Annotated in this window: 54 protein-coding genes and 2 pseudogenes (2 of these 56 cut by a window edge); 50 read left to right on the forward strand and 6 right to left on the reverse strand. The window is 30.3% G+C overall.

The window, feature by feature from the left end; translation table 11 throughout:
- The 6 genes from Ctaglu_RS08865 to Ctaglu_RS08890 form a co-directional block, all read left to right on the forward strand.
- A protein-coding gene (locus Ctaglu_RS08865) for a response regulator transcription factor (RefSeq protein WP_125000166.1) crosses the window boundary here: on the forward strand, positions 1 to 109 show its 3' end. It extends 596 nt beyond the left edge of the window; the window shows 109 of its 705 coding nt (coding positions 597–705); its start codon lies off the left edge, out of view; its stop codon occupies positions 107 to 109.
- Positions 110 to 261: 152 nt separating this feature from the next.
- The gene (locus Ctaglu_RS08870; protein ID WP_125000168.1) at positions 262 to 1,182 is read left to right on the forward strand and encodes an ATP-binding cassette domain-containing protein; all 921 of its coding nucleotides are present in this window, start codon (positions 262 to 264) and stop codon (positions 1,180 to 1,182) included.
- Positions 1,175 to 1,921, forward strand: a complete 747-nt coding sequence (locus Ctaglu_RS08875) for an ABC transporter permease (RefSeq protein ID WP_125000170.1) — start codon at positions 1,175 to 1,177, stop codon at positions 1,919 to 1,921. The genes Ctaglu_RS08870 and Ctaglu_RS08875 overlap by 8 nt, the downstream gene beginning before the upstream one ends.
- A 41-nt stretch (positions 1,922 to 1,962) precedes the next feature.
- Positions 1,963 to 2,868 carry a sensor histidine kinase gene (locus tag Ctaglu_RS08880; RefSeq protein ID WP_125000492.1) on the forward strand — a complete coding sequence of 302 codons (906 nt, stop codon included), beginning with the start codon at positions 1,963 to 1,965 and terminating at the stop codon, positions 2,866 to 2,868.
- A gap of 190 nt (positions 2,869 to 3,058) precedes the next feature.
- On the forward strand, positions 3,059 to 3,907 hold the full coding sequence (locus Ctaglu_RS08885; protein ID WP_125000171.1) for an undecaprenyl-diphosphate phosphatase: 849 nt from the start codon (positions 3,059 to 3,061) through the stop codon (positions 3,905 to 3,907).
- A 44-nt stretch (positions 3,908 to 3,951) separates the two neighbouring features.
- Positions 3,952 to 4,524, forward strand: a complete 573-nt coding sequence (locus Ctaglu_RS08890; protein ID WP_125000173.1) for a phosphatase PAP2 family protein — start codon at positions 3,952 to 3,954, stop codon at positions 4,522 to 4,524.
- Positions 4,525 to 4,598: 74 nt separating this feature from the next.
- Here Ctaglu_RS08890 and Ctaglu_RS08895 read toward each other — a convergent pair whose 3' ends face one another.
- Complete coding sequence (locus tag Ctaglu_RS08895) at positions 4,599 to 5,096, reverse strand: cupin domain-containing protein (protein ID WP_125000175.1); 498 nt, start codon at positions 5,094 to 5,096, stop codon at positions 4,599 to 4,601.
- Between the two features lie 182 nt (positions 5,097 to 5,278).
- On the opposite strand from Ctaglu_RS08895, the gene Ctaglu_RS08900 reads away from it, so the two are divergent.
- The 9 genes and pseudogenes from Ctaglu_RS08900 (at position 5,279) to Ctaglu_RS08940 (ending at position 13,227) form a co-directional block, all read left to right on the forward strand.
- Complete coding sequence (locus Ctaglu_RS08900) at positions 5,279 to 6,376, forward strand: TlpA family protein disulfide reductase (protein WP_125000177.1); 1,098 nt, start codon at positions 5,279 to 5,281, stop codon at positions 6,374 to 6,376.
- A 132-nt stretch (positions 6,377 to 6,508) separates the two neighbouring features.
- On the forward strand, positions 6,509 to 6,667 hold the full coding sequence (locus Ctaglu_RS08905; protein WP_164946440.1) for a CD1871A family CXXC motif-containing protein: 159 nt from the start codon (positions 6,509 to 6,511) through the stop codon (positions 6,665 to 6,667).
- The gene (locus Ctaglu_RS08910; protein ID WP_125000181.1) at positions 6,660 to 7,490 is read left to right on the forward strand and encodes a 4Fe-4S binding protein; all 831 of its coding nucleotides are present in this window, start codon (positions 6,660 to 6,662) and stop codon (positions 7,488 to 7,490) included. The genes Ctaglu_RS08905 and Ctaglu_RS08910 overlap by 8 nt, the downstream gene beginning before the upstream one ends.
- Positions 7,491 to 7,826: 336 nt before the next feature.
- Positions 7,827 to 8,846 (forward strand): hypothetical protein, encoded by a 1,020-nt coding sequence (locus Ctaglu_RS08915; RefSeq protein ID WP_125000183.1) that lies wholly within the window; start codon positions 7,827 to 7,829, stop codon positions 8,844 to 8,846.
- Between the two features lie 23 nt (positions 8,847 to 8,869).
- Positions 8,870 to 9,757, forward strand: a complete 888-nt coding sequence (locus Ctaglu_RS08920) for an ABC transporter ATP-binding protein (protein WP_125000185.1) — start codon at positions 8,870 to 8,872, stop codon at positions 9,755 to 9,757.
- A 3-nt stretch (positions 9,758 to 9,760) separates the two neighbouring features.
- Positions 9,761 to 10,537, forward strand: a complete 777-nt coding sequence (locus tag Ctaglu_RS08925) for a hypothetical protein (protein ID WP_125000187.1) — start codon at positions 9,761 to 9,763, stop codon at positions 10,535 to 10,537.
- Between the two features lie 138 nt (positions 10,538 to 10,675).
- On the forward strand, positions 10,676 to 11,395 hold the full coding sequence (locus Ctaglu_RS08930; protein ID WP_125000189.1) for a response regulator transcription factor: 720 nt from the start codon (positions 10,676 to 10,678) through the stop codon (positions 11,393 to 11,395).
- Positions 11,396 to 11,397: 2 nt separating this feature from the next.
- A complete protein-coding gene (locus tag Ctaglu_RS08935; protein WP_125000191.1) occupies positions 11,398 to 12,813 on the forward strand; it encodes a sensor histidine kinase in 1,416 nt (471 codons plus the stop codon).
- Between the two features lie 52 nt (positions 12,814 to 12,865).
- Positions 12,866 to 13,227, forward strand: a pseudogene (locus Ctaglu_RS08940) (YccF domain-containing protein).
- Positions 13,228 to 13,366: 139 nt separating this feature from the next.
- On the opposite strand, the gene Ctaglu_RS08945 reads toward Ctaglu_RS08940, so the two are convergent.
- Positions 13,367 to 14,197, reverse strand: coding sequence for a MerR family transcriptional regulator (locus Ctaglu_RS08945; RefSeq protein ID WP_125000193.1), 831 nt, complete (start codon positions 14,195 to 14,197; stop codon positions 13,367 to 13,369).
- 107 nt (positions 14,198 to 14,304) lie between these two features.
- Here Ctaglu_RS08945 and Ctaglu_RS08950 point away from each other — a divergent pair, with 107 nt between their 5' ends.
- The 19 genes from Ctaglu_RS08950 (at position 14,305) to pssA (ending at position 36,789) form a co-directional block, all read left to right on the forward strand.
- Complete coding sequence (locus Ctaglu_RS08950) at positions 14,305 to 16,035, forward strand: ABC transporter ATP-binding protein (protein WP_125000195.1); 1,731 nt, start codon at positions 14,305 to 14,307, stop codon at positions 16,033 to 16,035.
- Positions 16,032 to 17,813, forward strand: a complete 1,782-nt coding sequence (locus Ctaglu_RS08955; protein WP_125000197.1) for an ABC transporter ATP-binding protein — start codon at positions 16,032 to 16,034, stop codon at positions 17,811 to 17,813. Before Ctaglu_RS08950 ends, Ctaglu_RS08955 begins: the two co-directional genes overlap by 4 nt.
- A gap of 603 nt (positions 17,814 to 18,416) precedes the next feature.
- On the forward strand, positions 18,417 to 19,016 hold the full coding sequence (locus Ctaglu_RS08960) for a type 1 glutamine amidotransferase family protein (protein WP_125000200.1): 600 nt from the start codon (positions 18,417 to 18,419) through the stop codon (positions 19,014 to 19,016).
- Between the two features lie 109 nt (positions 19,017 to 19,125).
- Positions 19,126 to 19,290 carry a hypothetical protein gene (locus Ctaglu_RS25075; RefSeq protein ID WP_185732634.1) on the forward strand — a complete coding sequence of 55 codons (165 nt, stop codon included), beginning with the start codon at positions 19,126 to 19,128 and terminating at the stop codon, positions 19,288 to 19,290.
- Positions 19,291 to 19,697: 407 nt separating this feature from the next.
- Entirely contained in the window at positions 19,698 to 20,345 is a 648-nt protein-coding gene (locus Ctaglu_RS08965) for a response regulator transcription factor (protein WP_125000203.1), read from the forward strand.
- A complete protein-coding gene (locus Ctaglu_RS08970; protein WP_125000206.1) occupies positions 20,335 to 21,705 on the forward strand; it encodes a HAMP domain-containing sensor histidine kinase in 1,371 nt (456 codons plus the stop codon). Before Ctaglu_RS08965 ends, Ctaglu_RS08970 begins: the two co-directional genes overlap by 11 nt.
- A gap of 61 nt (positions 21,706 to 21,766) precedes the next feature.
- On the forward strand, positions 21,767 to 24,088 hold the full coding sequence (locus Ctaglu_RS08975; protein ID WP_185732635.1) for a glycoside hydrolase: 2,322 nt from the start codon (positions 21,767 to 21,769) through the stop codon (positions 24,086 to 24,088).
- Between the two features lie 132 nt (positions 24,089 to 24,220).
- Positions 24,221 to 25,048 (forward strand): metallophosphoesterase, encoded by an 828-nt coding sequence (locus Ctaglu_RS08980; RefSeq protein WP_125000210.1) that lies wholly within the window; start codon positions 24,221 to 24,223, stop codon positions 25,046 to 25,048.
- 148 nt (positions 25,049 to 25,196) lie between these two features.
- Positions 25,197 to 26,168 (forward strand): aromatic acid exporter family protein, encoded by a 972-nt coding sequence (locus Ctaglu_RS08985; protein WP_125000214.1) that lies wholly within the window; start codon positions 25,197 to 25,199, stop codon positions 26,166 to 26,168.
- Positions 26,169 to 26,258: 90 nt separating this feature from the next.
- On the forward strand, positions 26,259 to 27,257 hold the full coding sequence (dhaK, locus tag Ctaglu_RS08990; RefSeq protein WP_125000217.1) for a dihydroxyacetone kinase subunit DhaK: 999 nt from the start codon (positions 26,259 to 26,261) through the stop codon (positions 27,255 to 27,257).
- A gap of 61 nt (positions 27,258 to 27,318) precedes the next feature.
- Positions 27,319 to 27,969 carry a dihydroxyacetone kinase subunit DhaL gene (gene dhaL, locus Ctaglu_RS08995; RefSeq protein WP_125000220.1) on the forward strand — a complete coding sequence of 217 codons (651 nt, stop codon included), beginning with the start codon at positions 27,319 to 27,321 and terminating at the stop codon, positions 27,967 to 27,969.
- A 3-nt stretch (positions 27,970 to 27,972) separates the two neighbouring features.
- Positions 27,973 to 28,362, forward strand: coding sequence for a dihydroxyacetone kinase phosphoryl donor subunit DhaM (dhaM, locus tag Ctaglu_RS09000; protein WP_125000223.1), 390 nt, complete (start codon positions 27,973 to 27,975; stop codon positions 28,360 to 28,362).
- Between the two features lie 137 nt (positions 28,363 to 28,499).
- Positions 28,500 to 28,934: a hydrogenase maturation protease gene (locus Ctaglu_RS09005; RefSeq protein ID WP_125000226.1), complete on the forward strand. Its 435-nt coding sequence runs from the start codon at positions 28,500 to 28,502 to the stop codon at positions 28,932 to 28,934.
- 131 nt (positions 28,935 to 29,065) lie between these two features.
- Positions 29,066 to 30,304, forward strand: a complete 1,239-nt coding sequence (locus Ctaglu_RS09010; protein WP_125000229.1) for a sensor histidine kinase — start codon at positions 29,066 to 29,068, stop codon at positions 30,302 to 30,304.
- 2 nt (positions 30,305 to 30,306) lie between these two features.
- Positions 30,307 to 31,182, forward strand: a complete 876-nt coding sequence (locus Ctaglu_RS09015) for a DNA-binding domain-containing protein (RefSeq protein ID WP_125000232.1) — start codon at positions 30,307 to 30,309, stop codon at positions 31,180 to 31,182.
- Between the two features lie 154 nt (positions 31,183 to 31,336).
- Entirely contained in the window at positions 31,337 to 32,545 is a 1,209-nt protein-coding gene (gene gltS, locus Ctaglu_RS09020; RefSeq protein WP_125000235.1) for a sodium/glutamate symporter, read from the forward strand.
- A 194-nt stretch (positions 32,546 to 32,739) separates the two neighbouring features.
- Positions 32,740 to 34,452 carry a sigma-54 interaction domain-containing protein gene (locus Ctaglu_RS09025; protein ID WP_125000238.1) on the forward strand — a complete coding sequence of 571 codons (1,713 nt, stop codon included), beginning with the start codon at positions 32,740 to 32,742 and terminating at the stop codon, positions 34,450 to 34,452.
- Positions 34,453 to 34,841: 389 nt separating this feature from the next.
- Complete coding sequence (locus tag Ctaglu_RS09030; protein WP_125000241.1) at positions 34,842 to 36,020, forward strand: acetyl-CoA C-acetyltransferase; 1,179 nt, start codon at positions 34,842 to 34,844, stop codon at positions 36,018 to 36,020.
- Between the two features lie 250 nt (positions 36,021 to 36,270).
- Positions 36,271 to 36,789 carry a CDP-diacylglycerol--serine O-phosphatidyltransferase gene (gene pssA / locus Ctaglu_RS09035; protein ID WP_125000244.1) on the forward strand — a complete coding sequence of 173 codons (519 nt, stop codon included), beginning with the start codon at positions 36,271 to 36,273 and terminating at the stop codon, positions 36,787 to 36,789.
- Positions 36,790 to 36,894: 105 nt separating this feature from the next.
- Here pssA and Ctaglu_RS09040 read toward each other — a convergent pair whose 3' ends face one another.
- Entirely contained in the window at positions 36,895 to 37,692 is a 798-nt protein-coding gene (locus Ctaglu_RS09040) for a polysaccharide deacetylase family protein (protein WP_233439725.1), read from the reverse strand.
- A gap of 351 nt (positions 37,693 to 38,043) precedes the next feature.
- On the opposite strand from Ctaglu_RS09040, the gene Ctaglu_RS09045 reads away from it, so the two are divergent.
- From Ctaglu_RS09045 to Ctaglu_RS09105, 14 genes and pseudogenes are all read left to right on the forward strand, one after another.
- Positions 38,044 to 38,289, forward strand: coding sequence for a TM1266 family iron-only hydrogenase system putative regulator (locus Ctaglu_RS09045; RefSeq protein ID WP_125000247.1), 246 nt, complete (start codon positions 38,044 to 38,046; stop codon positions 38,287 to 38,289).
- A gap of 47 nt (positions 38,290 to 38,336) precedes the next feature.
- A complete protein-coding gene (gene hydG, locus Ctaglu_RS09050; protein WP_125000250.1) occupies positions 38,337 to 39,752 on the forward strand; it encodes a [FeFe] hydrogenase H-cluster radical SAM maturase HydG in 1,416 nt (471 codons plus the stop codon).
- Between the two features lie 576 nt (positions 39,753 to 40,328).
- Positions 40,329 to 41,531 (forward strand): [FeFe] hydrogenase H-cluster maturation GTPase HydF, encoded by a 1,203-nt coding sequence (gene hydF, locus Ctaglu_RS09055; RefSeq protein ID WP_125000253.1) that lies wholly within the window; start codon positions 40,329 to 40,331, stop codon positions 41,529 to 41,531.
- Positions 41,532 to 41,780: 249 nt separating this feature from the next.
- The gene (locus Ctaglu_RS09060; RefSeq protein WP_125000256.1) at positions 41,781 to 42,215 is read left to right on the forward strand and encodes a MarR family transcriptional regulator; all 435 of its coding nucleotides are present in this window, start codon (positions 41,781 to 41,783) and stop codon (positions 42,213 to 42,215) included.
- A gap of 192 nt (positions 42,216 to 42,407) precedes the next feature.
- Positions 42,408 to 43,367 (forward strand): HAMP domain-containing protein, encoded by a 960-nt coding sequence (locus tag Ctaglu_RS25885; protein WP_148097586.1) that lies wholly within the window; start codon positions 42,408 to 42,410, stop codon positions 43,365 to 43,367.
- A gap of 57 nt (positions 43,368 to 43,424) precedes the next feature.
- The gene (locus tag Ctaglu_RS25890; protein ID WP_148097587.1) at positions 43,425 to 44,045 is read left to right on the forward strand and encodes a methyl-accepting chemotaxis protein; all 621 of its coding nucleotides are present in this window, start codon (positions 43,425 to 43,427) and stop codon (positions 44,043 to 44,045) included.
- A 146-nt stretch (positions 44,046 to 44,191) separates the two neighbouring features.
- The gene (locus tag Ctaglu_RS09070) at positions 44,192 to 44,593 is read left to right on the forward strand and encodes a ferritin family protein (RefSeq protein WP_125000259.1); all 402 of its coding nucleotides are present in this window, start codon (positions 44,192 to 44,194) and stop codon (positions 44,591 to 44,593) included.
- A 37-nt stretch (positions 44,594 to 44,630) separates the two neighbouring features.
- Complete coding sequence (locus Ctaglu_RS09075; protein ID WP_125000263.1) at positions 44,631 to 44,918, forward strand: putative quinol monooxygenase; 288 nt, start codon at positions 44,631 to 44,633, stop codon at positions 44,916 to 44,918.
- A gap of 63 nt (positions 44,919 to 44,981) precedes the next feature.
- Complete coding sequence (locus Ctaglu_RS09080; RefSeq protein ID WP_125000266.1) at positions 44,982 to 45,536, forward strand: nitroreductase family protein; 555 nt, start codon at positions 44,982 to 44,984, stop codon at positions 45,534 to 45,536.
- A gap of 14 nt (positions 45,537 to 45,550) precedes the next feature.
- Positions 45,551 to 46,333, forward strand: a pseudogene (locus tag Ctaglu_RS09085) (iron-containing alcohol dehydrogenase); the annotation flags it as partial.
- A 34-nt stretch (positions 46,334 to 46,367) separates the two neighbouring features.
- Positions 46,368 to 47,504 (forward strand): aldo/keto reductase, encoded by a 1,137-nt coding sequence (locus tag Ctaglu_RS09090; RefSeq protein ID WP_125000272.1) that lies wholly within the window; start codon positions 46,368 to 46,370, stop codon positions 47,502 to 47,504.
- A 395-nt stretch (positions 47,505 to 47,899) separates the two neighbouring features.
- The gene (locus tag Ctaglu_RS09095; protein ID WP_125000275.1) at positions 47,900 to 48,154 is read left to right on the forward strand and encodes a (2Fe-2S) ferredoxin domain-containing protein; all 255 of its coding nucleotides are present in this window, start codon (positions 47,900 to 47,902) and stop codon (positions 48,152 to 48,154) included.
- The gene (locus tag Ctaglu_RS09100) at positions 48,147 to 49,865 is read left to right on the forward strand and encodes a [Fe-Fe] hydrogenase large subunit C-terminal domain-containing protein (protein ID WP_125000278.1); all 1,719 of its coding nucleotides are present in this window, start codon (positions 48,147 to 48,149) and stop codon (positions 49,863 to 49,865) included. The genes Ctaglu_RS09095 and Ctaglu_RS09100 overlap by 8 nt, the downstream gene beginning before the upstream one ends.
- Complete coding sequence (locus Ctaglu_RS09105) at positions 49,855 to 51,039, forward strand: SpoIIE family protein phosphatase (RefSeq protein ID WP_125000281.1); 1,185 nt, start codon at positions 49,855 to 49,857, stop codon at positions 51,037 to 51,039. The genes Ctaglu_RS09100 and Ctaglu_RS09105 overlap by 11 nt, the downstream gene beginning before the upstream one ends.
- Before the next feature lie 38 nt (positions 51,040 to 51,077).
- On the opposite strand, the gene Ctaglu_RS09110 is transcribed toward Ctaglu_RS09105, so the two are convergent.
- Genes Ctaglu_RS09110 through nuoE form a run of 3 tightly spaced genes read right to left on the reverse strand, consistent with a single transcriptional unit; the run spans position 51,078 to position 55,283 of the window.
- The gene (locus Ctaglu_RS09110; protein WP_125000284.1) at positions 51,078 to 52,814 is read right to left on the reverse strand and encodes an NADH-dependent [FeFe] hydrogenase, group A6; all 1,737 of its coding nucleotides are present in this window, start codon (positions 52,812 to 52,814) and stop codon (positions 51,078 to 51,080) included.
- A gap of 49 nt (positions 52,815 to 52,863) precedes the next feature.
- Positions 52,864 to 54,759 carry an NADH-quinone oxidoreductase subunit NuoF gene (locus Ctaglu_RS09115; protein WP_373861669.1) on the reverse strand — a complete coding sequence of 632 codons (1,896 nt, stop codon included), beginning with the start codon at positions 54,757 to 54,759 and terminating at the stop codon, positions 52,864 to 52,866.
- A gap of 14 nt (positions 54,760 to 54,773) precedes the next feature.
- Positions 54,774 to 55,283 carry an NADH-quinone oxidoreductase subunit NuoE gene (gene nuoE / locus Ctaglu_RS09120; RefSeq protein ID WP_125000287.1) on the reverse strand — a complete coding sequence of 170 codons (510 nt, stop codon included), beginning with the start codon at positions 55,281 to 55,283 and terminating at the stop codon, positions 54,774 to 54,776.
- Between the two features lie 533 nt (positions 55,284 to 55,816).
- Here nuoE and Ctaglu_RS09125 point away from each other — a divergent pair.
- Entirely contained in the window at positions 55,817 to 56,443 is a 627-nt protein-coding gene (locus Ctaglu_RS09125) for a hypothetical protein (RefSeq protein WP_125000290.1), read from the forward strand.
- A 295-nt stretch (positions 56,444 to 56,738) separates the two neighbouring features.
- Positions 56,739 to 57,671: the 5' portion of an HD-GYP domain-containing protein gene (locus Ctaglu_RS25755; RefSeq protein WP_125000293.1), read on the forward strand. 348 nt of this gene lie beyond the right edge of the window; 933 of the gene's 1,281 nt are visible here — the first part of the coding sequence; it begins with the start codon at positions 56,739 to 56,741; its stop codon lies off the right edge, out of view.

Consider the following 57,671-nt stretch of genomic DNA (forward strand, 5'->3'; position numbering starts at 1 on the left):
TACTGTAAGTGTACATGTGAGTAGATTAAGAAATAAGCTATCTAGTGCGAATAATGGTGAAGATTACATAGAAACAATTTGGGCAATGGGGTATAAATTAAGAAAATAGTTAATATTGAAGCATCGCAGATGATGATTTAATATAAAAAGCAATAATTAATATTATCTATTAAGAAGATTTAAGACTTTTGAAAGACTTTAGCAAAGTTTTCTTATGAAACATAAGTTATGATAAAAGTATGATTCATAAGGAGGTAAAAAATGAGTGAATATATAATTAGAGCTAGCAACATTACAAAAACATATGGTAATCACAAAGTTTTAGATGATTTATCCATAAACATTAAAAAAGGTGACATATATGGAGCTATAGGAAAAAATGGTGCTGGAAAAACAACTATTATTAGAGTGCTTGCAGGTCTTGTTATACCTAATAATGGACAAGTTGAACTATTTGGACATAGTGAGGAGAAGGAGATTACTAAGGAAAGAAGTAGGATTGGTACATTAATAGAATCACCAGCTCTTTATCTTAACATGACTGCGGAGGAAAACCTTAAACTTGTTAAAATTCAAAGAGGAATTCCAGGAAACAAATGTATTGATCAGACTTTAAATTTAGTAGGACTTAAGGATGTAGAGAAAAAGAAAACCAAGAATTTTTCATTAGGAATGAAACAAAGACTAGGAATTGCTATGGCATTATTAAGTGAACCAGAATTTTTAGTTTTAGATGAGCCTATGAATGGATTAGATCCAATTGGAATAAAAGAAATAAGAGAGCTTTTACTTAAATTAAATAAAGAAAGAGGAACCACTATTTTAATATCAAGTCATATGTTATCTGAACTTACTCACATTTCAAATAGATATGGTTTTATAAATGATGGGAAATTAATTGAAGAAATGACGGCCAATGAACTTTTAAATAAATGTAGAACTTATCTTCATTTGAAAGTAAATGATTCTTCGGATGTCTCAGTTATTTTAGAAAATGAGATTGGAATAAAAGACTTTGAAGTTTTTCCAAATAATATCATAAGAATATATGATGAATTTGACGGGGAAAAGGTTACTATGGCTCTATCTAAACATAACATAGGAGTTAAAGAAATAATGCAAATGGGTGAATCTCTGGAGGATTATTTTACCAAGCTAGTTGGAGGAAAAGGTAATGAGTAATTTAATTAGAGGAGAATTTTACAAATTAAAAAAAAGCAATTATTTTATTGGGATAATATTTTTAGCGATAGGGGCTTCATTTTTTTTAATTACTGTATGGGATAAGGATATACAACGACTTCAGAAAGCACATTCTAATTTTCTTATGAATGGAGCATATTCAATAGAATACGCATTCGAATATATTATATATACCAGTTTTATATTTGCATTATTAGGCGGAGAATTTATTGCTAAGGATTTTAAGAATAATAATATAAGTAAAAGTTTCAGTTATGGATATAGGAGAAGTAAGGTTATACTAAGTAAATTAATAGTATTTATAATGGCTTGTTTATTTTTAGAAATAATTTATACAACAATTTTAGTTATACATGTTTCAATAATTTATGGGTTTTGTGAAGTCTTAAATTTAAGTACTATTTTATATTTAACCAGAGTAATTATTATTGGCATAATGTATAATATAGCCACGATATGTATAATTGCTATGATTGCTATGATAACAAAGAGTGCTCTTTGTACATTTATTTCACCAGTTATATTTTTTTTGAGTGTTCAGTTGTCTTTTTCAAAAATAGGTACATATATTCTTCTTCCTTATGTTGCTGGGCGAGGAGCAATATCGAGATTTGCACTTAAAGAAGATATCATACTTGGAATAATTTCATCGCTTTTAACTTTTATTATAACAATTGCAGTGAGTATGTTATATGTAAGGCATGAGGATATTAAGTAAATGATAAGTGAAAATTTTATTATATGAGTAGGAGAAATGAGATGTATTTAGGTATTATTTTAATAATTATTTTCCTAGTATTAATTTTGGCAGTAGCACTTATTAAGCTACATTTATATAAAAGAGAAATAGGAGCTATAACTAAGCAAATTAAAAATTTTAGAGTGCGAGAAAACAATAAAAAAGTTAATACTGAAATAGCTGATAAATATATAGAAGACTTAGCTTTTGAAATTAATGAATATTTAGAACTTTACAGAAGAAATGAACAAGAAAAAGTAATGTTTGAAAATACATTAAAACAAGGGATAGCTAATATGTCTCATGATTTAAGGACACCCTTAACATCAATAATAGGATATTTGAAACTTCTTAAGAAGAATGGTATAGATAAAGAAGAGGCATTAGAAATAATTGAAAATAAAACCAATAAATTAAATGTTCTTATAAATGATTTTTTTGAGTTAGCTTCAATAGAAAGTGAAGATTATGAATTAGAGATGACAAAAGTAAATTTAACTAATATAGTACGTGACGAAATTTTATCATTTTATGAAGCTTTTGAGAGCAAAGGGGTAGAACCCAAAATAAGCATTTCGGATAAGGCAATTTTTATAATGGGCGATAAGGATAGTTTAGAGAGAATATTAGATAATTTGCTTTCCAATACATTAAAATATGCAGAGAAAGATATTAAGATTAAATTAGAAGAATGTGATGATAAAGTAATTTTTAAAATTTCAAATATATGTACAGGCATTGAGGAAGAAGATGCATTACATATGTTTGATAGATTTTACATGGCAGACAAGGTGAGAACAGGAAAAGGTGTAGGACTTGGGCTTTCTATTGTAAAAAGTTTAATGGAAAAGATGAATGGAGTAATAATATCAAAGCTTGAAGAAAATAGGATTTCTATAATGTGTGAATGGAAATATATAAAATAATATTATTAAATATGAACTTGATGTAAAAATAGCAAATGGATAGTTTAACTATTTATTTGCTATTTTTATTTAAAATTATGAATCTTACATACACGTCATATTCCTGTAAGCTTTACAGATAGTAAGTTATGTATTATTATTATAAACTATGTATATATATTTATAATTAGTTTCGAAGGAGTGATAAATCATCGATATAATATTTTTATTAAAAGCAATCGTAATAGCAATAGTAGAGGGGCTAACAGAATTTGTGCCAGTATCTTCTACAGGACACATGATATTAGTTGGATGGGCAATGGGGTTTCAAGGAAAATTTGCAGAGATGTTTGAAGTTGTAATTCAACTTGGAGCAATAATGGCAGTAGTTGTTTTATATTGGAAGAAGATTAAAGAAAGCATAATAGAATTTTTTAAGTTTATATTTACCAAAGGAAAAGAGGGTAAAAAAGGATTTAAATTTGGGATAAATGTTATTACAGCATCTATTCCCATGGCAGTTGCAGGAGTATTATTATATGATAAAATAAAATCTAAATTTATACCAGAAGCTGTTATAGTAGGATTTATAGTTGGTGGATTATTGTTACTAATAATCGAAAAGAGATTTGGAAATAAGCGTCATAAAGTAGGAAGTATAGATAGCATAACTCCTGTTCAATCATTTAAAATTGGTTTATTACAACTTCTTGCTATGTGGCCAGGAATGTCGAGAAGTGCTTCTACAATTATGGGTGGGTGGATTGCAGGATTATCAACACCGGTAGCAGCAGAGTTTTCATTTTTCATAGCAATTCCTGCTATGATAGGAGCAACAGGTAAGGATTTATTCGAATTTGATTATTCTATAATGACACTGACATTATGGATTGCATTAATAGTTGGAGTTGTTGTAGCTTTTCTAGTAGCTTTAATTGTTATGAAAAAATTTGTTGATTACTTGAAAAAGAAGCCAATGAAAGTCTTTGCAGTATATAGAATAGTAGTAGGTACTTTACTTGGGATATTAGTATTAACTAAGATCATTACTTTAACATAATTACTGATTTGAGAGGAAAGCATAGAGAGGATGGTTAAATTAAAATGATTTATTATTTAGGAAATTCTATAAATTTAGGATGGGATAAATTTTTTATTGCTATTTCAAGCTCTTCGGACACAACTCCTCAGTTTTTATTAACCGCATTAGTTTTTATTATATTATACCTTTTCAATAAGAAAGTAGAAGCTATTTGTTGTGTATTTAATATCGGGGTTACTGGTTTTACAAACTTGATACTTAAAAACACAATAAAAAGAAATAGACCAACGGGAATATGGTTAATGGAGTCTGATGGCTATAGTTTCCCTAGCGGTCATTCTTCTATTTCTACGGCTATAGGAATTGTACTTATTTACATTATATTTAAACGAATAAAGAATAAAAAAATCGCTTATTTTATGAGTGGGTTTATAGTTATATATTTAATTCTTGTAGGAATTAGTAGGGTTTATGTGGGAGTCCACTATCCAGGAGATGTTTTTGGTGGGTGGATTATAGCTGGAATGTGGTCTTATATTACTATTGTGGTTTATAAGTTTTGTATGAAAAAAGGTCTAAATAAATATTTAGATAAACATTTTACTATTAAATTCAAGATGTTTAAAAGCAAATAAAAATATAATATTAATATAGTAAGACCCTACTAGAATTATTTATTCTAGTAGGGCCTTTAATTATAAAGTCATATTTATTTTGTAAGCTTAATTATTATATCCTTATGTTCAGAGTATTTATTTAAGAGAACATCTCTTTCAATTATTTCAAAATCTTTAAAGTCGAATCCAGGTGATACCATGCAGCCAACAAGAGAGTATCCTGGGCTATTCATAGCAGAACCAAAGATATGATTCTTAGGTACTAGGAACTGCGGAGTTTCTCCATTTTCTATATTAAGACCTAATTGCTTTGTAGTAAGTTCTCCATTTGGACTTATCATATATATTGTAAGAGGGGAGCCCGCATGGTAGTACCACATTTCATCTGATTTTAATCTATGAAAACTTGAAATTTCTCCATCTCTTAATAAAAAATAAATACTAGTCCAAAGTATTCTTTCACCTTCAAACTTAGTTTTAAGGTTATTGGAGCTAATATTTTCACAAGAGCAGAAGCTGTTTTTGTAAAAACCACCTTCAGGATGAGCTTCCATATTTAGTGTGTCAATAAAGTATTGGGATGAGTACATAATTTATCTCCTTTGCTAAAAAAATTTGATTATATTTAATTATAATCAAATAGGTTAATAGTGACAAGCTTATTTGTAAGGTTTATTTAAGGTTAATGTCATCAAGAGATAAGGTTGACCTTATATAATTTACTTATAGCGTAAGGGTAAAAATATGAGTTGTAAATAAAGGAGAATTGATTATGAAAAGAAAATTTTTAACAATATTAATAGTAGGGGTGCTTTGTATATCTATGGTGGCTTGTAATAAGCAAACAAAAGAAAATTCAAAACAAACTCAAAATAAAACGGAACAAACAGAAACTAAAAAAGAAGATGCAGGAAAGAAATTTGAAAATTTAGGTATTGAATATAAATTACCAGATAAGTGGAAAGCAAAAGAGAAAAATATAGATTTACTTGGACTTGATGGAGAAGAAAATATAATAGGACAGCTTATGTTTAGCTTTATAGCTACTGAAACTATGGACAAGATGGAAAAATTAAATAAGGATTCACAAAAAATACCGGAAACAGACAAAATAAAGATAGAAAAGTTTCAAACAGACCTTATGAATTTATTAAAAGAAAATAAAGAACTATGTACTATAGTAACTATAGACAAAAGTAAAACCCCAGGAAAAGTACAAAAAGAATTGTTCGCTAAGTTTAAAAATAAGGATTTAATAGGTAAAGAAGCTAATTTTGAAATTTATTTATTACATAATGATGTACCGGAAGAAAGTGGATTATCAGATAAATCTAAAAAAGATTTTAAAGAAGTATATGGAGAAATTAAGAATTTTAAAAGTTTGATTAAAACATCTAAGCCAGTATCAGAAAAAGAAAAATTAAACAAATATAAGAAGTTTGAGTTTAAAACTAAAACTTTAGATGGAAAAGAAATAGATAGTAGTATTTTCAAAGGTAGTAAGCTTACTATGATAAATATATGGGCTACATATTGTGGACCATGTATACAAGAAATGCCAGATCTTCAAAAGCTTTATGAAGAGGTTAAAGGTGAGAAGATTAATGTGATTGGTCTTGTTTCAGATACACCTGACGAGGATAATGAAGAATTAGCTAAAAAAATATTAGAAAAAAAGGGCGCGAAGTTTACTAATATTATTCCCGATGAAAGCATTAAAAATAATATATTGAAAGATGTTTCAGGAGTTCCTACTACATTATTTGTTGATAGCGAAGGAAATATTGTTGGAGACTTTTTAGTTGGTTCACATAGTAAAGAAGACTATAAGAAAGAAATTCAAGCTAGGCTTAAAAGTATAAAAAATTAAACATAGTTTAGAAATAACATACCTCACCTTATAATAGGTGGGGTATGTATGGTAATTGGGAAATATGATTTTAAGAGCAGAAGTTTTATTATAAACTAATTACAGCAAATGAAAAACAAGGATGTGAATTATATGAATTCAAATAAGGTTAGTAAAAATCAAGGTTATATAAAATATGGGATTTTAATGATGAGCATCTTATTTATTTCTACTGGCTTATATAGGAATGAAGTGCGAATTGTATTTAAAAAAGCAATAAATATATGTTTGGAGTGTATAGGGATTGGATAAAAGAAGAATAACGCAAATTGTTGTAGCTATAACCACAAATGCAAATGTAAATGGGTTTTTAAAAGGCAACATATATAAAGGGGCCACAAAGAAGGTTTGTGTTCCAGGCTTAAATTGTTACTCTTGTCCTGGAGCGCTGGGGTCTTGTCCGATAGGTTCTTTGCAGGCGGTTATAGGAACTGTAAAATATAATTTTTCATTATATATAGTTGGGCTTATGTCTTTATTTGGTGTTATATTTGGTAGATTTATATGCGGGTGGTTATGCCCCTTTGGTCTTATTCAAGACTTATTATATAAAATACCTTCTAAAAAGATAAAAGTAAATGAAAAAGTGAATAATAGACTTAAATATTTAAAATATATTATATTGGCATTATTTGTTATAATATTACCTATGTTTTTAGTAAATGAATTTGGAATAAGTCCTCCATATTTTTGTGAATACATATGTCCCGCGGGCACGCTAGAAGGCGGAATACCATTAGTTTTAATGAATAAATCACTAAGGGGAGTAATAGGATGCTTATTTGTATGGAAGATGTTTGTACTAATTAGTATTATTATCGCTTCAATATTTATATACAGACCATTTTGTAGGTATATATGTCCCTTAGGCGCATTTTACTCATTATTTAATAAAGTGAGTTTTTACAAATATGAAATAGATAAAAACAAGTGTACAAACTGTAGTGCTTGTGCTAGAAAATGTAAGATGAATATAGAGATATATAAAAATCCTAATAGTGCTGAATGTATTAGATGCGGAGAATGTGTAAAAGCATGTCCTACAAAGGCTATAAAAAAAGGGTTTCGATTTTAATGGATGAAATTTTTTTAAACTTGCCACCTAGGTGGCACTTTTTATTATGTAAGGTTTATTTAAGGTTAATGTTATCAAGAGATAAGGTTAGGGTTATATAATGTATTTATAGCAAGATAAGATTTTAACGACATTTCAGAAGGAAGGTCTCCCACTTCTATAAGTGGGGGTCACATACTACGATTAAAAGAAAACTTCAGTGGGAAGTCTAGATCTCCTTCTGAAGTCGTTAATATTGCAGCACCGCAGGTGATGATTTAACGGATGACATTCACTTAAACTTGCCACTTGGATTCATCTTATTCTAAGGTGGCGCTTTTTATAAGGAGGAACAAAATGATATATTGGGAACTTAAGAAAATATTCAAATCAAAAATTGGAGTAATTATAGCAATAATATTTATTTTACTTTGCGGGTCAATGGCTTTAATAAAACCACAGATGGAAACCCAGAAATCACATAGAAATGAGCAATATGATTTAATTAAAGATACAAGACCGGCCAGGGTAATTGCACAAGAAAAGTTAGATGCAAAAATAGGCACTATAAGGGAAGCGGCAAATAGTCAGGAGAAAGATGATTTTAGTAAAGCTATGAAGGAAATATCCCATAAAAAACTGAAAAGTATGGAAAATACTAAGTATAGTGATGTTAGCTTCTGGAAGGTATTCGATTATAGAGCAACCAATACACTTATGGCATTCTTTATGGTGGTAATTCTAATCATAGTTTGTTGCAATATATACACGGATGAAATTGTGTCTACAGTAGAAAATTTGATTCTTACATCAAAAAATAAAAACAGAGCTTTATATTCAAAATTAGGACTTGGAATATTAATACCAACAGTTTTATATGGGTTTTATCTAGTAATCCAATTTATAATAACAGCAGTCCAATATGGCTTGCCAATAAATGGAGGGCTACAAGTCATAAGAATAATAGACAACCCTATTTTAGTAAGAGATGCATATACTATAATTCAATTTATAATATTAAAGATAGGCATAATGATATTGATATTAGCTACACTAGGTGTAATTGCATGTTTATGTTCATTTTTAACAACAAGCTCAATTGCAGCTACAAGCGGATTCTTGATGTTTATTATTATTCCAAAATTGTTAACAATGGTAAAAGTAATTCCAGGTAATGTTCAAATGGTATTAAATAGTATTAATTTTGTAAATTTACTATTTTATTTTAACCAGTTTGCAGGCGTATATTATGGAAATGTAAAATTCTTTGGGATGAACTTTGACTTAATTAATCTTTGCCTTGGAATATTGGGGATGACTTTAGTGGCAGGAATTACAATGAGCATAGTGTCATTTAAAAAAGTATTAGTAAGATAATTTAAATTAGAGGAGGAATAATTATGAATAAGCTTGAGATAAAAAATTTAACAAAAAGCTTTGGAAAAAAGAATGCGAACAATAATATAACACTTACTTTAGAAAATGGTGTATATGGACTACTCGGACCAAATGGAGCAGGTAAAACTACACTAATGAAACAAATAGTAACATTAACAAAGCCTACAAGTGGAGAAATTATTTATAATGGGAAAAGTATTTATGAAAAAGAAGATGAGTATAGAAATATTATTGGATATTTACCACAAGAATTTGGTGCATATAAGAATTTTACAGCAAAACAATTTTTGAAATATGTGGCTGCATTAAAGGGAATAGACAAAAATAGTGCTTCTAAAAAAATTGACGAACTACTAAACCTTGTTGGCTTATATGAAGTTAGAAATAAAGCAGTTGGTAAATTTTCTGGTGGTATGAAAAGAAGAGTTGGAATTGCACAAGTATTATTAAATGACCCTCAAATAGTTGTACTTGATGAACCAACAGCGGGGCTTGATCCTCAAGAAAGAGCAAGATTTAGAAATCTTATAGCTGAAATATCAAAAGATAAAATAATAATACTATCAACTCATATTATTTCAGATATAGAAGCAGTAGCTAGAGAAACTATAATGATTAAAAATGGTAGCGTTATAATAAAAGGAAATCATAAAGATATATTAGATGGCATGAATGGAAAGGTGTATAAGATTACAACAAATAAAGAAAATGAAGTTATGGATATACAAAGAGATTATAAGGTAGTTAACATTCAAAGGGGTGCGGATATTACAGAGCTAAGGGTAGTAAGCGATAAAATGCCTCTATATGCATCAGCGCAAAGCATAGAACCAAGATTTGAGGATGTATATATGTTTTACTTTGATTTAGAAAATACTAGGGAGGTGTAACTTATGGGAATTCTTATAAAATCAGAAATAAGAAAAATGTTATTAAAACCAAGCATAATAATAACTTGGATTGTTTTACTTTTATTTTCTAAAATTTTAATTAGGCCAGATACAGGTGCAGAGGTTTGGGCAGATGTCTTTAGTAAAATTTATGGAATCGTACCACTTATAGGATTAATAACTTTTATGATAATTTCAGCTACATATACACTTGAATATAGCTCTAATATGAATGAACTTATCAATACGACCCAAAATGGAAAGAAAAAGGTTGTAATGGCAAAATGGATTGGTGCAGGCATATCAACATCAATAGTTAATGTATCAATAGTATTTATAATATATATAGATGGATTAATAAAATCAAATTTTAGTGGTTTAGACTTACCATTAAAAGAGCTTTGGTATTTTGGAAATAGTGGTTCAAACATAACTGTATTGCAAATGATGATTATACTTATAATAACTGTTATAATAGGTTCATTTTTTTTCTCAGAACTCGGATTATATCTATCGGCGATAAGTAAATCAGCTTCTATACCTTTTATTTTTGGGGGTCTACTTATGGGAGTGCCATATATACTAAGTGGAATATTATCTCAAGGTGGATACGCAAAATATTTTGGGGTAACTCCACTTTGGGGAATGATGTCATCAGAATTAATAAGATACAAGGTTCCAATGGCATTAATAATAGTTCAAATATTAATAGTTGTTGCTGGTTTTGTATTTTTACCAAGGGTTACCTACAAAGCATTTATAAAAGAAGGAAAAAGATAATAAGTTAGTTTTTATGGTATTATATAGTTAGAAACCTAAAGACATTTCAAAAGACTAAACAATTAATAATTGTCTAGTCTTTTGAAGTATTTAAGAGAGCATTTTCAGGTGATGATTTAATTTTAAGGGGTGATAATTATGGAGAATTCAATTAATAAAAGTAAAATACTAATAGTTGATGATGAAGAAGATATATTAAAACTTTTATCTACTGTACTTAAAAAAGAGGGTTTTGAAAATATATATACTGCAATAGCGGCAAAAGAAGCAATAGATTTAGTATCGCGTTTAGACCCAGATATTATTCTTTTGGACATAATGATGCCGGGTAGAGACGGATATGATGTATGCAAAGAGATAAGAAAGACTTCTAGAACCCCAATTTTGTTTATGTCGGCTAAGACGGAAGAGCTAGATAGGATTTTGGGTTTTGCTTTAGGGGCTGATGATTATATTACAAAGCCTTTCAGTCCAAAAGAGGTTGCATATAGGGTAAAGGCTCATTTAAGAAGGAATAATTATATTGATGAAGATAAGACTGAAAAAGGCAAAACCATAGTTTTTGGACCTTTTGAATTAAATGAGGAAAAGATAGAGTTTAAAAAGAATGGTGAGTCAATACAGTTAAAAGCAAAAGAATTTAAGATGTTAGCTTATATGTTGAAAAACCCAAACCAAATCCTCAGCAAGGAAAAAATCTGCAGTGGAGTTTGGGGAGAAGATTATATAGGCTTTGACAATACAATTATGGTTCACATAAGAAGACTCCGAGAGAAAATAGAGGATAATCCTTCATTGCCCAAATATATAGTTAATATTAAAGGCCTGGGATACAAATTTGTTGTAAAGGACGAATAGATATGAAATTGAAATTAATAGCTAGATTCATGTGGACTGTGGTTTCTGTAGTTATAATTGTAATGATTATAAATATTATTGCAATTTTTTCTTTTGCAATTCATAACGATAATACGAAAAACACCATAATAGAGAAAAAATTAGAAGGTTTAGGCGCAGAGGATTATACTAGAAATTTTAGTGAATATATTGTAGGTAATAAAGAAACTATTTCTGTAGATAATAATGGGAAATTAAGTTTGAGTAACAACGATATATGGATACAGATATTAGATGAGAAAAGTAGTGAGATATATAGTTATAGAAAACCAAAAGGTACAAAAGAAAGTTATACTCCTTTTCAATTGATCCATGAATATAAATATTCGGATGAAAAAGCATTATCAACTATTTTTGTAGGTGAAAAAAAAATAGAAGGGCGTGCATATAGCTATATAATAGGATTTCCACGTGTTAAGGTTGAAAGACAAGTATTTACTATTAGCATGAATAATTTTGTGGAAACTATCCGTAGAACTATTTATAGCATCTTAATATTAGACGTACTTATTGCATTATTTTTTGCATATTTGTTCTCGAGAAGGCTTACTAGACCTTTAAGTAATATAATAAATGGGGTTCTAGTATTATCTGATGGAAATTATAATTTAGAATTATCCGAAAAGGGTATATACACTGTGGTCTATCGAAACCTAAACAACCTTTCATCAACTCTTAAGAGCAATGAAATAGAAAGAAAAAAACTTGATAAGATGAGAGAAGAATGGATTTCAAATATGTCACATGATATTAAGACACCGCTGGTATCTATAAAAGGATATGCGGAACTTTTAAGCAGCGATGATTATGATTTATCAAAAGAAGAGGTAAAACAGTATTCAAAAATAATAGACAGTAAGGCCAACTATATAAAAGAACTTGTAGATGATTTGAATTTAACAACAAGATTAAAAAATAAAGTATTGAAGTTAAACAAGAAAAAAGTAAATATGGTCAGCTTGGTACGAAATGCTGTAATTGACATACTAAACGACCCGAGTAACGCGAAGGTAGATATTGATTTCATTTGTGAATATGAAGATATAGAAGCTTTTGTGGATGCTAGTCTTATAATGAGGACTATGAAAAATTTAATATATAATGCAATAGTTCATAATGAAGAGGGCGTAAATATAAAAGTGTCCGTTGAAAAGAAGGATAACTTGAAAATTATTATAAGTGATAACGGAAAAGGAATAAGACCGGAAGAGCTAAACCATATATTCGAAAGATATTATAGGGGGACAAATACCGGAAAGGGACATGAGGGTTCAGGGCTTGGAATGGCTATTGCAAATGATATAGTAAAAGCGCATGATGGCGAAATTAAGATACTAAGTGAGCTTGGACGCGGTACAGAAATAGAAATATATTTATAAATAAGTATTTTTTTAAAAGTTTTTTTCAGCATAATAAAAATGGAGGGTTACGATGAATTTTATAGGTAATATTATTTGGTTATTATTTGGGGGGATCATTTCAGCTATTGCATGGTCTTTAGCAGGGTTAATTTTGTGTGTCACAATTATTGGAATACCCTTTGGTATTCAATGCTTTAAGATTTCAGTATTTGTATTGTGGCCTTTTGGAAAAGAAATAGAGCTTGGTAATTTTGGGGTTGGAGGATTGATTTTCAATGTGATTTGGATAATCTTTTTAGGCTGGAGCTTGCCATAGGGCACTTTATTACAGGTGTGATTTTTTGTGTAACAATTGTAGGAATACCATTTGGACTTCAGCATTTCAAATTTGCTAAACTTGGGCTGATACCTTTTGGAGCGAAAATACAATAGATATAAATTAGCTCTATAGTAGGCTCGCATCCACCATTGAAACCCTCGACGTAAGTCGGGGGTTTTTACCTTTTGTTTAAGGATTATCAAAGGTGAAACCAACCATAAATGACGTAGACTTTTTTAAAAACTTTTTCACTTAAATAGGGATTTCAACTTCAATTAAAATTTGAGTTAAATAATTGTCGTAGCCTTTACCTGTTACTTCATCTAAAAGGAATTCTTCATAAGAATATTTTCCTATAACTATATTAGAGTTTTTTAAAAATTGTAGTATTTTATTATAGGTTTTGTCGATAGAGTTATAGTCTCCTTCGTGATACGCGATGCAATAGAGTCCTTTTGGTTTAGTAAAAGTAAAAGGAATATCATTATTAGAATATAGCTTTGTATATAAAAAGGAATAATTTTCAGCTACTCCTTTTAATATATTATCCTTACTAATCATTGCTCCAATAGAATGTCCCGCGTTAAGATTATTTAAAGTGCAATAATTCATATGCTCGGACACAATTTTAAAATAATCTTTATGGCTTACATTTTCAATTGAATTACTAAGAACTAGATGCTCCTCATCAAAATATTCTAAACTAATCTTAGAATGATCTATTATACACGCATTTTCTGTTATAGAAATTTTTGTTTCCATGAGTTTACGTATTCTTTTTAGATTTTCTATTTCAATATCTATATCCAATACTTTATTTTTTAACAATTCAACGAGTGTACTGGGACTTCTATTATCAAGGTAAGCTTTAATCTCTTTCAAAGACATATTTGTTTCTTTTAAAATAGTAATAACATTAAAAACATCAAATTGTTGATAGGAATAATATCTATATCCGTTATCATCTTTTATTTCAGGGGAAAAAATGCCAATATCATCGTAATGGAAAAGAGTTTGTTTCTTTACATTACATAACTTCGCAAAATCTCCAGTATTAAAGTATTTATTAAATTTTTCATTCATAGCTAATTTCTCCTCTTGACTATACGGTAACTGTATACTTTATACTTATATTATAGCGTTATGCAATAATATTTCAAGAATACTTAAAAAGGGAGCGAATATAAGCAATGAAACTAATATTAAAATACATAAAAAAATATAAACTGCTTCTAGTCCTGAATATAATATCGATTTTTGGATTTGCATTAGTCGAGCTCGGCATTCCAACAATAATGGCTAGAGTAATTGACACTGGAATAGTTAATAAGGATATAGCCTATACAAAACATATGGGTATTATAATTGTAGGAATATCTATAGTTGGTGCCATGGGTACAATATTGTTAGGATACTGTTCTTCAAAAATCTCTACCAGTATGATTAGAGATATAAGAAACGATATTTTTAAAAAATCTCAAGAATTTTCACATAGTGAATATAATAAGTTTGGAATATCATCAATGATTACAAGAACAACCAATGATGTTTTTCAATTAGGACAGTTTACAACCACACTCTTAAGAACAGCATTACTTACACCCGTTATGTTTAGTGTAAGTTTAGTGATGATTATAAGAACCAGCGTGCAATTGTCTGCAGTATTAGCAATAACAGTACCATTCATAGTGCTTGGGGTAATTATTATAGCTAAGATAGCTTATCCAATATCAGAAAAACAACAGAAAAAATTAGATAAATTAAATAGGATTTCAAGAGAAAATTTAACTGGAACAAGGGTAATCAGGGCCTTTGGTAATGATGAACATGAAAAACAAAGATTTGAAGAAATTAATAATGACTATACAAATGTGTCTAAGAAGTTATATAAGCTTATGGCAATTTCTCAGCCATCTTTCTTTTTGTTATTGAATTTAGCTATTTTAGCTATCTTTTGGATTTCTAGCAAAATGATAAATTTAGGAACACTACAGGTTGGACAACTGGTAGCCTTTATAGAATATTTATTCCATGCAATGTTCTCTATTATGCTTTTTTCAATGGTGTTTATCATGTATCCAAAAGCACAAATTTCAGCAGATAGAATTCAGGAGATATTAAATGAAGAGCCTATTATTAAAAATCCTAAAGATGGCGTTAAAGACACAGCTATTAAGGGTATTGTAGAGTTTGCTAATGTTACATTTACTTATCCAGATGGAGAGCTTCCAGTTTTAAAAGATATATCCTTTACAGCAGTAAAAGGAGAAAAAGTAGCATTTATAGGAAGTACAGGCTCTGGGAAAAGTACATTAGTTAATTTAATTCCAAGATTTTACGATGTTACAGAAGGCAGCATAAGGATAGATGGAGTAGATGTAAGAGATTATGATTTAAAGGCATTACGTGGAAAAATGGGATTTATACCTCAGAAGACCTTGCTGTTTACTGGTAGTATAAGCACTAATATTAAATTCGGTAAAAATGATGCAGATAAAAAGGAGCTTGAACATTCTGCTAAGGTAGCTCAGGCTTATGATTTTATTAATAGTAAACCTGAAAAATTTAAAGAATTAGTAAGTGAAGGTGGATCTAATATGTCAGGAGGGCAGAAGCAAAGATTATCTATTGCAAGAGCATTAGTTAGAAAACCTGAAATTTATATTTTTGATGATAGCTTTTCTGCCCTAGATTTTAAAACAGATGCAATGCTTAGAGAAAAGTTAAAGGACGAAACTAGAGAGTCCGTACTTTTAATAGTTGCACAGAGGATAGGATCTATAATTGATGCTAATAAAATTATAGTATTAAATGAAGGCGAGATAGTAGGAATAGGAACTCATAAAGAATTACTAAAAACCTGCGAAATCTATTATGAAATAGCATCATCTCAACTTACAAAGGAGGAGCTGGAACAATGAAAAAGTTAAAGGATACTATAAGAAAAATATCTCCTTTTGTAAAGGTATATAGAAAACTATTTATTGCTGCAATTTTATTTATAGTAGTAGCTGCTATTTTTACGGCTATTGCTCCAAAAATAGAAGGACTAATTACAACTAGTCTTGCCAAAGATGTTATGAATATAGCAAAAGGTGCAAAAGGAGCTTTTGTTAACTTTAATTATATTTTAAGAGTATTAGGAGTATTGGCTTTTATCTATATTTTTGGAACATTATCCACATATTTAGCAAGTTTATTATTAACTAATGCTATTCAAAATACTATGAAAGATTTAAGAAACGCTGTCCAAGGTAAAATTAGAAAATTACCTATAAGTTATTTTGATAAGAATAGCTATGGGGATGTGATGAGCCGTATAACAAATGATATAGATACTATTTCTAATGCACTCCAACAGAGCTTTAGCCGAGTTATAAATTCAATATTGTCACTAACTCTAGCTATTGCGATGATGTTTACAATTAATATAAAACTTGCATTGTTAGCTATACTTATAATACCTATAAGCTATTTACTGTTAAAATATATAGTTAGTAAATCACAAAATCTATTTTATAAACAGCAAAGCGCTTTGGGGAAAATGAATGGTAAAGTGCAAGAAATATATACTGGCTTTAATGAAATAAAACTATACGGAAAGCAAGAAGATGCTATAAAAGATTTTGAAAATATTAATGAAGAACTTTTTAATACTGGATTTAAGGCGCAATTTGTATCAAGCATAATGTCTCCATTAGTTTCATTAGTAAGTTATTTAGGAGTTGCAGCCATTGGAATTTTTGGCGCAATATATGCTATAAATGGAATAATGACAGTGGGTAATCTTCAAGCGTCTATTCGTTATATTTGGCAAATAAATCAACCGATTTCTGAGGTGACGCAATTATCTGCTGCAATACAATCAGCCTTTGCAGCAATTGAACGTGTATTTGAAATATTAGATGAAAAGGAAGAAATTCCAGATAAAGTTGATTTTATAAAATTAGAAAATCCGCTTGGAAATGTTACTTTTGAACATGTCAAATTTGGATATAATGACGATAAGGTTTTAATTGAGGACTTAAGTGCAGAGATAAAAAGTGGTCAAATGGTTGCTATAGTAGGTCCAACAGGAGCAGGTAAAACAACATTAATAAATTTATTAATGAGATTTTACGATATTCAAGGGGGAGCTATAAAGATAGATGGAGTGGATACTCGCGATATGAAACGTAAAGATTTACGTTCTATATTCGGTATGGTTCTTCAGGATACTTGGCTATATAATGGAACAATTCATGAAAATATTGAGTATGGTAGATTTGGAGCTAGCAAGGAAGAAATTATTGAAGCCGCTAAAATAGCTAACGTACATCACTTTATTAAAACTCTTCCAGATGGGTATAACATGTTTTTAAATGAAGAAGCTTCTAACATATCTCAAGGAGAGAAACAACTTTTGACTATAGCAAGAGCTATAATATCAAATCCAGCAATATTAATATTAGATGAAGCAACTAGTTCAGTTGACACTAGACTCGAAATATTACTCCAAAAAGCTATGAGGAATATAATGAAAGGAAGAACTAGCTTTGTTATTGCACATAGACTTTCAACTATTCGTAATGCAGATTTAATATTGGTTATAGATGAAGGGAATATTATAGAACAAGGAACCCATAATGAGCTAATGAAAAAGGGTGGATTCTATGAAAAACTTTATAATAGTCAATTTGGGAGTCAGGTAGCAAATTAAATTAATTATCCTAATTTTATTACAAGGGTTTATTTCCATTTATCAAAAGAATTTGAAAATAAAATTAGAAAACAAGGATAACGATACGTTATTAAAATAAGTGCATTGGCCCAAGGAACTACATGAAACTGTAAGACTACAAAATAAGAATCTTCATGGTAAAAAAGATTAAAATAAAATCCAGTAGAAAAGCACTTGTTGCTTACTACTGGATTTAGTTTATCAAAAAAAGTTTCTAAAAATAAATACGGAGAAAATTTGACGCTTACATACATCTTAATATATTAAAAGCCCATATCATTAAATGTTAGGCTACTTGCGATGACATATGATAAAAGTACGTCTTAACAATTGGAATGGGAAACACGAATAATGGTCTTTGAAAACTGAATAATACGGTATTTAAAAATAAGAATATTTACTATGTTTTACAAAAATAGTGATTATTCATATAGAAATATGCTATAATTACCATTAGTTAAGACGATATCGTATTTTAATGCGATATATGAACGATGTAAAACGACTTAATAAATAGTAATTTGATGTATACTTAATTATTATTTGTTATAACTAATAAAATTTTAGAAAAGAGGTTATGTAATGAAAAAAACTGTATTATTTGTTATTTTGGATAAGTATGCTGATTGGGAAGCTGCTTATGTATCTTCGCTAATTCTTGCATTGGGTCAAGAGGTATATTCTATAAAAACTGTTTCCTTGACGAAAGATAGTATTAAATCACTAGGTGGATTTACTGTTATTCCAGATTATGATATTAAATCTGCTCCAACTGATTTTGAAGGCTTAGTTCTAATTGGTGGAATGTCATGGAGAACTGAGAAGGCTCAGCAGGTTAAGCCTTTAGTAGAAAATGCTCTGAACAACAAAAAAGTTTTAGGTGGTATTTGTGATGCTTCGGTTTTTCTAGGTAAAATGGGTATTCTAAACAATGTCAAACATACTAGTAATGATTTAAATGATTTGAAGCAATGGGCTGGAGATGCTTATATGGGAGAAGAAAAGTATATGATGCAACCGGCAGTGAGAGATAATAATATTATTACAGCAAATGGCACAGCGCCTTTGGAATTCGCTAAAGAAGTAATGATTGCGTTAGAAGTTGCACCCGAAAAAAGTATTCTTGAATGGTACAATTTTTATAAATATGGTTGTTATGAAGCACCTATGCCACATATGTAGATTTGATGTAACGTAATTTTATATTCAGTTCTGTCGTATTTTTCTTAAATTGTTGAATAATTGTGAAATAGTAATTTAATATCTAAATATAATAAAAAGGGGTGAGAATATGGCAAAAATTAAAATTGTTGATGTAGACAAAATACCTTTATGCCCATATTGCGAGAAGGAATTGGATACAATAGAACGATTATATAAAGGGTTTTTTACCTCCACTGTTATTTATATTTGTCCTTATTGTAATAAAGTAATAAGTATTGGTTATGATGCATAGTAAGATGCATTTTTCTAATTAAGCGTCACAACTATAAAAACCGAATGATTCCTTAAAATGCCGTATTATTCAGAATTGAATTTTACGGCACTTTTACGTCGCATTTCAAAAAAATAACGAACTATAGCTACTTTATTAGTTTCAATTACATCATTAAATAGTATAGGAACTTTTTGCTTATCTAATACGAACTATAATATATAATAAGAGTATAGATTAAAAGTGAGGTAATAAATTATGATTAACAAAAAACATTAGGACTAACTACAGATCAGTATGAAAGTATTATTAAACTACATTATATGTTTAATAAGGTTAAAGGTATAAATGTTATAGAGAGAATACTTATCTTTTGGTATAATCTAAATAAAAGCTATAGTGCTAAGTTGTGAAAAGGAGAGGTTTAATTGAATATACTAATTGCTGATGATGAAAAACAAATGGTGAAAATCCTTTCAGCCTATTTTCAAAAGGAAGGGTTTAATACAATTACAGCAGTGGATGGTGAGGAAGCCTTAGATTTATTTCATTTGCATAAAATTGATTTAGCAATTTTAGATTGGATGATGCCTAAAGTTAGTGGTGTTGAGGTTTGCAAATATATTAAAGAAAATAGTAATGCAAAGGTACTAATTTTAACGGCGAAAACGCAAAATGAAGATGAAATTAAAGCGTTAAATTGTGGAGCTGATGAATACATAAAAAAGCCTTTTGATCCTAGAATACTTTTAATAAGGGCAAAAAAACTTATAAATATTAGTGATGTGATAAATATTAATGATATAAAAATAAATACAGATGAGCAAAGGGTATATAAAAATGGAGAAGCTTTAAAATTAACAAAAATAGAATATGATCTTTTGATTTCATTTGTTAGAAACAAGGGAATTATTTTATCTAGGGATAAGCTAATAGATTTAGTTTGGGGGATGGATTATGAGGGAGATTATAGAACGGTAGATACACATATAAGAAGGCTCCGATCAAAAATAGGTGAGGATAGTATAAAAACTTATAGAAGACTTGGTTACAGTATGGAGGCTGATGAAAATTAAAATAAGTAAAAAATTGAGATTGTCTATAGCCTCAGTTACAATTTTTGTAACTATAGTTTCTATGGTAATAAATATATTCTTTATTGATAGATATTATATATTTAAAAAAACAAAGGCATTAAATAAGATTTCTGAGGGGATAAGCAGAGAAAAAACAGATTATATTTTAAAAAATATAGGACAAATAGAAAAGAAAAATGGTGTCACTATAGTTTATTCAGAGCTAAGTAATGGCATTAATAATATTAATGCGGAGTTAATAACTAAATTTGATTTGAAAAAAATTAAGTTAAATAAATTTTGGGTTACAGAAGATACTTTGAGCAAGCTAGCTAGTACAAGTGTAAATAAGATATATGATCAAGGAGTAACAAAATATAAGGTATTAACAAAGTTTATAAAGGTTGATAAGTACATAGTTGCTATAGCAATGCCACTACCTTATATGGGGGAAACTATAGACATTGTAAATAAGTTTAATATATATTTAAATATATTTTCTATAATTTTAATATTAATTTTAGTTAATATTTTTTCGAGGAAAATAATAAAACCATTAGAACTTATAAAAAAATTATCAAAGGATATTGCTAATTTAAATTTTAGAAAAGAAGAAATTAAAACAAATGATGAAATAGAAGAACTTGCTATAAGTATAAATAGTATGAGTGAAAGCTTAGAGCAGGCACATAAGGAAATTAATCTTCAAAATGAAAGGCTAAAGACTTTGATTTCAGATATGGCTCATGAAATTAAAACTCCCTTAGCTTTAATAAAGGTGTATGGACATGGTATTGAGGATGGGTTAGATGATGGAACATATATGGATATAATTCAAGAGCAAATAGGCAATATGGATAGTTTAGTAGAAAATATTTTATTTTTGTCAAAACTTGAGAGAAAAGAATTAAGAAAATCTAGTTTTAGTTTAAAGAAAAAGGTTAAAGATGTTTTAAAAAAATACAAACTACTTATAGGTGAAGCTAACATAGAATTTATATTAAATATAAATGAAGATGATGAATATATTATTTGCGCAGATGAGGAAGGGCTTGATACTGTATTAAATAATTTAATTACAAATGCAATAAAGTATACTAACAATAATGAGGTACAAATAGAAATATTTAAAGAAAACAATAATATAATATTTTCTATAGTGAATGGATTAGAGGAAAGTAGTGGAGAAAATTTAGAAAATATATGGGATCCTTTTTATGTGCTTGAAAAATCAAGGAGTAAAGAACTTTCTGGTACAGGACTAGGTCTATCTATAGTAAAGAAAATATTAGAAAAACATAATCTCAACTTTGGGTTTAATGTAAAAGAAGATAAGATTGAATTTTATATAATATTTTAAATATAGGTTTTGTAACATTGGTGTAACATTTCTATAGTATTTTCTTTATGAGGTGATTTAGTTGAAAAAAAGAATATCATTATTTTTAGTAGCGATAACAGTAACAACATTATTTACAGGTTGTAATAAAGCTATTTTAAGTAATAACAAAGTAGTTTTAAGTAGTAGTAAAACTAATACTATGGCTTTTAATTTAGATTTTAAATTTAAAGTCCAACCTGAAACATTTAAGGTAACAGTAGAATCTAATGGAACCACAGAAACAGTATCAGAACCCTTAGAAAAAATGGAAGTATCAAACTTAAAGAACAATGGAGATAAAATATCTTGGAGTTATAAAAAGAAAAATATTGATGTGCAAATTCAAAAGAAAGATAAGTATTTAGATGTATCCATAAAATCCAGTATTAAAGAGGGTGAAAATAAATTTTCATGGCCCAAAGTAACGGGAGAAGCATATATGCTTCCATTAAATGAGGGCAAGTATATTCCAAAGGATGATAAAGTTTGGAAAGAATATTTAAATGATAATGAAATGAAAACTTTAGAGTCTTTTTCTATGCAGTTTTTTGCATCAAGCAAAAAGAATTATTCCTTATTATATATAATTAAAAATCCTTATAATAATGAAGTTAAATTTGATACTAAAGAAAATATTAAATTTACTTTTAATCATGAATATCCTTCAATAAATAAAAATAAGGATTACGGGTTTAGAATTTATTTAACTAAGAATAATCCGGTAGATATAGCCAAAACTTATAAAAGTTTTATTGCTGGACAGGGAAACTTTAAGTCTTTAGAGGATAAGGCTAAGGACAATAAAAATATTGAAAAGCTTTATGGAGCACCACACGTTTATTTTTGGGATAGGTCAGCAATATCCCAGGAAAATATTAAATGGAATAAGCTAAAAGGAAAAATTCCACAAGAATTAAAACTTTGGATGCAGAAGTTACTAAAAACAAAGGTTGAAGATGGTGGAGAGCTAGCTACTGTTTTTAATGATATAGATTCTTTAGAGTATATTGATAAATATACAAAAGATAGAATTATAAAAAATTTTAATTCGCTAGTACAGTTAAAGGAGTTTTATAATCCTAAGCTATTTGTGAATTTAGATAAAAAGAGTAAAGCATTGATAGAAAAAGGTATAGATAAGTTAAATCCATTAGAATTAATAGGTTTAAATAAAAGTTTATTAAAATCATCTTTAGGAGAGGCAGCAGATCCTATTGAAAAATGGGCAGATGCGAATACTGTTAATGTACTTTACGATATGAAAAAGTCAGGTATTGATAAAATGTGGCTAGGGTTAGATGACTGGCAGGAAGGCTTTTTAAATCCAAAATTAGTTAGTGAGGCAAATAAACTGGGATATTTAATAGGTACTTATGATTCTTATCATTCAATTCATAAGCCAGGAGAAGAAAAGTGGTCCACAGCAAAATTTTCAGATACATCTCTTTATGAAAATGCCACTGTAACCAATAAAGAGGGTAAGAAGATAGAGGGGTTTAATGGAACGGGAAGAAAATTAAACCCAAATTTTGCTATGCCAAGTGTAAAAGATAGAGTGTCATCTATTTTAAAGACTGGTTTAAAGTTTAATTCTTGGTTTTTAGATACAGATGCAACAGGAGAAGTGGTGGATGATTATTCTAAAGCGCATCCTACAACGCAAGCAGAAGATATAAAGGCAAGAATAGAAAGAATGGAATACATTCAAAAACAGTTTAATATGGTGGTTGGAAGTGAAGGCGGAAATGATTTTGCAAGTAAATCCATAGCCTTTGCTCATGGAATAGAAACCCCAGCCTTTTCATGGATGGATAAGGATATGAGTAAAAATAAGGATAGTAAATATTATGTAGGAAGATATTATTCAAGTAATGGAGGAGTAGCAGAGTTATTTTCAAAGCAGGTACCTATAAAGGATAAGTATAAGAAGTTATTTATGGATACTGCTTATACAATTCCATTATACAAATTAGTTTATAATGATTCAGTCATAACTTCTTATTGGTGGGGTTTTGGTACATTAAAAATAAAAGATGAAGTGAAAAATAGAATGTTATATGAGGTTTTATATAATGTGCCACCACTTTATCATATTGATAAAAATGAGTGGAATAAGAATAAAGAGGTTATTGTAAAACATACGAAGACTTGGTCTGATTTTAGTAAAAAGGCAATTACTATGGAAATGACAGATTTTAAAATTCTATCAAAGGATAGATCCGTTCAAATGACTAAATACGGAAAAGATTTAAAGGTAATAGCTAATTTTTCTAATAAAGAAGTTAATACTTATGGAGAAAAAATTGCTGCAAAATCTCTTATTATAATTGATGGAAAAAGTAAAATTAAATATACCCCATAAAGGACTAAGGTCTAGCTTATAAATTATATATAAGCTAGAGCTTTTTCATTTAAAAGGTAAAGGCATGTAACATGGGACATTTATTTGGATATTAGAATAATTTAAAACTAAAGTTAAAGGATATGATAAAAAATGAGAATGAGAAAAAAAATTATTATTTGGACAATATTATGTATAAGTTTACTAGGGATATATACAACCTTTATAGAAAGAAATTTATTAATTGTAAAAAGGCATAATGTGACAATCAATAAAAATGGAAAGGAAGAGTTAAAGGTAGTGCAAATTACAGATATACATCTTGGACAATTTTACAATTTAGATCAGCTAGAGAAGGTGGTCCAAAAAATTAATGCTTTAAATGCTGATATAGTGGTATTTACAGGTGATTTAATTGATAATGCTTCAACCTATGATGAAATTTACAATGTAGCAGATACACTTAAAAAAATAAAATGTAGGATAGGTAAATATGCTATATACGGCAATCATGACTATGGTGGAGGTGCTGTTAGATACTATGATGATATAATGAATAAAGGTGGATTTAAGATTTTCAAAAATGAGGGGATAAGCATTTTGTTTAAGGATAAGCATATAAGAATTTTTGGAGCAGATGATGGGTTAATGGGAAATCATAATGTAGATAAAACAATGAATGGAATTAACAATAAGTCTATAAATTTATTATTGTTACATGAGCCAGATTTAATAGAGGGATATAGTAATTATCCAGTTGATTTAGTGCTTAGTGGACATAGCCATGGTGGACAAATATACATCCCACTTTACGGTCCATTAAAGAAAAATGTACTATCAGAAAAATATACAAAGGGATTTTATAAACTAGGCAACCCTAGAGGCACAAAAATATATGTTAATAGTGGACTCGGAAATACAAAAGTACCATTTAGATTGTTTAATATTCCACAAATTTCGATTTTTAATTTAAAAATATAATATTTAATTGTGTATAAATGCATAACTATTTCTAGAATAAACCGTGAAAGTCAGATGCGTAGGTTGACAGTAATTTAAGCATATATTACTATGTTACAAAGCAATAAAAAATATACCATATTAATGGTAGTAGGGGAAAAGTTGAGAAATGATAAAATATATACAATCGAAAACAGTTAAGATAACCTTGTCTGCCACAATAGCAATTATCATATCAAATTATTTGGGATTAGAATTTGGTGTAACTTCAGGTATAATTGCAATATTAAGTATTCAAGATACAAAGAAAGAAGCACTATTAGTTGGGGGTAGGAGAATAATCTCATCTGCGGTGGCTATTGCTTTATCGTTTATGCTATATATGCTACTTGGAAATAATCCTATAGTGTTTGGGTTATTTTTACTTATATTTATTCCAATAACAAATATCTTAAAAATAAATGAGGGGATGGTTATTGGAGCAGTATTATCAACGCATCTTTTAATAAGTACAAATATTAGTATTTCTTGGATTATAAATGAAATAGGGTTAACTATTATAGGAATTGGGGTTGCCATGGTATTTAATTTATTTACAGCACCACTCCAGGAGAGTTTTGAAAAGAATAAAGAGAAGATAGAAGAGCAATATAGATTAATATTATCAGATATGGCAAGGAGTTTAGTTACTCAAGCTGTACCAATTTATGAACAAGAGGTGATTTTGAGTATAGAACAACTAATTGTAAGTACTAAATTGATTACACAAATAATAAATAATAATAATTTATTTAAGAGCAATAATTATTATGTAAGCTATATAGATATGAGAATGACACAATTAGATGCAATAAAAAGAATGAAAAGACATTTTTCAAGGTTCTATATGACCTATGAACAAACTAGAATATTATCAGAGTTTACTGAAAATGTTGCAATTAATATTCATGAAGATAATGATTGTATCGAACTTATAAGTAAACTCGACTTACTTAGGAGTGATTATAAAATGATGGAACTACCGAAAAATAGGAATGAATTTGAAAATAGGGCATTGCTATTTCAATTTTTAAATGATTTAGAAGATTTTTTAATTATTAAAAAAGAGTTCAAAGAATCTATTGATAATTTATACAGATAAAAAATATTGAATGCATTGGAGGAATGCTAATTATTATGTAGAACATAAAAGGTATACTAAGTTTTATTTATTAAATGGAGGCGATTATAGATGAAAAAACTAATTAATAACCCGGAATTTGTTGTTGAGGAGATGCTGGAAGGTATAGTAATGGCACATCCAGATTATGTTAGAAAACTTGAAAATGTAGATGTACTTGTTAGAAAAAATTCGCCTATATCAGGAAAAGTTGCATTAGTTAGTGGGGGAGGAAGTGGACATGAACCAGCACATGGCGGGTATGTAGGAATGGGAATGTTAGATGCAGCAGTGTGTGGTGCAGTATTTACATCTCCAACTCCAGATCAAATATATGAAGCTGTAAAAGCAGTCCATGGTGAACTTGGAGTTCTTCTAGTAGTTAAAAACTATACAGGAGATATAATGAATTTTGAAATGGCCAGTGAAATGGCTGAGATGGATGGAATAAAAATTGCAAGGGTTGTTGTTAATGATGATGTAGCAGTTGAAAATAGTCTTTTTACAGCTGGAAGACGTGGCATAGCTGGAACTGTATTTGTTCATAAAATAGCTGGGGCAAAAGCAGAAACGGGAGCAAGTCTTGAGGAGGTTAAGGCAGTAGCTGAAAAGGTAATAGCAAATGTGCGAAGTATGGGAATGGCAATAACGCCCTGCATAGTTCCTGCAGCAGGCAAACCTAATTTTAGTTTAGCCCAAGATGAAGTTGAAATTGGCATGGGTATACATGGGGAACCAGGTACTCATAGAGAAACTCTAAGTCCAGTTGATGAAATAGTAGAACACATGCTTTTGAAAATATTAGCTGATATGCCACTGGAGCCAGGGGAGCAAGTAGCAGTTATGATTAATGGACTTGCAGCTACACCATTAATGGAGCTTTATATTGTTAATAGAAAAGTTCATAAGATCTTAGAAGAAAAGGGTGTAAAAGTTTATAAAACATTTGTTGGAGAATTTATGACCTCTCTTGAAATGGCAGGATTTTCTGTTACATTATTAAAACTTGATGATGAATTAAAGGTTCTATTAGATGCACCGGCAGATACACCAGCGTTAAAAGTGTTATAGCCTAATAATGCCTCTGATGACTTGAAATCAAAACACTTTAGTATATAGGGGAGGTAATAAAATGAGTATTTCAGGATTACAAGTAATTTCAATATTAAATAAAATCGCGAATGTAATTGAAGAAAATAAGAATTATTTATGTGAGCTAGATGCAGCTATAGGTGATGGAGATCATGGAATTAACATGAATAAGGGGTTTAATGCTGTTAAAGAAAAATTAAGAGGCGATAATGGATGCGACATTGGAGAAATTCTTAAGAACACCGGAATGGCATTAGTTTCAAACGTAGGAGGTGCATCAGGACCACTATATGGTACAGCATTTATGAAAGCTGCGCTAGAAGTTAAAGGAAAAGCAAATATAGATATTGAAGATTTTATTAAAATATTAGAGGCAGCCTTAGGCGGAGTTTTGATGCGAGGAAAAGCGGTTAGCGGAGAAAAGACAATGATAGATGCAATAGCACCAGCTATTGATGCTATGAAAGAAGCTTTAAAGGCGGGATTAGTGCCAATAGATATTTTAAAAGCTTCAAAAGATGCAGCAATAAAGGGAGTAGAATATACAAAAACTATAATTGCTACTAAGGGAAGAGCTAGTTATCTTGGAGAAAGAAGTATTGGTCATCAAGATGCAGGAGCAACTTCAAGCTATTTAATATTAAATACTGTTTATGAAGGAGTAAAGGACATAAAAGAAGGATTGGTGTAATATATGGTAGGAATCGTAATAATTTCTCATAGTAGTAAAGTTGCAGAAGGCGTAAAAGAGTTAGCACTTCAAATGGCGGATAATGTGCCTATTGTAGCAGCTGGTGGGACTAGTGATAATGGGCTAGGAACAGATATAGAAAAAATTATTTTGGCAATAAATAAAGTATATTCAGAAGACGGTGTAGCCATATTATTTGATCTTGGTAGTGCATATATGAATGCACAGATGGCTATTGAAACTCTTTCAGATGAAATGCAGAAAAATGTCGTGATTATTGATGCGGCTTTAGTTGAGGGAGCTATTGTGGTGGCAGTGGAAAGTAGTATTGGTAAAGATTTAACAGAAATTCAAGAAGCGGTTAAGGGTTTATGTCTTCATAAAATGCCATAAAATTAAAAAAAAATACTGTATTGGAAAATTCCAATACAGTATTTTTTTTATTTACTGATTATGAAGTAAATACTACATAATGGAAAGATTTTTTCAGTATATATATATGAGGGATAAATAGGAGGAGTTGAGTTAATATGGGCAAAAAAGTCATTGCTATAGGGAATAGGTTAATGATGGATGATGCAGTAGCGGTAATGATTTTAGAAAAAATTAAAAATGAGTTAGAGGAGAAAAATATAGAAACTATTGTAGGGGAAACAGATGTGGACTTTTGCTTTTCAAAATTAAATCAACAAGATATATTCTATATTATAGATTCAACATATTATGGGAATGTTCCAGGTACGGTAACTTTTAAAAAATTAAAAGATATTAAAAATACTAGCGGCGACTGTAGGTCTATTCATTCTTTAGGTTTAATGGAACTAGTAAATAGTTATAAGATGGATATTAAGGGTTATTTCATAGGAATAGAAATTGCTAATATAGATATAAATATTGGACTAAGTCATAGGCTGCAAGGAGAAATAGATTATATATCTAGGGACATATTGAACTTTATAACATAAGTTTTTTTATGATCACCAAATAGACTAGCCCACGACTTGTTATTTATTTGAATGTGCATTATGATTAAAATGAGGATTTTTACAAAAGATATAGGCAAGATAAATAACATTTATTTTTTTTGGAGGGTTAGATGTCAAAAATAAACAAATATATTATAATATCATTAATTGTATCCCTATTTGGGGAGATATATTTTTATCCATTTGAAAGCGCACTGAAATTTTCCGCAGGGGTAATTACTTTTAATTTATGCGCACTTATGATGGAGGATATGTCAGAAGTAACAATGGGAATTTTATGTGGCCTCGGTGTATTTATGACAAGAAATATTTTTGGTGTATTGCTTTTACACCATGATATTATAGATACATTAGTTTTAAATTTTCCATCACTTTTATATTATTTAATCTATGGAGTTCTTCTTAAGATTACTAAAGTTAGGAAATATAAAAACAGTATAGTTAACACAATTTTTATATTGGCATTAACCGATTCCTTTTGTAATTTAGGTGAAGCCGTTATGAGAAATGGTATTAATGTCTATATTGTAAGAATTATAATTTTTGTAGGATTTATAAGAGGATCTATAACTTATCTGGCTTACCTTACTTATAATAAACAAAAATTATTTATTTTGAACAGCGAACATCAGAAAAGATACACTGAGTTAAATTTGTTAATTTCAAATATACAGGCAGAGATGTTTTATTTAAAGAAGTCTATGAAGGATATTGAAAAGGTAATGTCAAAAAGTTATAGTTTATATGAAACCTATAAGAATAATGAATATTTAAGAGAAAAAACTTTGGACATTGCTAGAGAAGTACATGAGATAAAAAAAGATTATTATAGAGTTTTAAAGGGATTTGAAGCACTTATAGATAATTTTGAAAATGAAGATGAAATGACACTTTCCAATATTTTTACTATAATTAAAGATAACACTAGCAGATATATAAAAGAAAGCAATAAAGAAATAGAAATATCATTCCATTTTGAAAAAGATTTTACGGTTAAGGATCATTGTAATTTATTTGTTATACTTAATAATCTAATTATAAATAGTATAGATGACTGTGAAAATAGTGATTTCATTAAAACATCTGAAAAAGAGGATGAAGACAATATATATTTTGAGGTAACTGATACAGGAAAAGGGATTGATGAAGATATTTTTCCTTATATTTTTAATGCAGGTTTTACTACTAAGTATGATGATATAACAGGAGAAGCTTCTACGGGCATAGGACTTTCACATGTAAAGAATATCATTGATAATTTAGGTGGATATATAGAAGTAAAATCAGAAGTAAATCTAGGTACTACTTTTATATTAAAAATACCTAAAAACTCACTGAATGGAGGATAATTATGGAAATGACTTTTTTGATTGTTGATGATGATATTAGCATTAGAAAAATGCTAGGACTTCTCATAAAAAAAAATAACCTTGGAAAAGTTATATGTGAAATAGAAAGTGGCAAGGATGCTGTGCAAGAGATTCTATTCTATAATCCGGATATAGTACTTATTGATCTTTTGTTACCTATAGTGGATGGAATTGAAATAATGAAAGCTAGCAAGAAACAAGGATATAAGGGCAAGTTTATTATGATATCACAGGTTGAAGATGAATCTGTGGTATCAAAAGCATATGAAAATGGAGTAATTTTTTTTATAAGCAAACCTATAAACAGTATAGAGGTTATTAATGTTATAAAAGGCATATGTCATAATATTGAGTTAGAACATTCACTAGCCCTTATAAAGAGCGCAGTATTAAACTTAAATAGTGATAAAAATGTAACAAGAGAATTATTTATAGATGATGGAATAACTAATATTTTCGCTGATATAGGTATCGCTGGTGCCGTAGGAAGTAATGAGTTAATAAAAATCATACATAAAATAATGGATTTTAAAAAAAAGAGTCCAAACTCCACCTATAAGCTACAAAAAATATACTATGAAATGGTACAGGAAGAACATGTGGATGGAAATCTAAATGCAAATAAAAGAGCTTTAGAACAAAGGGTTAGAAGAACTATTCAAAAGGCTTTAGAGACTATATCAGAGCTGGGTTGTGATGACTACAGTAGTAGCGTTTTTATGGAATATAGCACTTTATTATTTGACTTTAAACAAGTAAGGCAAGAAATGAGACATATAAACAATGCTTTAGAGGAACCAGGAAAAATAAATACAAAAAAATTCATTGAAAGTATTATTACTAAATTAGGCTCTTAATAATTTTAGTAATATAGCTTAAGTTCACAATAAATGGTATGAATAGTTTGAAAATTTAATTTTAAGCTGTAGTATCTTGTAGTATTCCGTTGTTATTTGTATAAGCCCCTTACAATATATTATAATGTAGAAAAATTATAAGGAGGCATAACAAATGGCTTTTAAATTAGATATGATTCAAGCGGTAGCATTAGCAGTTGTTGTTCTATTTATAGGACAAAAAATCAAAAATAAATTGGAAGTTTTAGATAGATACTGTATACCAGCACCTGTAATTGGAGGATTAATTTTTGCAATAATTACTTTAATACTAAAATTAAGTAACATATTGATTTTTGATATGGACATAACACTTCAAAAGGTATTTATGACCGCATTCTTTACAACTATTGGGTATACTGCAAGTCTTAAATTACTTAAAAAAGGTGGAAAAGGAGTTTTTATTTTTTTAGGAATATCCATATTACTTTGTGTTCTTCAAGACTTTACAGGAGTCGCACTTGCTAAGATGTTCGGTTTAAATCCACTTATAGGCCTTTCAACAGCTTCTGTTCCTATGGTTGGTGGACATGGAACATCAGGTGCATTTGGTCCAGTATTCGAAAAAGCAGGAGCAGTAGGGGCCACCACAGTAGCAATGGCATCAGCAACTTTTGGCTTAATTATGGGAAGTATCATTGGAGGACCTTTAGGAAAAAGATTAATTGAAAAAAATAATCTTTCATACCCTATGAAAATGATTAATTCACATGATTACAAAGAGGCAGCTGTAATAAAAGAAAACACTGAAAAACAGCTAAATCCTGACAATTTTATGGGTGCTACGTCTCAGATTTTTTTAGCCATGGGAATAGGTACAATTATATCTCTTTTACTAGAAAAAACAGGCAGGACTTTTCCACCATACATAGGTGCTATGTTTGCAGCCGCAGTACTTCGAAATATATCTGATTCTACAAATTTATATAAAGTTTATGAAGATGAAATCGATATCATAGGAGGAGTTTCATTATCATTATTCTTATCTATGGCGCTTATGGGACTAAAGCTATGGCAATTAGCAGATTTAGCAATGCCACTAATAGTAATGTTATTAGCTCAGACGATTTTGATGGGATGTTTTGCATATTTTGTAACCTTCAACTTAATGGGGAGAGATTATGATGCAGCTGTAATGGCTTCTGGTAATTGTGGATTTGGCATGGGTGCTACACCAAACGCAATGGCCAACATGGGAGCTATGACAGCAAAATATGGTCATGCTCCAAGGGCGTTTTTTATTGTGCCACTGGTGGGAAGCTTATTTATAGATTTCTGTAATACTGGAGTTATTACAATGTTTATTGATGTTTTTGGGAAATAATAAACATGCGAATTTTACCAAATAGTTAAAAGTATAAGTAATAATAAAAAAGTTAAAAATAGCGAGAAAATATCTCGCTATTTTTATTTTTCTAAGGTATAAATCAAGTCTTTGTAAAGGATTTTAAACTTATGGCTTGATAAAAAAAAGTATGAACTTTATAATTAAAGCATAAGCTTTAAGGAAGGTGACAAATGGATATAATTAATGATTACTATAATGAAGTTATATGCAGTATTAATGAAGGGGTTATTGTTATAGACAATAAAGGCATCATAAAAATCATTAATAAAGCTGCTGAAAAAATGTTAAGGGTTAATGCAGAAGATAGTATAGAAAAAAATATATTAGATATATTTCCACATAGTGAATTATTAAAGGTATTTGAAAAGGGAGAAACGAAAGGAAATATAAAAGAGGGAAAGTTTATTGTAACCCGTAGCGCAATAACTGTTAAGGGTGAAGTTATAGGTGCACTCCAAATATTTAGTGAAGAAAAAGAAGATAATCTATTTGTAAACCTGCAAGATGATGGTGACGATTCCGAAAGCATTTTAAATACAATTATTAATACTGTAAATGAGTGTGTAGTTGTAGTAAATAAAAATGGAATAATAACTATGATGAGTAATGCATATAAAGAACTTGTTAATTGCAAAAGTCCAGAGGGAAAGCATGTGACACAGGTTATTGAAAACACAAAATTACATATAGTAGCAAAAACTGGGGAAAAACAATTTGGAGAACTTCAAGAGGCTAATGGGCATAAAATGATTTCTATGAGAGTTCCTATAAAAGAACAGGGTAAAGTTGTAGGGGCCATTGGAAAAGTAATGTTTAAGGATTTGAGCAATTTCAAGATATTGAGTAATAAATTGTGGAATTTGGAAAAAGAAGTTGAATACTATAAAAATGAGTTATGCGGAGATGGAAAAGCAATATATACTTTTAGGAATATTATAGGACATGGTGTTAAGAGCCGCGAGGTAATGAAAATGGCAAAAAGAGTAGCAAAAATAGAGTCAAACGTTTTAATTACTGGTGAGAGTGGAACAGGTAAAGAACTTTTTGCTCATTCTATTCATAATGCCAGTAGAAGGTGTTTAAAACCTTTTGTAAAAATAAATTGTGGAGCTATCCCAGCAGAGCTTTTTGAGTCAGAAATGTTTGGATATGAAGAAGGGGCTTTTACTGGTGCTAAAAGATCAGGCAAGAAAGGTAAGTTTGAACATGCAAATGGAGGCACCATTTTATTAGATGAAATTGGTGATATGCCTATGAATATGCAAGTTAAGCTTTTAAGGGTTATTCAAGAAAAAGAGTTAGTCAGGGTTGGCGGAAACAATGTTATAAAGGTTGATGTACGTATTATTGCATCTACTAATAAGTCACTAGAAGGGTTAATAAAAGATGGAAAGTTTAGAGAAGATCTGTATTACAGATTGGATGTTATGCATTTGAAATTACCATCATTAAGAGAGAGGACGGAAGATATTGAAGAATTATCAAATGAACTTCGAAAAAAAATAAGTAAAAAATACGGGGTTTATTCCGAAGGTATTTCTAGCGAGGCCATTGATTATTTAAAATCTTATAGTTGGCCTGGGAATATAAGGCAACTTGAAAACGTAATAGAAAGAGCTATAAACTTGCTTGATGCAGAGCTTTGTATAATGCCAAGGCATTTGCCAGAAAAGATAATTAAAAATAATATAAAAAAATATTCATTAGAAAATAATTATTTGAAAGATGTTGTTGAAACTATTGAAAAGGATCTTATTATGGAGTGTATAGGAAAAACAGGCGGAAATAAAAGAGAAACAGCGAAAAGATTAGGGCTTAGCAGAGCTGGATTATACAAAAAATTAAACCGGTATAATTTAATGGAAATAGCCAATCTACAATAGTATACATGTAAACTTTGTTTACATATATTGTTTCATATCAATAATAGTTATAGTATATTAGGAGAGAATTATCTGAAGAACTAAATGTATACATATATTAAGGCGTTGAAAATACTTTTGGTGATTTTTTTAACGATAAAGTTATAATATTAACAAAATTAAAATGAGAAAATTAATGGAACTATTAATGTAAACTAAGTTTACACTTGAAGTCATAAGTTGTGTTATAATAAGAGAAAACGTTGATATAGTGTGATTTACAGGATTTTCTTAACTTGGCACGAAAAATGCTATATAATATATACATAGGAAAAAAGTTAAAGCAAATGATAAATTCCTATTATATTGTAATAAGCTATTAGTGGAATAAATAAATGGAGGTTATATATATGAGAGACGTAGTAATTGTGTCAGCAGTAAGAACAGCAGTAGGAAGTTTTGGTGGAGCATTAGCAAAATTGTCAGCTGTAGAAATAGGAACTATTGCAGCTAAAGAGGCTATAAAAAGATCAGGTGTTAAACCAGAACTAATACAGGAAGCTGTTATTGGTAATGTAATACAAGCAGGACTTGGACAAAATGTTGCAAGACAAATAGCTATATACGCGGGGATGTCTGAAGAATCTTCAGCTCTTACAATAAATAAAATATGTGGTTCGGGACTAAGAGCTGTAAGCATGGCAGCACAATTTATAATGTGTGGAGACGCAGATATAGTACTAGCAGGTGGAACAGAAAGCATGAGTAATGCTCCATATGCACTTCCAAACAATAGATGGGGTGCAAGAATGGGAGATGGAAAAATAGTTGATACTATGATTAATGATTCTCTTTGGGATGCATTTAATAACTATCATATGGGCGTTACTGCAGAAAATATCGCAGAGAAATGGAATATAACAAGAGAAGAGCAAGATCAATTTTCTTTAAAAAGTCAATTGAAAGCTGAAAAAGCTATAAAAGAAGGCAAATTTAAAGATGAGATTGTTCCAGTTTCAATCCCTCAAAGAAAAGGCGACCCAATAATATTTGATACAGATGAATTTCCAAAAGCTGGTTCAACTATAGAAAAACTAAGAAAATTAAAACCTGCCTTTAAAAAAGATGGTACTGTAACAGCTGGTAATGCATCAGGAATAAATGATGGTGCAGCTATGTTTATAGTAATGTCAAAGGCAAAGGCTGAGGAACTAGGAGTTAAACCGTTAGTTACAATAAAAGCTTATGCATCAGGTGGGGTAGATCCAAAAATAATGGGATATGGACCAGTTCCTGCATCTAGAAAAGCATTAGAAAAAGCAGGAATGACTGTAGCGGATTTAGATTTAATAGAAGCTAACGAAGCATTTGCTGCTCAATCATTAGCTGTAGCTAAAGATTTAGGATTCAATACAGAAATAGTAAATGTTAATGGTGGAGCGATAGCATTAGGTCACCCAGTAGGGGCTTCAGGAGCAAGAATACTTGTTACATTAATACATGAAATGATAAAAAGAGATTCTAAAACTGGGCTTGCTACCTTATGCATAGGTGGAGGTCAAGGAACGGCCATTATTGTTCAAAGATAAATTAAATGAAAGACCAGTAAAAAATACTGGTCTTTTTTATTTGCAAGAAAAGCATGTAATTATTTATTAATCTTTCTGAAATTAATTAGAAGAGAGGTTAAATATTTATATATTATCAAAAATTAACTTGATTTTTTATGGTAAATTAGTAATAAAAAAAAATTTAAGATGGATTTAATAATAATGTGGCATAATACTAAAGAATAACTGGAACTATTATGGTATAATTATAATTATAGGAGTGATATAGATGGTTAAAATAAAAAATGCGCTTCCAAACATTTTCACATTAAGCAATATGTCTTGTGGAATTATGTCTATACTTATGAGCTTTGAGAGCAATTATAAATTAGCAGCATTATTTATTCTTTTAGCAGGAATATTTGATAGGTACGATGGAAGAATAGCTAGGTTTTTAAAAGTAGATAATGATTTAGGCAAAGAGTTAGATTCATTATGTGATTTAATATCTTTTGGTGTAGCACCTTCCATATTAATATTTAATATTTATAATTTTGTGGAGCTAGGTTATATTGGATATTTAATGGTTTTAGTTTTTCCAGTAGCAGGAGCTTATAGATTAGCAAAATATAATATTACAGATTTTGATGGAGTTTTTTCAGGAATTCCTATCACCATTACAGGCACATTTTTGGCGCTGTATGCACTATTTGTGTTTAATCGACCTCTAAATTTAGGACCTACTATTTTTTTAATGATTGTATTATCTTATTTGATGGTAAGTAAATTTAAATTTAAAAAAATGTAATAGGATAATAAGACATAAGTTTAAATAATATTGTAATGGAATTTTAATAAAATATATTTTAAAATGCAATTATTGTAGTTGCCTCACTTTATGGTGAGGCTTTTTTTAATTTTTAAATCTGTAGTAATACTCAGGCGTATCTTCAGTAATAGCTTTAAATTCATAGCCTAAATCTTTATAATATTTTATGATGTTAGGTAGAGCGACTACAGTGTTTTTATTATTGAAATTGCAATGCATTAGAATTATGGCTGCATCTTTATTGCCTTTAATTATTTTTGAGTTGCAAATAAGCTGGTCGACGTTTAAATTAGGGTTTATACCATCATATATATTAACATTCCAATCGTACACTTTAAAATTGTTTTTATGAAGATCATCTAAGGAAAGAGCATTTAAGCGCTTAGAACTACCACCAGGAAACCTAATAATCTTAGGAGCAAAGCCTGTAACCTCCTTTATTTTATGAGAAGTTTTTGTCATTTCATCAATAAAACCCTCTGTGCTTCTATATATTTTTTTGAAATCATGACTGTAGGTGTGAAGACCTATACCGTGACCTTCATTATATATTCTCTTAAGAATTGACTCCTTTCCTTCAATTTCCTTACCTACTACAAAAAAAGTAGCTTTTACATTTTGTTTTTTTAATACATCTAATAGTGCACCTGTAACAACATAAGTAGGGCCATCATCAAAAGTTAAATAAGCAATTTTGGGAGGGGTTATATCAGCAGAGCTTTTACATAATAAATTTAAAGATATAAATGCTGGGCTATTTTTTATTATATTATTTTTGCCAGCACTGTTAGTTAAAAATAATAGAATAATAGGAGTAATAAAAAAAAGAAGAATATATCTTTTTCTAAGAGTCATATTATCGCCTACCTTTAATTTTTTCATAATTAGTTTACCCAAAGAAATGTATATTAAAGCAGTATATTTTTAATTGATAAATCATTGATAAATGATTGACAATGAACACTGAAATTTTGTATAATTACATTGTTCCGTATAGAAAGAATTTTCTGACTGTATGGAAAACAAACTAATTAATCAGAACTTTAGGTGATGATTAATTATTATAAATTCGAACCTAATTGTTAAGAGTTTATCTAAGCAAAAGGAGGGTAAAAGTATTAAACATTAATAGGTATACTTTGACCTTTTACATTTTGTAGAAGGTTTTATTATTTGGCGGAAATTTTGGATACCTTGTGCTAAAAAAAATGGCATAAAGAATAGAGGGATAATATGGAAAAAAGAATTGGCGTTGTAGGAATTATAATAGAAGAATTTACTAATGCTACTTTTGTTAACGACATACTGCACGATTTTGGGGATTTAATTGTAGGAAGAATTGGAGTGCCTTACAAGGACAGAGGAATATTTGTAATTTCTATAATTGTAGATGGGACCATGGACGAAATAAGTGCAATGACAGGTAAGATTGGAAAGATTCCAGGGGTAAATGTTAAAGCTGCAATAACTAAGCAATAGAGAAAAAATATAGTGGAAAGAATAAAAAATATTGGAGGAATTTAAAAATGAAAGAATATAAAGCTGAGGATTTTATCATTGATTCTGAAATAAATGAGTCTATAGAATACGGAAAGAAAATGGCTGAGGATAAAGCTTTTGTAGTGGAACTTTTAAACAAAGCTAAAACCTGTGTTGGGCTTACTCATAGGGAAGCTTCTGTGCTTTTGAATATAGAAGATACTGAATTATTACAAGAAATGTTTAAAAGCGCTAAAGAAATTAAAGAAAAAATATATGGAAAAAGGATAGTAATTTTCGCACCATTATATGTAAGCAGTTTTTGCATAAATAACTGTCAATATTGTGGGTATAAGCATTCAAATGATAGTATTTCAAGAAAAAAACTTAATATGGAAGAGTTAAAAGAAGAAGTGAAAATTTTAGAAAGTTTAGGGCATAAAAGATTGGCCCTTGAAGTGGGAGAAGATCCAGTTAATACACCAATTGAATACGTACTTGAATGCATAAAAAACATATACTCAATAAAATTTGAAAATGGCAGTATAAGAAGAATAAATGTAAATATTGCTGCTACAACCGTTGAAGAATATAAAATGCTTAAAGATGCAGAGATAGGAACTTATATATTGTTCCAAGAAACTTACCATAAAGAAACCTATGAAAGATTCCATCCAAAGGGACCAAAGCATAATTATAATTATCATACAACAGCAATGGACAGAGCAAAGCAGGCAGGGATAGATGATGTAGGTATTGGAGTGTTATATGGTTTATATGAATATAAATACGATACAATAGCAATGCTAATGCATGCAGAGCATTTAGAAGAGTCTACAGGTGTTGGACCTCACACTGTGTCAGTACCAAGATTAAGACCCGCAGAAAATGTAAGTCTTAAGGATTATCCATATTTAGTAACAGATGAGCAGTTTAAAAAATTAGTTGCGGTGTTAAGACTTGCCGTTCCTTATGCAGGAATGCTTTTATCTACAAGAGAAGATATAAAATTTAGAGAAGAAGTTTTAGCATTAGGTGTATCTCAAGTTAGTGCAGGTTCTTGTACTGGAGTTGGCGGATATGCTGATGAATATAGTGGTCATAAAAGTGAAGAAAAACCACAATTTGAGATTGGAGATCATAGATCACCTAAAGAAATCATAAAAAGCTTATGTGAAAGTGGATATATTCCAAGTTATTGCACTGCTTGCTACAGAGAAGGAAGAACTGGTGACAGATTCATGAGACTTGCAAAAAGTGGACAGATCCATAATGTATGTCAGCCCAACGCTCTTCTAACATTAAAGGAATTTATGTTGGATTATGGTGATGAAAATATTAATAAAATAGTAGAAGAAACTATAAGAAAAGGACTTGAAGAGATACCAAATGAAAAATCAAGAGAGGCAACGAAGGAGAAACTAGATAGAATAGAAAAAGGGGAGAGAGACTTAAGATTTTAGTAGATGTAAGGTTAAAAAAGTATGAAGTTTATCCTACGTGATTTGCAATAAGAACTGTAAACGTGAAATTTGATTAAGAAATTCTAATCTTTTGCGAATATAAAACTTTCTAGCGCTCACACTCAGCGTCCTGCCTCGGGTTCGCTAGCCTGACTTCCTGTCAGGCTTACGAAAGTTTTACATTCGCAAAAGAAGAATTTCTAAATCAAATTTCAATGTTTATGCGTTACTTATTGCAAATCACTACGGATAAACTTCATACTTAGTATCATTTAATATCTATCGCAATTTAAGCATCTTTGGAAGTAATAGGAATAGAGACATAGAAACATAGAAACAATATTAGAAGTACTTGTAGGTTTTAAAAATAAAAGTTGTGGATAGTTCTTAAGATTGAGATTAAAGTGTGTAAAAAATACGCGCTCATTATTTGTGGATAATATTTTGTGTGATTGCATTTATTTTCTTGCCGCGGAGGGGCATACAAAAGCCTAGTGGCTAAGAACGTGGAATAGTAGATGGCTGTGTAATTTAGCAACCAGCTTATATAATTTTAAAATTGGAGGAGGCTGAGATATGCAACAAACACCCAATGCTAATAGGCTTCATATAGCTATATTTGGAAAAAGAAATGTGGGTAAGTCAAGTTTAATTAATGCACTTACGGCGCAAGATATTGCTTTAGTATCGGATTTAGCAGGGACGACTACGGACCCTGTATATAAGGCTATGGAGTTACTTCCAATAGGGCCTGTTGTGATTATAGATACTGCAGGACTTGATGACACAGGCGAAATTGGAGAGCTTCGGATAAAGAAGACTAAAGAAGTTATGGATAAAACGGATTTGGCTCTTTTGGTTATAGATGGAGATGTGGGAGATTTAATTTTTGAGAGCAAATGGTATGAAGATTTAAAAGGAAGAAAAATTCCTGTAGTTGGAGTTATTAATAAAGTTGATAAAGGCGATGTGGAATTAGATAGGATTCAAAAGGTTATAAATATAGATTTTATTAAGGTTAGCGCTAAGGATAAAGTGAATATTGATGAGCTAAAAAAAGCTATTATGAAGTTGGCTCCAGAAGATTTCGAAAAGAGCACAATTGTTGGGGACATAGTAAAGCCAAAGGCAAGAGTAATAGTTGTAGCTCCACAAGATATTCAAGCACCAAAAGGGCGATTAATACTTCCGCAGGTTCAAATAATAAGGGATCTTCTTGATAATGATGCAATGGCACTAGTGGTAAAGGATAGTGAACTTGAGGATGTTTTAGCCTCGCTAAAGGATAAACCAGATTTAGTAATTACGGATTCACAGGTATTTAAGAAAGTTAATTCTATAATACCAAAGGAGGTACCACTTACTTCCTTCTCTATACTTATGGCTAGGTATAAAGGAGATTTAAACAGTTTAGTTAAAGGTGCAAGGGCCATAGATACTTTAAAACCAGGAGATAAGGTTCTTATAGCGGAAGCCTGCACTCACCATCCCTTAGAAGGAGATATAGGCCGCGAAAAACTTCCTATATGGCTTCAGGAAAAAGTAGGTGGGAAGTTAGATATCACAGTCTGCGCAGGAAGTTCTTTTCCGGAAAAATTAAGCGAATATAAGCTAATACTTCATTGTGGAGCTTGTATGTTTAATAGACAACAGTTAATGTCAAGAATTAAAAAGGCTAACATTGAAGGAATGCCTATTACCAATTTTGGGATAGCTATAGCTCATATAAATGGTATATTAGATAGAGTGCTTAGTGCTTTTGAGGGGGATGCTTTTTAAAAGAATATTGTTAAATAAATTAATATCCACAACTAAGACGGATTAAATGTTTTAGCTGTGGATATTTTTCTTGTTTTTATATACTTCTTTTATAATTAGGAATGATTATACCTTAGTGGAAAGAGGGCTGATAAGAGGTGGCAAGATTCAATTTTATTGCTTAAAATGAAATATTAATTGACAACACTCGATACTTATGTTAAATTAAGTTTACAAACAAGTTCATACGCGAACGAATGAGGTGAGAAAATGCAAGATAAGTGCATTATTAGAAAGATTAATGAGATTTGTAATATTTCTGATAAATATATTATAAAAAGAATAAATGAAGAAAGATTGCCAATTTTGAGAAATCATGCTCCATTATTTTACATTCTTTCAGGAGATGGAACTCCATTGCTTTTTAACGAAATAGCGAATATTTGGAAAATTTCTAAATCTTCTTTATCAGATATTATTGTAAAGTATGAGAATCAAGGATTAATTAAAAAGTGCAGTTGTTCTGAAGATAAAAGGAGTGTATACATAAGTTTAACTCCTGAAGCTAATATTATTAAGGAAAAATTATATGAAATTGAAGATGAATTTTTTAATTTATTACAAAAGAATTTTGATAAAGATCAATGGAATACTTTTGAAAATGACATAGAAAAAGCTTTAAGCAATCTTGAAAGAATGCTGTAAAAGCTTTTTTCAATAGATTATAGTTCGTACACGTACGTAAGAATTTATAATTTATGGCATAAAAGATAGTATTAAAATGAACAAAACCTTAAGAGCTATAAGAGTAAGGATATTAAAATTTAAGTATTGAATGGAATATAAATAAAACTTAGATAGTGATTACATTATCTAAGCAATAGAAGGAGTAAAAATATGTTTAATTCTATAAGGAAAAGGTTGACTTTTAATTTTGCATTAATGGCAGCTGTAATAATATTAGTATCTACTTCCTTTTCAACCTATCAAATGATAACAGGAATACAAAATCAAATGAAATATGATGGAATAACTTTATCTAATAATATAAAAACAGATATAGAGAATATAGGAATTGGTAATGTTGATAAAATACAGTCATTAGTAAGTGAAGCTTATAAACATTCAGAAGGGAATTTATATTATATAGGAGTTGTATCTCCAGATAAAATTCTTGTTGCAGGGACTTCAAAGGATGCCATTGGTCAAAAAATTGACTCTGTTGAACTAGATAGTGTATTTAAAGGAAATACAGCTTCATTTATGAATGAATGGCAGGGTACAGCTGCTTATAATGTAACAGTTCCAATAAAAGAAGGTGAGAACGTAGTATCCAGTCTTTCAGTGGGAATTTCAGTTGTAAATATGCAAAATTATATAACTAATGGCATTATAAAAAGTATTGTTGTAGGTATAATCATACTAATATTAGCTATAATCACAGGAACTATACTAGGAAGACGAATAGCAAAACCAATAGAGAGCATAAAGGATACTGTAGAAAAAATAGGCAATGGAGATTTAACAGTAGAATATAGTGTTACTGGTAAAGATGAAATAGGGAGGCTTGCTATTGTAAGCAATGAAACTACAAAAAATCTTAGAGAACTTGTAAGAAAAATTAAAAATATAGCAGGAAGTTTAAATAATTTATCACAAGGCGTTTCAAATGGTGGGGAGCAAGTATCCATAGCTAGCGAAGAGATAGCATCTTCTGTATCCAGCGTATCACAAGAGGGGATTAAGCAAACAGAGGCTTTAGAAGATGCAGTCAGGCTTTTAGAAGATTTCTCATCAGATTTAAATAATGTAAATACTAAATTGGTAAAACTAGCTCAGGGTGGAGAATATATATAAAATGATATAAATAAAGGAGCAGAAAGAATAAATAATTTATTCAATACTATAGGAGATATGCAAAACTCCTTTGACATAGTAAGAAATAAAGTGGGGAATTTAGATGAAACTATATTACAAATTAGTTCTATAGTATATGTTATAAATAGTGTAGCATCTCAAACAAATCTTTTAGCTTTAAATGCATCTATTGAAGCAGCAAGGGCAGGAGAAGCAGGACGAGGGTTTTCAGTAGTGGCAGATGAAATAAGAAAGTTAGCAGAGGAAGTTTTAACATCTTCAAAAAATATAACTGAATTAGTAAATAGGGTAATGCAAGAAACACATGATGTTTCAGGCACCACAGAAATTGTAGCTAAAAGAGTAGAAGAAATAAAAGAAGATGTGGAAGTGGCAATAACTTCTTTTAAGGATGTTATTGATAAAGCAAACAATATTCCAAAGGAAATTGATGGAGTGAATGAAGTCCTCCAAGGAACTATAGTAGGTAGGGATAAAATTTTATCTACAGTGGAAAGAATAGCATCTAACTCAGAGGAAATTTCATCTCTTTCAGAGGAAGTTACAGCATCTACAGAAGAACAAGCAGCTATAACTAATGAAATGGCAGTAACTTCTAGAAAATTAGTTAAGATGGCAGCGGTACTAGAAAAGAGTGTTTCAAGTTTTAATGTATAGTAGCAAAAAACAGTATGTGGATAAAACAATGAAGAGAGACAAGGATTTTTAGAAATGTGTTCATTAAAAAAGAGAAGTTTGAGATTTTTAGATTTCTTAATTTAACATATAGAAAAAATAAAAATTATTAAGTAGGAGGTATTTATATGAGTATTTTTGGAGTAACAAAAGGTACAGAATTAGAAAAAGAAATAGATGGGTATTGTAAAGGTGAAGAACAGGGTGCTGGTATGTATGCTGCATTAGCATGCCTAGCCAAGGAAAGAGGACTCCATGAAGTTTCAGATGTTTTAATGGAGGTTGCTAAAGATGAAATACGCCATTCAGGCATATATGCTGTACTAAACGGACATGCTAATGAGGATATTTTTGAGTTGTTAAGAAAAATAGCTCCAATTGAAAGTGCTGGTGTAGAAAAGCTGAATGAATTTGCTAAACGTGTGCGAGATCTTGGGCTAGAAGAAGCAGCCAATCAAATCGAAGCTGCTGCATCAGATGAAGGACGACATGGGGAATTATTGAAAGATTTAGTATTAAAATTTTCATAAAAATTAAGAAAAAAATTATAAAAAGGAGTGAAATTGTATGATAAAAGTTATAGCGAAAAATTTTGCTAAGGGCGATAAAATTGATAAAATTTTAGAACTTGCAAAAGAATTAATAGAAACAACAATAAAAGAAGAGGGTTGTATAAAATATGAAATGTACCAAAATCTAAAAAGTCCAGATCAACTAATCATGGTAGAAGAATGGGAGACAATAGAGAACTTAGATAAGCATATGGCTTCAGAGCATTTTAAAAGGATAGTTCCACAAATGAGTGTTTATATGGACAAGAAACCAGAAATGAATGTTTGTAAAAAAGTAATTTAAAAAAATAACTTATATATAAGTTATGTATAAATAAATCTAATATATAATAAGGAGCGTAAACATATGGAAAACCAAGTACTTAAAGTAATAGAAAATAGAAGAAGCACAAGAAAGTATACAGACAAGCAAATAGGTGAGGAAGAATTACAAATAATACTAGCGGCTGGTATACAAGCACCTACAGCAAACAATTCACAACCATGGCATTTTACAGTAATACAAAATAAAGAAATGATTAGCCATATAAGTGATAAGTCAAAAGAAGTGATGCGTCAAAGTGATGATGAAGGCATAGTAAAAATTGGAAATAATGCTGTAAATATATTTTATAATGCACCTACTCTAATAATAGTTTCAGGTAAAGAAGATGTTAGTTCATCTTTAGTTGATTGCTCAGCAGCTATAGAAAATATGTTAATAGCAAGTGAAAGTATTGGTCTTGGAACAGTATGGGTAGGCCTTGTTGGATTTTTCTTTTCACTTAGTGATGAAGTTAAAAAATTAGGACTTCCTAATGGATATAAACCATTTTATGCTGTAGCCATAGGAAATAAAGCCAATGATACTATTTTAGGACCATCAAAGAGAAATAAAAATGTTATAAATTACATCAGATAAAAAACTAATTTTAAAATAAAGTTCTCCCTATTGCAACTATACTAACATTATCTGCTACAGGTTCTGAAATGGATGCAGGAGCAGTAATTACAAATCTAGAAACTAGTGAAAAATTAGCCACTGGTAATAAAGATATGGCACCTAAGTTTTCAATATTAGATCCTACTTATACATTTTCAGTGCCTGCAAATCAAACAGCAGCAGGCACAGCTGATATAATGAGTCATATTTTTGAAGTATACTTTAGTAATACAAAAGGAGCTTATCTTCAAAATAGAATGGCAGAAGCATTTCTTAAAACTTGTATAAATTATGGTGAAAAAGCTATTGCTGATCCTGAAAATTATGAAGCAAGAGCAAACTTAATGTGGACATCAAGTCTTGCTATAAATGGCCTATTAAGTTATGGAAAAGAAACAGAGTGGAGTGTTCATGGAATGGAGCATGAGTTAAGTGCATTCTATGATATTACTCATGGAGTTGGTCTTGCAATTTTAACACCACATTGGATGGAGTATGCACTAAATGATAATGCAGTAAACAAGTTTGTTGAATATGGAGTTAATGTTTGGGGACTTGATGCTAGTGGTGACAAATATGAAATAGCTCATAATGCTATTAAAAAGACAAGAGAGCACTTTGTATCATTAGGAATACCTTCCACCTTAGGAGAAGTTGGAATTAAGGAAGAAAAACTAGAAGAAATGGCAAAACAAGCTACTGTACTCGGAAAACTTGGAAGCTTCAAACCTTTAGATGCACAGGATGTACTAAATATATATAAAGCTGCTTTTTAAAAAATACTAAATTATTTATATTGGGGGGGTTGTTTTGCTATATAGAAAGTTTGGAAAAACAAATGAGATGGTTTCAATTCTTGGATTTGGCTGTATGAGGTTACCTATTCTTGGAGAAGGCGATCCGTCAAGAATAGATGAAGATAAGGCTATAAAATTAATTCGCCATGCAATTGATGAAGGAGTTAACTATGTAGATACTGCATATCCATATCATGGTAATGGTATGGGTGGACCAGGTAGTAGTGAACCTTTATTAGCTAAAGCTTTAAAAAATGGATACAGACAGCGAGTAAAAATAGCTACAAAACTTCCCAGTTGGTTGATAAAAACAAGAGAAGATATGGACAAATATTTAAATGAACAATTAAAAAGACTTAACACAAATACAATAGATTTTTATTTGGTGCATACAATAGATCACACAACTTGGCCTAAATTAAAGGAAGCTGGCATTGCTGAATTTTTAGATGCAGCTATAAAAGATGGAAGAATTAAACATGCAGGGTTTTCATTTCATGATAAACTTTCCTTGTTTAAGGAAATAGTAGATTATTATGATTGGTCGTTTTGCCAGATTCAGTATAATTATTTAGATGAAAACTATCAGGCAGGAACAGAAGGTTTAAAGTATGCAGCAAAAAAAGGTCTAGGAATTACAATCATGGAGCCACTTAGAGGGGGTAAGATTGTTAATGTTCCAAAGGAAGTGCAAGATATTTTCAATGAGGCAGATATAAAAAGAACACCTGCGGAGTGGGGTCTTAGATGGATATGGGATCATGCTGAAGTATCAGTTGTTTTAAGTGGTATGAATGAAATTGAGCAAGTTTCAGAAAATGTTAAAGTAGCAAGTGAAGCTAAAGCAAATTCGCTAAATCAAAAGGAATTACAAATTATTGAGAAATCCAAAGACATTTTCACAGAAAAGATGAAAGTGAATTGTACAGCTTGTGAATATTGTATGCCCTGCCCTCAAGGAGTATCTATCCCTAAAAATTTTAGCTGTTACAATGAGTATCACATGTTTGGTAAATCAGATATGTATAATTGGCTTAAACCAGAGCAAAGGGCATCAAACTGTATAGAATGTGGAAAATGTGAAAAGCATTGTCCACAAGGCATTTCAATTCCTCAGGAACTAAAAAATGTTAGGGTATTATTTGAGTAGAATATAAAAAGTTTTTTATGAGGGTAATATTAAGTTAAACCTAAAGAAGCTACAAAGGAAGATATAAAAAGTCTTATTGAAAGTTAATGTGTACCCTTTGTCAAGGACGATTTAAAAAAAGTATATGCTACTGAATTAAGAAGGTGATTTCTGTATTGAACAGGACTCATCTTTTTTAGATTACATTGGTATCCATATTTATTAGAAGTAATGTAGATAACGTTTATCGAAATAATCTTTGTTATTCTGTATGTTAAAAAAGCCAAAGACATTGTTAAAAATAAATCAGAGCTCCTATATTAATTTTTGAATAATTGGTGTAAAATTTAATTATGGAAAAATAAGAAATAGCATAAAATAAATATAAGGTAACTTAATTTGAAGGGATGATAATAATGATAACTATTAGTATTTGTGTTGGAAGTGCCTGTCATTTAAAAGGGTCTTATAAAGTAATAGAAGGGTTACAAAAGCTAATCAAAGAAAATAAGATTGAAGATAAGGTGGAAATTAAAGGAGCATTTTGTATTGGCAGATGCACAGAGGGAGTTTCTGTAACTGTGAATGATGATGAGTTTTTTTCCTTAAATGAGAATAATGTAGATGCATTCTTTCATGAGACTATTATGAGAGGTATATCAAATGAGTAATATGAATTTTTCTAAAGCATATTGCAAAAATTGTTATAAATGCCTTCGTTCATGCCCTGTGAAGGCCATAAAATTTGAGAATGAGCAAGCTACTATAGATGAAGAAAGATGTATAGAATGTGGTCATTGTCTTACTATATGTCCACAAAACGCTAGAGAAATTAAAAGTGATGTGGGGGTTGTTAAACTTGCTATAAATTCGGGGAAAAAAATTATAGCAAGTTTAGCACCATCCTTTGCTGGTTATTTTGATGTGGAGCAAGGACGCGTGGTAGCGGCTTTAAAGAAGTTAGGATTTAGTATAATAGAAGAAACTGCAGTAGGTGCGGAAATAGTAGCTGATTTATATAATAATTATATTGTGGAGAATAAAAGAGATGTTTATATAACCACAGCATGCCCATCAGCTAATTACTTAGTAGAAAAATATTTTAAAGAAATTATTCCATACTTGATTCCTGTAGTATCTCCAATGATAGCTCATGGTAAATTACTAAAGGAGAAATTTGGTGAAGATAGCTTTATTGTATTTATAGGGCCATGTCTCGCAAAAAAATCTGAGTTTGAGTATTTTTTAAAAGATAATGTGATTAATGCAGTATTAACTTTCGATGAATTGAATTCTTGGATTACTGAAGCTGGTATAAAAATACATGAGCTAGAAGAAGAGAATTTTAATGTTAATCCATATAGTAAAGGTCAAGGATTTCCTATGGGTGGAGGTATTATTGAGGCAATGGGGAGTGAGTTAAAGCAAAGTTCACTTAGTGTTATTACGGTAAGTGGGATGGAAGAGTGCATAGAAGTATTTAATAGCATTAAGAATGGCGATTTAAAGGACGTATTAATTGAAGCTAGTGCCTGCAAGGGAAGCTGCATAGGCGGACCAGTCATGGTTAAAAATGGTGAAAATTATTATACAAAATTAAGAAAAGTTAAAAACTATATAAAGAGTCGTAAAAACTATAATGATCCAATAAATACTGAGGTACCAACTAATATAAATTTTAATAGAAAATTTACTGAAAAATCAATTAAAAGGGCTATAGCCACAGAAGAAGAAATTATAGCAATTATGAAAAAAATGGGTAAATATGAACTTATAGATGAACTTAATTGTGGAGTGTGCGGGTATAATTCTTGTAGAGAAAAAGCCCAAGCTGTTTTTGAAGGTATGGCTGAAACTAACATGTGTCTTCATTATATGAGAACTAAAGCAGAAAGTCTTTCTAATGAAATTGTTGAAAACACTGCAAGTAATCTAATCCTATTAGATGGAGAAATGAACGTGCGAGAGATGAATCCAGCTGCCAAGGCTATATTTAAAATACAATCTCAAAATATCATAGGAAAACCTATATCCCTACTTATTGATGATACAGATTTTAAAAATGTAAGAGAGTCTGGAGAAAACATAATAGGTAAAAAGGTTGCTTATCCACAGTATGGCGTAGTGTTTATAGAAAATATAGTATATCTTCAAAAACAAGACATGGTACTTGCAAGTATGATTAATATTATGACTGAAGAGAAAAATAAAAAAGAATTAATGAAGGTTAAAGAAAATACTTTAAATGCTGCTCAAGAGGTTATAGAAAAGCAAATGAGGGTTGCCCAAGAAATAGCAAGTCTACTTGGTGAAACCACTGCAGAAACGAAGATTATTTTAACTAAGTTAAAGAAAATAGTGGCAGGTGAAGATGTTGAATAAAAAGGAGTTATTTATTGATGTAGCCTATGATAGCTTGATAAAAAAAGATGAGGAACTCTGTGGGGATAGGGTGGAAATAATAAGACTTAAGGATAGCACTATAATTGTCATGGCAGATGGTCTGGGTAGTGGGGTGAAAGCCAATATACTAGCTTCCTTAACATCTAAAATTGCTAGTACTATGCTTAAAGAAGGAGCGGACATCTATGAAACTGTAGATACTATAGTAAACACACTACCTGTGTGTAAGGTACGAGAGATTGCCTATTGTACCTTTACTCTAATGAAAATTTATAATGATGGAAGAGTTTATATTGCAGAGTATGATAATCCGCCTTTCTTTTTAATAAGAAATAGTAAAGGCATTGAAATAGAAAAAAAAGAAAGTATTATTAATGAAAAAAAAGTATTTGAAAGCCAATTTGTACTGGAGGAGGGGGACGTGATTACGGTTGTCAGTGATGGATGTATTCATGCAGGAATAGGGAATATATTAAATTTGGGTTGGAGCTGGGATAATGTACAAAATTATTTGATTCGTAATACAAAATGTAGACGAAGCGCAAAAAATATTGAAAAGGATCTGATTCAGGTATGTTGGGATTTATATGGAGGAAAACCTGGAGATGATACGACTGTTGTATGTGTAAAAGCTAGAAAGTCAGAGGTTATTGATCTATTTACCGGGCCACCGAAGGATGCGCGAAATGATAGCTATGCTATTAAAGAATTCATGAAAGGAACTGGAAAAAAGATAATTTGTGGGGGAACCACTTCCAATATTGTAAGGAGAGAACTTGGTCTTGAACTTAAAGTAAACTTAGATTTTTATGATAAGGATGTACCACCTACAGCAACTATGGAGGGAATAGATTTAATAACTGAGGGAGTTTTAACTTTAAGCAAGGCAATAGAAAAGTTAAGTAATTATGAAGCAAGTTTTGAATCTCAAGAGACATATTGTGATTTAGATGGTCTAGACGGAGCTAGTAGGCTTGTTAAAATGTTAATAGAGGATTGTACACATTTTAATTTATGGGTAGGAAAGGCTATAAACCCAGCGCATCAAAACCCTAATTTTCCTATAGATTTGAGCATTAAGTTAAAGCTTGTGGAGCAATTAATAGGGTACATGAAAAAATTAGGGAAACATGTTAACATTAATTATCTATAAAAAAACAGCAGATATATCTGCTGTTTTTTTTAGGCGTACTATTTACGTTTTATATATTGTGTATGAAGAAGTTCATGAGCTTTAACGCCGTAGGGTTCTCCAAGGAATTCTTCATATATTTTTTTGATGTATGGATTTTCATGAGATTTTCTTATAGTTTTGCTTTTATCTTCATTATATAAAACAGACATTCTCTTTGTTAATATATCTTTATAATCATTTGCATAAGGCTGCCCACCACCATTAATACATCCACCAGGGCAAGCCATGATTTCAATTAAGTGATACTTAGCTTCTCCCGTACGAATAGCTTCTAATAATTTACGAGCATTTCCAAGTCCACTAGCTATAGCAACTTTAACATCAATGTCGTTAATTTTTACAGATGCTTCTTTTATGCCTTCCATACCGCGTACTGTTTCAAAATTTACATTCTCAAGGGTTTCATTTGTGAGCCATTCATAAGCAGTACGAAGTGCTGCTTCCATAACTCCTCCAGATGTACCGAATATAACTCCAGCACCAGTAGATTCTCCCAGTGGATTATCGAAATCTTCTTCTGGCAATGAATTAAAATCAATTCCAGCTTCTTTAATCATTTTAGCAAGTTCTCTTGTGCTTATAACTATATCAACATCTGGGACTCCGTTTGTAGCCATCTCAGGCCTTGCTGCCTCATATTTCTTTGCAAGACAAGGCATTACAGACACAACTATCATATCTTTTGCTTCTACATTCATTTTTTCTGCAAGGTATGTTTTAGCAACAGCACCCCACATTTGTTGTGGTGATTTACAAGTAGATGGAATATCTAATAAATCATTAAATTGGTGCTCAAAGAATTTAACCCAACCAGGACAACAGCTTGTAAGCAGTGGAAGTTTTCCGCCATGTTGTAATCTATGAATAAATTCGCTAGCCTCTTCCATTATTGTTAAGTCAGCTGCAAAATCAGTATCAAATACTTTAGTAAAACCTAAAGCTCTTAGTGCAGCAACCATTTTTCCAGTAACAGGAGTGCCATGTGGAAGTCCGAATTCTTCACCTAGGGCGGCTCGAACTGCAGGAGCAGTTTGAACAACAACAACTTTTTCATTTTGACCTAGAGCATTCCAAACTTTAGAAGTGTTATTAACTTCTGTTAAGGCACCAGTTGGACAGACAGAAACGCATTTTCCACAGAAAGTACAAGTTGTTTCTCCCATTGGCATTGAAAAAGCAGGAGATACAACAGTTTCAAAGCCACGGCCTACACCGGATAAAACTCCAACAGTTTGAACCTCATTACACATAGTTTCACAACGTCTGCATAATATACATTTATCTAGATTTCTAACAATAGAGCTACTTGAATTATCTATAGGATAAGTTGACATTGCACCTTTATAGCGAATTTCACGAACACCTAGTTCAGCAGCTAATCTTTGCAATTCACATACAGTGTTTTTTTCACATAATAAGCAGTCTTGTGGATGGTCAGATAGAATTAATTCAAGCACAGTTCTACGGGCTTTAATGGCTCTAATTGAAGTTGTCTTAATTACCATTCCATTTGCAACGGGAGTTGAGCATGCAGGAGCTAAGTTTCGTCTTCCCTCAACTTCAACAACACATATACGACAAGAACCTGGATGGTTTGTAGTTTTTCCATCATGCATATTTAAATGACATAATGTAGGTATATTTATATTGAGCTTTCTAGCAGCTTGTAGAATAGTTGTGCCTTGTTCTACTTGAATTTCTTGATGGTTTATAGTAAGAGTAAGTAAACTCACAGCGTGCACCTCTTTCTTATAGTTTATATTTGAAAAACGCATTTATATGTTATTTTTTAATGATTGCATTAACTGGACATGCACTTTGGCATGCACCACATTTAATACATTTATCTTGGTCAATAACATGTAATGTTTTAACTTTTCCACTGATACAGTTAACAGGACATTGCCTTGCACATTTTGTACAGCCTATACATTTATCCGTAATGTTGTATTTTAATAAGTGCTTACAGACTCCAGCAGGACAAGTTTTATCATAAACGTGAGCCTCATATTCACTTAAAAAGTATTTCATAGTGCTTAATACTGGATTTGGAGCAGTTTGTCCCAGACCACATAGTGAAGTATCCTTAATGGTGTTTGCAAGTGATTTTAGCTTATGCAGGTCTTCTTTTGTTCCGTTTCCTTTTGAAATTTTTTCAAGCATTTCAAGAAGACGTTTATTTCCGATTCTACAGGGAGAACATTTACCACAAGACTCTTCTACAGTGAATTCTAAATAGAATTTAGCTATATCAATCATACAATTATCTTCGTCCATAACAATCATACCGCCAGAACCCATCATAGAGCCTATAGCACCTAGTGATTCATAATCTATTGGAGTATCTAAGAATTCTGCTGTAATACATCCGCCAGATGGACCTCCTGTTTGGACAGCTTTAAATTCACGGCCGTTCTTAATTCCACCACCAATATCAAAAATGATTTCCCTTAGTGTAGTACCCATTGGAACTTCTACTAGTCCAACGTTATTTATTTTGCCAGCCAGCGCAAAAACTTTTGTTCCTTTAGAGGTTGCAGTTCCTATAGAACTATACCAAGCAGCACCTTTGTTAACTATAGCTGGAATATTTGCAAGGGTTTCAACATTGTTAACACAAGTTGGCTTATTCCACAATCCGCTTTGAGCTGGGAATGGTGGTTTATTAGTTGGTTCTCCACGTGAACCTTCAATAGATTGAATTAATGCAGTTTCTTCTCCACATACAAAAGCACCAGCACCATATTTAATTTCTATATCAAAGCTAAAATCAGTTCCTAAAATATTTTTACCGAGAAGCCCTAATTCACGAGCTTGGCTTATAGCTGTTCGAAGTCTACTAATTGCAAGAGGGTATTCTGCTCTAATATAAATATCTCCGATTGAAGCACCAATACTGTAACCTGCTATTGCCATAGCTTCTAGAACACTGTGAGGGTCTCCTTCAAGAATAGAACGATCCATGAAAGCACCTGGGTCTCCTTCATCAGCATTACAAATTATATATTTTTGATCAGCATCGTACATTTTAGCGAAAGCCCATTTTTTACCAGTTGGAAAGCCACCGCCGCCTCTGCCTCGAAGTCCTGAATCGATCATTAGCTTTATAATCTCATCTTGGGACATTTCTGTAATTACCCTTCCTAATGCTAAGTAACCATCTTCAGATATATATTCTTTTATGTCTTCAGGATTAATAAGACCACAGTTTCTAAGCGCAATTCTTACTTGTTTCTTATAGAAAGGCATATCTTCTTGTTTTTTTATTTTTATACCCATACTTGGTTCTTCAAATAAAAGCCTATCAACTATGATACCTTTTAATAAGTGCTCTTTAACTATTTCCGCGGCGTCAGAAGGTTTAACATTAACGTAAAATACGTTATCAGGAGAAACCTTAACAATGGGACCTTTTTCACAAAATCCAAAACAACCAGTAATAGCAGCAGTTACTTCATCAGTTAGTCCGTTTGCTGCGATTTCTTTTTGTAGATTTGCGAGTATCTCATCACTTTTAGCGGACTTACAGCCAGTACCACCGCAAACGGATAAGTACCTTGTACATCGATTACCGTCAGAAGCTAACTCTTTTTCTTCGTTCATTTCCCTAAGGTCTAACAATGTATTATATCTATTTTGAATTTCTTTAAGTTCATCAAAAGAATTAATTTTATTCAATGTATTTCCCCCTCCTATTCAGCATACTCGGTTGTAACGTACTCGCCTGTGGCGTACTCAGATAGTATCTTATTTACTCCGTCTACTGTAACATGTCCATAAACTTTATCGTTTATAGTTACTACAGGTGCAAGACCACAAGCACCTACACATCTTAATGAGCCTAATGTAAATTTACCGTCACCAGTAGTTTCGCCAGTTTTAATCTTTAACTCCTTTTGAAATTCTTCAAGTACATCTCCAGAACCTCTAACAAAACAAGCGGTGCCCATGCAAACATTTATTACATATTTACCTCTTGGTTTAATAGTGAAGTAAGAATAGAAAGTCACAACACCATAAACTTTTGAAACTGGAATATTTAACTTTTCTGCTACAAAAGATTGTACCTCTTGAGGTAAGTAGCCGAATAGACCTTGCGCTTTGTGAAGCACTTCGATAAGGGCACCTTCTTTACTTGGAAGGTCAATAATAAATTTTTCTAAAACTTTGAAAATCTCTGCGTTTAAACAATTAGAACACACTACAATATACCTCCTTTAAAATCTATGATTACATATAGACATATTATAAATTTAAAATTACAACTCACCATAACCTTACATTACACTTGAATATTGTGAAAAATTAAACTTTAACAAATAACATTATAATTGTTTTTGTAGTGAATATATGAACTAATGTCGTTAATGTATTAAATATACGTAAAAATTAAAGAGGCACATTGTTATACATTTCAAAGTAAATCTTATTATTCATATATTAATAAAAATTCAAGTATACTGCATGAAATATATTATAATGGAATTTTAGCGAAAAATCTAGTAAATAATTAGTTAATTTTGATTATTGAAAAAATAAGGAAAAGTATAGTAAAAGATAAGGGAAAGTATAGTAAAAAACAAGGAAAAGTATGGCAAGAATTAACATGATAATTAACAAGGATATTTTAATTTTAGATGAATAGTAATACTCTGATGAAGAATATGTAAAATCTTGTATATCATTAATGGATGTGCTATAATTTGCTTATTGTTGAAGGGGAGAGATGTATATTATGGATTTTGATATTTTTAGTGAAATGATAAATAAATTAAATGGTGTTACTAGTACAAAAATAATACATCAAGATAATGATATTCAAGAGATACATATATTGGCTAATACTTTAAGGGCACCAAAGCAAATAGTTAGAGATATTGAGTCTATTCTTTTAACCTCCTTTGATTATAGAATAGATAGAAAAGTTATTAGTATTGCACAAATTGAAACAGATGATTGTGACCCTATTAAAATAATAAAATTTGGGGGTATTTCCTTAAATGTTCAACCGAACATGTTAGAATGTAGTGTTAAGCTCCTTTATGAAGAAGAAGAATTTTTTGTAACCCAAGTGGGAATAAAAACTGTAGCTAACAGAAAAAAAATAGTAGCTAAAGCAACTATTGATGCTGTAGAAAAAATCCTTGGACAAGTCTTTATATTTGATGTACAAGATGTAATTAGTACTACTAATAGAGATATAACCTTTATATCAGTTCTTATAAATATGGTTATAAATGAATCAGAACAAACCATGGTAGGATCTGCAATTGTAAAAAATGATATTAATGAAGCTATTGCAAAAGCCACCCTAGTAGCTATAAATGGAAGAGTACAAAAAACAAATTTTGACAACTGTTAAAGTTGTTAAAAAGCCACCAAGTGGCTTATAAAATTGCTTTAAGGGCCGATACCTTAACATTTATTTAAAAATTAGTTTATGAAATTATTATTTTAATTGTTTACCATAGCGGAGAAAAATTATGATAGGTTATAGCGTAGCCCTATTAATTTAAATCAAAGGGGGATTTTAATAATGAAGAAATTAACTACAATATTATTAGCTATATTAGCACTTGCTATAGCTGGTGGATCAACAGCTACTTGGATGTGGTAAATTAAGACTATCGGCCTTTATAATACATAGGAGGAAAATAATGAAGAAATTACCGTTAAATCTAAAAATATATCTTATAACTACATATTTTATAACTTTTATATCTTTTCTTATTTGCTTCAAAACAGAACACATAATTTTTTCCTCAATAAGTTCAGATATTTTTATATTTTTTATATTTTTAACGGCTTTAACAGAAAGTCTTACAGTGATTTTCAAAAAAATCTCTTTTAGCACAAGTTTTGCAATTACAGTTGCTTGTTTTATTTTATTTGGAGCCTTAAATACAATAATAATTTCAGTATTAGGTTTTATATTTAGATCACCTAAATATAACAATAAATATAGGCACATATTTAACACACCTTTTTACGGAACGTTATTTAATTTGTGTAGCTTAGTATTACCAATTATATATGGAAATTATTTTTACAAATTAGTAGGTGGAACTATTTATGCTGGTAAATTAAGTAGTAATCTATTACAAATTATCGTGTTTAGTATCGTGTTTTATATAGTTAACATATTTATGATATCAATTGTATATTCAATAATGAATAAAAAAAGCATTATATATTCATTTATAAGCAATTCTAAACTAGTATTATTAAATACTTTTGCTATGGCTCCTTTTGGTATAATATTAGCCTTTGTATTCAATTTATACAGTTATGTTGGTGTAATTCTTGTATTAGTTCCTATAGTATTAACTAAATACACTTTTTACTTATATATACAATCAAAATCTCAATACGTCCAAATTGTAGATGCTCTTATGCTTGCAATGGAGGCAAGAGACAAATACACAGAAGGACATTCTAAAAGGGTTGCTGAAATATCAGCAAATATAGCTAAAGAATTAAAATATAATGACTGGAAAATTGAACAATTAAATATGGCAGCTTTACTTCATGATGTTGGGAAAATTGGAATTAATGATGAGATTTTAAATAAACCAGGTAAACTTTCTACT

This window comes from Clostridium tagluense, from assembly GCF_003865095.1.
GTDB lineage: Bacteria > Bacillota > Clostridia > Clostridiales > Clostridiaceae > Clostridium_AD > Clostridium_AD tagluense.

What these genes read in the sequence shown, in the direction of transcription:
- Ctaglu_RS08870 (WP_125000168.1), top strand. Translation starts at nt 262, where the DNA reads ATGAGTGAATATATAATTAGAGCTAGCAACATTACAAAAACATATGGT.
- Ctaglu_RS08875 (WP_125000170.1), top strand. Translation starts at nt 1,175, where the DNA reads ATGAGTAATTTAATTAGAGGAGAATTTTACAAATTAAAAAAAAGCAAT.
- Ctaglu_RS08880 (WP_125000492.1), top strand. Translation starts at nt 1,963, where the DNA reads ATGTATTTAGGTATTATTTTAATAATTATTTTCCTAGTATTAATTTTG.
- Ctaglu_RS08890 (WP_125000173.1), top strand. Translation starts at nt 3,952, where the DNA reads ATGATTTATTATTTAGGAAATTCTATAAATTTAGGATGGGATAAATTT.
- Ctaglu_RS08895 (WP_125000175.1), bottom strand. Translation starts at nt 5,096, where the DNA reads ATGTACTCATCCCAATACTTTATTGACACACTAAATATGGAAGCTCAT.
- Ctaglu_RS08900 (WP_125000177.1), top strand. Translation starts at nt 5,279, where the DNA reads ATGAAAAGAAAATTTTTAACAATATTAATAGTAGGGGTGCTTTGTATA.
- Ctaglu_RS08905 (WP_164946440.1), top strand. Translation starts at nt 6,509, where the DNA reads ATGAATTCAAATAAGGTTAGTAAAAATCAAGGTTATATAAAATATGGG.
- Ctaglu_RS08915 (WP_125000183.1), top strand. Translation starts at nt 7,827, where the DNA reads ATGATATATTGGGAACTTAAGAAAATATTCAAATCAAAAATTGGAGTA.
- Ctaglu_RS08920 (WP_125000185.1), top strand. Translation starts at nt 8,870, where the DNA reads ATGAATAAGCTTGAGATAAAAAATTTAACAAAAAGCTTTGGAAAAAAG.
- Ctaglu_RS08925 (WP_125000187.1), top strand. Translation starts at nt 9,761, where the DNA reads ATGGGAATTCTTATAAAATCAGAAATAAGAAAAATGTTATTAAAACCA.
- Ctaglu_RS08930 (WP_125000189.1), top strand. Translation starts at nt 10,676, where the DNA reads ATGGAGAATTCAATTAATAAAAGTAAAATACTAATAGTTGATGATGAA.
- Ctaglu_RS08935 (WP_125000191.1), top strand. Translation starts at nt 11,398, where the DNA reads ATGAAATTGAAATTAATAGCTAGATTCATGTGGACTGTGGTTTCTGTA.
- Ctaglu_RS08945 (WP_125000193.1), bottom strand. Translation starts at nt 14,197, where the DNA reads ATGAATGAAAAATTTAATAAATACTTTAATACTGGAGATTTTGCGAAG.
- Ctaglu_RS08950 (WP_125000195.1), top strand. Translation starts at nt 14,305, where the DNA reads ATGAAACTAATATTAAAATACATAAAAAAATATAAACTGCTTCTAGTC.
- Ctaglu_RS08955 (WP_125000197.1), top strand. Translation starts at nt 16,032, where the DNA reads ATGAAAAAGTTAAAGGATACTATAAGAAAAATATCTCCTTTTGTAAAG.
- Ctaglu_RS08960 (WP_125000200.1), top strand. Translation starts at nt 18,417, where the DNA reads ATGAAAAAAACTGTATTATTTGTTATTTTGGATAAGTATGCTGATTGG.
- Ctaglu_RS25075 (WP_185732634.1), top strand. Translation starts at nt 19,126, where the DNA reads ATGGCAAAAATTAAAATTGTTGATGTAGACAAAATACCTTTATGCCCA.
- Ctaglu_RS08970 (WP_125000206.1), top strand. Translation starts at nt 20,335, where the DNA reads ATGAAAATTAAAATAAGTAAAAAATTGAGATTGTCTATAGCCTCAGTT.
- Ctaglu_RS08980 (WP_125000210.1), top strand. Translation starts at nt 24,221, where the DNA reads ATGAGAATGAGAAAAAAAATTATTATTTGGACAATATTATGTATAAGT.
- Ctaglu_RS08985 (WP_125000214.1), top strand. Translation starts at nt 25,197, where the DNA reads ATGATAAAATATATACAATCGAAAACAGTTAAGATAACCTTGTCTGCC.
- dhaK (WP_125000217.1), top strand. Translation starts at nt 26,259, where the DNA reads ATGAAAAAACTAATTAATAACCCGGAATTTGTTGTTGAGGAGATGCTG.
- dhaL (WP_125000220.1), top strand. Translation starts at nt 27,319, where the DNA reads ATGAGTATTTCAGGATTACAAGTAATTTCAATATTAAATAAAATCGCG.
- dhaM (WP_125000223.1), top strand. Translation starts at nt 27,973, where the DNA reads ATGGTAGGAATCGTAATAATTTCTCATAGTAGTAAAGTTGCAGAAGGC.
- Ctaglu_RS09005 (WP_125000226.1), top strand. Translation starts at nt 28,500, where the DNA reads ATGGGCAAAAAAGTCATTGCTATAGGGAATAGGTTAATGATGGATGAT.
- Ctaglu_RS09010 (WP_125000229.1), top strand. Translation starts at nt 29,066, where the DNA reads ATGTCAAAAATAAACAAATATATTATAATATCATTAATTGTATCCCTA.
- Ctaglu_RS09015 (WP_125000232.1), top strand. Translation starts at nt 30,307, where the DNA reads ATGGAAATGACTTTTTTGATTGTTGATGATGATATTAGCATTAGAAAA.
- gltS (WP_125000235.1), top strand. Translation starts at nt 31,337, where the DNA reads ATGGCTTTTAAATTAGATATGATTCAAGCGGTAGCATTAGCAGTTGTT.
- Ctaglu_RS09025 (WP_125000238.1), top strand. Translation starts at nt 32,740, where the DNA reads ATGGATATAATTAATGATTACTATAATGAAGTTATATGCAGTATTAAT.
- Ctaglu_RS09030 (WP_125000241.1), top strand. Translation starts at nt 34,842, where the DNA reads ATGAGAGACGTAGTAATTGTGTCAGCAGTAAGAACAGCAGTAGGAAGT.
- pssA (WP_125000244.1), top strand. Translation starts at nt 36,271, where the DNA reads ATGGTTAAAATAAAAAATGCGCTTCCAAACATTTTCACATTAAGCAAT.
- Ctaglu_RS09040 (WP_233439725.1), bottom strand. Translation starts at nt 37,692, where the DNA reads ATGAAAAAATTAAAGGTAGGCGATAATATGACTCTTAGAAAAAGATAT.
- Ctaglu_RS09045 (WP_125000247.1), top strand. Translation starts at nt 38,044, where the DNA reads ATGGAAAAAAGAATTGGCGTTGTAGGAATTATAATAGAAGAATTTACT.
- hydG (WP_125000250.1), top strand. Translation starts at nt 38,337, where the DNA reads ATGAAAGAATATAAAGCTGAGGATTTTATCATTGATTCTGAAATAAAT.
- hydF (WP_125000253.1), top strand. Translation starts at nt 40,329, where the DNA reads ATGCAACAAACACCCAATGCTAATAGGCTTCATATAGCTATATTTGGA.
- Ctaglu_RS09060 (WP_125000256.1), top strand. Translation starts at nt 41,781, where the DNA reads ATGCAAGATAAGTGCATTATTAGAAAGATTAATGAGATTTGTAATATT.
- Ctaglu_RS25885 (WP_148097586.1), top strand. Translation starts at nt 42,408, where the DNA reads ATGTTTAATTCTATAAGGAAAAGGTTGACTTTTAATTTTGCATTAATG.
- Ctaglu_RS25890 (WP_148097587.1), top strand. Translation starts at nt 43,425, where the DNA reads ATGCAAAACTCCTTTGACATAGTAAGAAATAAAGTGGGGAATTTAGAT.
- Ctaglu_RS09070 (WP_125000259.1), top strand. Translation starts at nt 44,192, where the DNA reads ATGAGTATTTTTGGAGTAACAAAAGGTACAGAATTAGAAAAAGAAATA.
- Ctaglu_RS09075 (WP_125000263.1), top strand. Translation starts at nt 44,631, where the DNA reads ATGATAAAAGTTATAGCGAAAAATTTTGCTAAGGGCGATAAAATTGAT.
- Ctaglu_RS09080 (WP_125000266.1), top strand. Translation starts at nt 44,982, where the DNA reads ATGGAAAACCAAGTACTTAAAGTAATAGAAAATAGAAGAAGCACAAGA.
- Ctaglu_RS09095 (WP_125000275.1), top strand. Translation starts at nt 47,900, where the DNA reads ATGATAACTATTAGTATTTGTGTTGGAAGTGCCTGTCATTTAAAAGGG.
- Ctaglu_RS09100 (WP_125000278.1), top strand. Translation starts at nt 48,147, where the DNA reads ATGAGTAATATGAATTTTTCTAAAGCATATTGCAAAAATTGTTATAAA.
- Ctaglu_RS09105 (WP_125000281.1), top strand. Translation starts at nt 49,855, where the DNA reads ATGTTGAATAAAAAGGAGTTATTTATTGATGTAGCCTATGATAGCTTG.
- Ctaglu_RS09125 (WP_125000290.1), top strand. Translation starts at nt 55,817, where the DNA reads ATGGATTTTGATATTTTTAGTGAAATGATAAATAAATTAAATGGTGTT.